At 70.8% G+C, this 56394-nt stretch carries 56 protein-coding genes (1 of these 56 only partly in view); 4 read left to right on the top strand and 52 right to left on the bottom strand.

Annotated features, from left to right (window positions below; translation table 11 throughout):
- From gltB to efp, 31 genes are all read right to left on the bottom strand, one after another.
- Positions 1-1192: the 5' end (the start) of a glutamate synthase large subunit gene (gene gltB / locus C6C15_RS08645; RefSeq protein ID WP_105949846.1), read on the bottom strand. Its footprint begins 3332 nt before the window's first position; only the first 1192 of its 4524 coding nucleotides appear in the window; it begins with the start codon at positions 1190-1192; its stop codon lies beyond the left edge, outside the window.
- A gap of 142 nt (positions 1193-1334) precedes the next feature.
- Positions 1335-2360 (bottom strand): prolipoprotein diacylglyceryl transferase, encoded by a 1026-nt coding sequence (gene lgt / locus C6C15_RS08650; RefSeq protein ID WP_060921662.1) that lies wholly within the window; start codon positions 2358-2360, stop codon positions 1335-1337.
- A 10-nt stretch (positions 2361-2370) separates the two neighbouring features.
- Positions 2371-3174 (bottom strand): tryptophan synthase subunit alpha, encoded by an 804-nt coding sequence (trpA, locus tag C6C15_RS08655; RefSeq protein WP_105949847.1) that lies wholly within the window; start codon positions 3172-3174, stop codon positions 2371-2373.
- Positions 3171-4439 carry a tryptophan synthase subunit beta gene (gene trpB / locus C6C15_RS08660; protein WP_062634529.1) on the bottom strand — a complete coding sequence of 423 codons (1269 nt, stop codon included), beginning with the start codon at positions 4437-4439 and terminating at the stop codon, positions 3171-3173. Before trpB ends, trpA begins: the two co-directional genes overlap by 4 nt.
- The gene (gene trpC, locus C6C15_RS08665) at positions 4436-5212 is read right to left on the bottom strand and encodes an indole-3-glycerol phosphate synthase TrpC (RefSeq protein ID WP_105949848.1); all 777 of its coding nucleotides are present in this window, start codon (positions 5210-5212) and stop codon (positions 4436-4438) included. Before trpC ends, trpB begins: the two co-directional genes overlap by 4 nt.
- The gene (locus C6C15_RS08670; protein ID WP_025103479.1) at positions 5212-5442 is read right to left on the bottom strand and encodes an HGxxPAAW family protein; all 231 of its coding nucleotides are present in this window, start codon (positions 5440-5442) and stop codon (positions 5212-5214) included. Before C6C15_RS08670 ends, trpC begins: the two co-directional genes overlap by 1 nt.
- 47 nt (positions 5443-5489) lie before the next feature.
- Positions 5490-6080, bottom strand: coding sequence for a Trp biosynthesis-associated membrane protein (locus C6C15_RS08675; protein ID WP_060923193.1), 591 nt, complete (start codon positions 6078-6080; stop codon positions 5490-5492).
- Positions 6077-6460, bottom strand: a complete 384-nt coding sequence (hisI, locus tag C6C15_RS08680; RefSeq protein WP_060923194.1) for a phosphoribosyl-AMP cyclohydrolase — start codon at positions 6458-6460, stop codon at positions 6077-6079. Before hisI ends, C6C15_RS08675 begins: the two co-directional genes overlap by 4 nt.
- Positions 6457-7218, bottom strand: a complete 762-nt coding sequence (gene hisF / locus C6C15_RS08685) for an imidazole glycerol phosphate synthase subunit HisF (RefSeq protein ID WP_060923195.1) — start codon at positions 7216-7218, stop codon at positions 6457-6459. The genes hisI and hisF overlap by 4 nt, the downstream gene beginning before the upstream one ends.
- Positions 7218-8057 (bottom strand): ATP phosphoribosyltransferase, encoded by an 840-nt coding sequence (hisG, locus tag C6C15_RS08690; protein ID WP_060923196.1) that lies wholly within the window; start codon positions 8055-8057, stop codon positions 7218-7220. The genes hisF and hisG overlap by 1 nt, the downstream gene beginning before the upstream one ends.
- A 38-nt stretch (positions 8058-8095) precedes the next feature.
- Positions 8096-8359, bottom strand: coding sequence for a phosphoribosyl-ATP diphosphatase (locus C6C15_RS08695; RefSeq protein ID WP_025103484.1), 264 nt, complete (start codon positions 8357-8359; stop codon positions 8096-8098).
- On the bottom strand, positions 8356-9036 hold the full coding sequence (gene rpe, locus C6C15_RS08700) for a ribulose-phosphate 3-epimerase (protein WP_105949849.1): 681 nt from the start codon (positions 9034-9036) through the stop codon (positions 8356-8358). The genes C6C15_RS08695 and rpe overlap by 4 nt, the downstream gene beginning before the upstream one ends.
- Positions 9037-9040: 4 nt before the next feature.
- Positions 9041-10408: an RsmB/NOP family class I SAM-dependent RNA methyltransferase gene (locus tag C6C15_RS08705; RefSeq protein WP_105950793.1), complete on the bottom strand. Its 1368-nt coding sequence runs from the start codon at positions 10406-10408 to the stop codon at positions 9041-9043.
- Between the two features lie 98 nt (positions 10409-10506).
- Complete coding sequence (gene fmt, locus C6C15_RS08710; RefSeq protein ID WP_105949850.1) at positions 10507-11427, bottom strand: methionyl-tRNA formyltransferase; 921 nt, start codon at positions 11425-11427, stop codon at positions 10507-10509.
- 18 nt (positions 11428-11445) lie between these two features.
- Complete coding sequence (locus tag C6C15_RS08715; RefSeq protein ID WP_105950794.1) at positions 11446-13404, bottom strand: hypothetical protein; 1959 nt, start codon at positions 13402-13404, stop codon at positions 11446-11448.
- Between the two features lie 16 nt (positions 13405-13420).
- Positions 13421-14614, bottom strand: a complete 1194-nt coding sequence (gene metK / locus C6C15_RS08720) for a methionine adenosyltransferase (protein ID WP_105949851.1) — start codon at positions 14612-14614, stop codon at positions 13421-13423.
- Between the two features lie 88 nt (positions 14615-14702).
- Positions 14703-14957 (bottom strand): DNA-directed RNA polymerase subunit omega, encoded by a 255-nt coding sequence (rpoZ, locus tag C6C15_RS08725; protein ID WP_025103490.1) that lies wholly within the window; start codon positions 14955-14957, stop codon positions 14703-14705.
- 109 nt (positions 14958-15066) lie between these two features.
- Positions 15067-15978, bottom strand: coding sequence for a guanylate kinase (gene gmk, locus C6C15_RS08730; RefSeq protein ID WP_060922167.1), 912 nt, complete (start codon positions 15976-15978; stop codon positions 15067-15069).
- Positions 15971-16816, bottom strand: a complete 846-nt coding sequence (pyrF, locus tag C6C15_RS08735) for an orotidine-5'-phosphate decarboxylase (protein ID WP_105949852.1) — start codon at positions 16814-16816, stop codon at positions 15971-15973. The genes gmk and pyrF overlap by 8 nt, the downstream gene beginning before the upstream one ends.
- Positions 16813-20100, bottom strand: a complete 3288-nt coding sequence (carB, locus tag C6C15_RS08740; RefSeq protein ID WP_060922165.1) for a carbamoyl-phosphate synthase large subunit — start codon at positions 20098-20100, stop codon at positions 16813-16815. The genes pyrF and carB overlap by 4 nt, the downstream gene beginning before the upstream one ends.
- Positions 20100-21302 carry a glutamine-hydrolyzing carbamoyl-phosphate synthase small subunit gene (gene carA, locus C6C15_RS08745; protein ID WP_105949853.1) on the bottom strand — a complete coding sequence of 401 codons (1203 nt, stop codon included), beginning with the start codon at positions 21300-21302 and terminating at the stop codon, positions 20100-20102. The genes carB and carA overlap by 1 nt, the downstream gene beginning before the upstream one ends.
- Positions 21299-21811: a PH-like domain-containing protein gene (locus C6C15_RS08750; RefSeq protein ID WP_062634504.1), complete on the bottom strand. Its 513-nt coding sequence runs from the start codon at positions 21809-21811 to the stop codon at positions 21299-21301. Before C6C15_RS08750 ends, carA begins: the two co-directional genes overlap by 4 nt.
- Entirely contained in the window at positions 21808-23112 is a 1305-nt protein-coding gene (locus tag C6C15_RS08755) for a dihydroorotase (protein ID WP_105949854.1), read from the bottom strand. The genes C6C15_RS08750 and C6C15_RS08755 overlap by 4 nt, the downstream gene beginning before the upstream one ends.
- Complete coding sequence (locus C6C15_RS08760; RefSeq protein ID WP_060922161.1) at positions 23109-24074, bottom strand: aspartate carbamoyltransferase catalytic subunit; 966 nt, start codon at positions 24072-24074, stop codon at positions 23109-23111. Before C6C15_RS08760 ends, C6C15_RS08755 begins: the two co-directional genes overlap by 4 nt.
- On the bottom strand, positions 24071-24601 hold the full coding sequence (gene pyrR / locus C6C15_RS08765; RefSeq protein ID WP_105949855.1) for a bifunctional pyr operon transcriptional regulator/uracil phosphoribosyltransferase PyrR: 531 nt from the start codon (positions 24599-24601) through the stop codon (positions 24071-24073). Before pyrR ends, C6C15_RS08760 begins: the two co-directional genes overlap by 4 nt.
- 69 nt (positions 24602-24670) lie before the next feature.
- Complete coding sequence (locus tag C6C15_RS08770) at positions 24671-25051, bottom strand: PIN domain-containing protein (protein WP_158698536.1); 381 nt, start codon at positions 25049-25051, stop codon at positions 24671-24673.
- Entirely contained in the window at positions 25048-25305 is a 258-nt protein-coding gene (locus C6C15_RS17070) for a hypothetical protein (protein WP_060922159.1), read from the bottom strand. The genes C6C15_RS08770 and C6C15_RS17070 overlap by 4 nt, the downstream gene beginning before the upstream one ends.
- 43 nt (positions 25306-25348) lie before the next feature.
- Complete coding sequence (locus C6C15_RS08775) at positions 25349-26926, bottom strand: Rieske 2Fe-2S domain-containing protein (RefSeq protein ID WP_105949857.1); 1578 nt, start codon at positions 26924-26926, stop codon at positions 25349-25351.
- Positions 26927-27006: 80 nt separating this feature from the next.
- Complete coding sequence (locus C6C15_RS08780) at positions 27007-29961, bottom strand: DEAD/DEAH box helicase (protein WP_105949858.1); 2955 nt, start codon at positions 29959-29961, stop codon at positions 27007-27009.
- Between the two features lie 43 nt (positions 29962-30004).
- Complete coding sequence (gene nusB, locus C6C15_RS08785) at positions 30005-30415, bottom strand: transcription antitermination factor NusB (RefSeq protein ID WP_060922157.1); 411 nt, start codon at positions 30413-30415, stop codon at positions 30005-30007.
- A 3-nt stretch (positions 30416-30418) separates the two neighbouring features.
- Positions 30419-30979, bottom strand: coding sequence for an elongation factor P (gene efp / locus C6C15_RS08790; RefSeq protein WP_025103502.1), 561 nt, complete (start codon positions 30977-30979; stop codon positions 30419-30421).
- A gap of 173 nt (positions 30980-31152) precedes the next feature.
- Between efp and C6C15_RS08795 the strand changes: the two genes are divergently transcribed.
- Positions 31153-31491, top strand: coding sequence for a hypothetical protein (locus C6C15_RS08795; RefSeq protein WP_105949859.1), 339 nt, complete (start codon positions 31153-31155; stop codon positions 31489-31491).
- Positions 31492-31501: 10 nt separating this feature from the next.
- Here C6C15_RS08795 and aroQ read toward each other — a convergent pair whose 3' ends face one another.
- The 12 genes from aroQ to C6C15_RS08855 form a co-directional block, all read right to left on the bottom strand.
- Positions 31502-31942, bottom strand: a complete 441-nt coding sequence (gene aroQ, locus C6C15_RS08800; protein WP_060922155.1) for a type II 3-dehydroquinate dehydratase — start codon at positions 31940-31942, stop codon at positions 31502-31504.
- The gene (locus C6C15_RS08805; protein ID WP_060922154.1) at positions 31939-32463 is read right to left on the bottom strand and encodes a GNAT family N-acetyltransferase; all 525 of its coding nucleotides are present in this window, start codon (positions 32461-32463) and stop codon (positions 31939-31941) included. Before C6C15_RS08805 ends, aroQ begins: the two co-directional genes overlap by 4 nt.
- Positions 32460-33548 (bottom strand): 3-dehydroquinate synthase, encoded by a 1089-nt coding sequence (gene aroB / locus C6C15_RS08810; RefSeq protein ID WP_105949860.1) that lies wholly within the window; start codon positions 33546-33548, stop codon positions 32460-32462. The genes C6C15_RS08805 and aroB overlap by 4 nt, the downstream gene beginning before the upstream one ends.
- A complete protein-coding gene (locus tag C6C15_RS08815) occupies positions 33545-34063 on the bottom strand; it encodes a shikimate kinase (protein WP_105949861.1) in 519 nt (172 codons plus the stop codon). Before C6C15_RS08815 ends, aroB begins: the two co-directional genes overlap by 4 nt.
- Positions 34047-35276 (bottom strand): chorismate synthase, encoded by a 1230-nt coding sequence (aroC, locus tag C6C15_RS08820; RefSeq protein WP_105949862.1) that lies wholly within the window; start codon positions 35274-35276, stop codon positions 34047-34049. Before aroC ends, C6C15_RS08815 begins: the two co-directional genes overlap by 17 nt.
- 58 nt (positions 35277-35334) lie before the next feature.
- Entirely contained in the window at positions 35335-36147 is an 813-nt protein-coding gene (locus C6C15_RS08825) for a shikimate dehydrogenase (protein WP_234024107.1), read from the bottom strand.
- A 17-nt stretch (positions 36148-36164) separates the two neighbouring features.
- Positions 36165-37730 (bottom strand): endolytic transglycosylase MltG, encoded by a 1566-nt coding sequence (gene mltG / locus C6C15_RS08830; RefSeq protein ID WP_105949864.1) that lies wholly within the window; start codon positions 37728-37730, stop codon positions 36165-36167.
- A gap of 2 nt (positions 37731-37732) precedes the next feature.
- On the bottom strand, positions 37733-38206 hold the full coding sequence (ruvX, locus tag C6C15_RS08835; RefSeq protein ID WP_060923676.1) for a Holliday junction resolvase RuvX: 474 nt from the start codon (positions 38204-38206) through the stop codon (positions 37733-37735).
- Positions 38203-40863, bottom strand: a complete 2661-nt coding sequence (gene alaS / locus C6C15_RS08840; protein ID WP_105949865.1) for an alanine--tRNA ligase — start codon at positions 40861-40863, stop codon at positions 38203-38205. The genes ruvX and alaS overlap by 4 nt, the downstream gene beginning before the upstream one ends.
- Positions 40864-40918: 55 nt before the next feature.
- Positions 40919-41107, bottom strand: coding sequence for a hypothetical protein (locus C6C15_RS08845; protein ID WP_025103513.1), 189 nt, complete (start codon positions 41105-41107; stop codon positions 40919-40921).
- Positions 41108-41217: 110 nt separating this feature from the next.
- The gene (gene rpsD, locus C6C15_RS08850) at positions 41218-41847 is read right to left on the bottom strand and encodes a 30S ribosomal protein S4 (RefSeq protein WP_060922265.1); all 630 of its coding nucleotides are present in this window, start codon (positions 41845-41847) and stop codon (positions 41218-41220) included.
- A gap of 182 nt (positions 41848-42029) precedes the next feature.
- Positions 42030-43394, bottom strand: a complete 1365-nt coding sequence (locus tag C6C15_RS08855; RefSeq protein ID WP_082750059.1) for a replication-associated recombination protein A — start codon at positions 43392-43394, stop codon at positions 42030-42032.
- Between the two features lie 100 nt (positions 43395-43494).
- On the opposite strand from C6C15_RS08855, the gene C6C15_RS08860 reads away from it, so the two are divergent.
- Entirely contained in the window at positions 43495-43791 is a 297-nt protein-coding gene (locus C6C15_RS08860) for a hypothetical protein (RefSeq protein ID WP_105949866.1), read from the top strand.
- A gap of 15 nt (positions 43792-43806) precedes the next feature.
- Here the strand turns inward: C6C15_RS08860 and C6C15_RS08865 are convergent, their stop codons facing one another.
- Together C6C15_RS08865 and C6C15_RS08870 are read right to left on the bottom strand one after the other, a co-directional pair.
- Positions 43807-44559 carry a winged helix-turn-helix domain-containing protein gene (locus C6C15_RS08865; RefSeq protein WP_105949867.1) on the bottom strand — a complete coding sequence of 251 codons (753 nt, stop codon included), beginning with the start codon at positions 44557-44559 and terminating at the stop codon, positions 43807-43809.
- Positions 44556-46346 (bottom strand): FAD-dependent oxidoreductase, encoded by a 1791-nt coding sequence (locus C6C15_RS08870; RefSeq protein WP_105949868.1) that lies wholly within the window; start codon positions 46344-46346, stop codon positions 44556-44558. Before C6C15_RS08870 ends, C6C15_RS08865 begins: the two co-directional genes overlap by 4 nt.
- A gap of 278 nt (positions 46347-46624) precedes the next feature.
- Here C6C15_RS08870 and C6C15_RS08875 point away from each other — a divergent pair, with 278 nt between their 5' ends.
- A complete protein-coding gene (locus C6C15_RS08875; RefSeq protein WP_231919617.1) occupies positions 46625-47977 on the top strand; it encodes a DUF349 domain-containing protein in 1353 nt (450 codons plus the stop codon).
- Between the two features lie 59 nt (positions 47978-48036).
- Positions 48037-48585, top strand: a complete 549-nt coding sequence (locus C6C15_RS08880) for a hypothetical protein (RefSeq protein ID WP_105949869.1) — start codon at positions 48037-48039, stop codon at positions 48583-48585.
- Here the strand turns inward: C6C15_RS08880 and C6C15_RS08885 are convergent.
- From C6C15_RS08885 to ruvC, 7 genes are all read right to left on the bottom strand, one after another.
- Positions 48572-50824: a RelA/SpoT family protein gene (locus tag C6C15_RS08885; protein WP_105949870.1), complete on the bottom strand. Its 2253-nt coding sequence runs from the start codon at positions 50822-50824 to the stop codon at positions 48572-48574. The genes C6C15_RS08880 and C6C15_RS08885 overlap by 14 nt on opposite strands.
- A gap of 65 nt (positions 50825-50889) precedes the next feature.
- On the bottom strand, positions 50890-51879 hold the full coding sequence (gene secF, locus C6C15_RS08890; protein ID WP_060922271.1) for a protein translocase subunit SecF: 990 nt from the start codon (positions 51877-51879) through the stop codon (positions 50890-50892).
- A complete protein-coding gene (gene secD / locus C6C15_RS08895; RefSeq protein ID WP_060922272.1) occupies positions 51879-53609 on the bottom strand; it encodes a protein translocase subunit SecD in 1731 nt (576 codons plus the stop codon). The genes secF and secD overlap by 1 nt, the downstream gene beginning before the upstream one ends.
- 55 nt (positions 53610-53664) lie before the next feature.
- Positions 53665-54066 carry a preprotein translocase subunit YajC gene (locus C6C15_RS08900; protein ID WP_370670655.1) on the bottom strand — a complete coding sequence of 134 codons (402 nt, stop codon included), beginning with the start codon at positions 54064-54066 and terminating at the stop codon, positions 53665-53667.
- Between the two features lie 72 nt (positions 54067-54138).
- The gene (ruvB, locus tag C6C15_RS08905) at positions 54139-55164 is read right to left on the bottom strand and encodes a Holliday junction branch migration DNA helicase RuvB (RefSeq protein WP_060922274.1); all 1026 of its coding nucleotides are present in this window, start codon (positions 55162-55164) and stop codon (positions 54139-54141) included.
- A complete protein-coding gene (gene ruvA / locus C6C15_RS08910; protein ID WP_105949871.1) occupies positions 55157-55777 on the bottom strand; it encodes a Holliday junction branch migration protein RuvA in 621 nt (206 codons plus the stop codon). The genes ruvB and ruvA overlap by 8 nt, the downstream gene beginning before the upstream one ends.
- A 9-nt stretch (positions 55778-55786) precedes the next feature.
- Positions 55787-56371, bottom strand: coding sequence for a crossover junction endodeoxyribonuclease RuvC (ruvC, locus tag C6C15_RS08915; protein ID WP_060922276.1), 585 nt, complete (start codon positions 56369-56371; stop codon positions 55787-55789).
- Positions 56372-56394: the final 23 nt, after the last annotated feature.

Consider the following 56394-nt stretch of genomic DNA (forward strand, 5'->3'; position numbering starts at 1 on the left):
GGAACATCTTGCCGGGCTGCAGCCGGCCGCGGCGCTTGATGCGCTCCGGCTCGAAGTGCAGGACACCGGTCTCGGAGCCGATGACGACGAGTCCGTCGGTGGTCTCCGTCCAGCGTCCGGGGCGCAGGCCGTTGCGGTCCAGGGTCGCACCGACGAGCGTGCCGTCGGTGAAGATGAGGGCGGCCGGGCCGTCCCACGGCTCCATCTGGTTGGAGTGGTACTCGTAGAACGCGCGCAGCTCCGGCGAGATGTCGGCCTGCTTCTCGTACGCCTCCGGCACCATCATCATGATCGCGTGCGGCAGGCTGCGGCCGGTGAGGGTGAGCAGCTCCAGCACCTCGTCGAATGAGGCGGAGTCGCTGGCGCCGTCCGTGCAGATGGGCAGCAGGGGCGAGATGTCGCCGAGGAGCTCGGACTCGAGCTGCGACTGGCGGGCGCGCATCCAGTTACGGTTGCCGCCGACGGTGTTGATCTCGCCGTTGTGGGCCAGCATCCGCAGCGGCTGCGCGAGCGGCCACGACGGGAACGTGTTCGTCGAGTACCGCGAATGCACGACGGCGAGCTCGGAGGCGAAGCGCTCGTCCTGCAGATCCGGGTAGAACGGCTCGAGCTGGAGCGTGGTGACCATGCCCTTGTAGCCGAGCGTGCGGCTGGACAGGGAGACGAAGTAGGCGCCGAGCTCGTGGCCCGCGCGCTTGCGCAGACGGTAGGCGACGCGGTCGAGCGCGATGCCGGTCAGCGGCGCATCGGCGAGGGTGGCGCCGCCTGCGCTCACGAAGAGCTGCTCGAAGGCGGGACGGGCCTCGTCGGCGAGCTTGCCGAGGTTCTCGTTGGCTGTGGGGACCTCGCGCCAGCCGAGGACGCGGAGCCCCTCCGCGCGGGCGATCTTCTCGATCCCGGCCTTCTGCTGGCGGCGCTCGCTCGAATCGCGAGGCAGGAAGGCCAGCCCGGCCGCGTACTCCCCCACGGGCGGCAGTTCGAAGCCGGTGACCGCGCGGAGGAAGGCGTCCGGCATCTGGGTGAGGATGCCGGCTCCGTCCCCGGTGCCCGCGTCGGACCCGATGGCCCCGCGGTGCTCCAGGTTGCGCAGGGCCTCGAGGGCCAGCGCGATGATGTCGTGCCCGGCTTCGCCGCGCAGCGTTGCGACCATGGCCAGGCCGCAGGCGTCCTTCTCGAACGCCGGGTTGTACATGCCCTGCTTCGGGGGGTATGCGCCGGAGGCGCCGTAAGGGGGCTGGAAGTACACCAGTTACCGTCCTCAGATCTTCAGTGAAACCCGGGGACGTCGTCGGCCCGCTCGTTCAGTGCAATGGTTCTCCCGCCGCGAGTCGGCGTTATCGGGAGCCGTCCCCGCTCGAGGGAGCAGCGCTTGTGGCAGTGGCTCCGGCGGCGACTTCTTCGGCCGGAGGCTCGCTCACGTCCACGAAATCAGAGGGATTGTCCTGCGATTGTACATCAGCGTCCAGGTCCTTCCGTCCGCGGCCCGGCCGGTACGGCGACGGCTCGAGGCCGGGGTGACGACGGGTCTGCACCACGAGGATGACCAGTCCCACCACCACGCCGATGATCGCGGCCCAGACGTTGCTGCGCAGACCGAGGATGATCTCGCTCGGGTCGATGCGGATCGACTCCCACAGGATGCGTCCGGCGCTGTACCAGATGAGGTAGATCGCGAAGAGGCGACCCCACTGGAAGAACAGCTTGCGTCCGAGCCACAGCAGCACGAGGACGCCGAGGCCGTTCCAGATGACCTCATACAGGAAGGTGGGGTGGAACAGGGTGCCCTCGGGGAGACCGGGAGGGAAGGCCGAGTTGTCGGACGGGATCTCCAGTCCCCACGGCAGGTCGGTCGGCAGGCCGTAGAGCTCCTTGTTGAACCAGTTGCCGAACCGGCCCATCGCCTGCGCGAGGAGCAGGCCGGGAGCCAGCGCGTCCGCGAACGTCCAGAAGCGGATACCCGTCCACCGGCAGCCCAGGTAGGCGCCGACGGCACCGCCGATGAGCGCCCCGAAGATGGCGATGCCACCCTCCCAGATCGCCCAGACGGAGCCGGGCTCGAAGGGGTTCCAGGTGTTCTTGCCCTCGCCGAAGTAGAAGTTCGGGTGGGTGAGCACGTGGAAGATACGCGCGCCGATGATCGCGAGCGGCACCGCGAGGATGGAGATGTCGATGACCACCCACGGCTCTGCGCCGCGCTTGGTGAGACGGTGGTTCGTCATCAGCACGGCGACGATGATGCCGGCGATGATGCACAACGCGTAGAAGTGGATCCGGAGCGGGCCGAGATCGATGTACGACACGGACGGACTCGGGATGCTGGCGAGCACGCCGGCGGCGGTGCTGTGGAGCGCGGAGGACATGAGTGCGATCCTACTTCTCTGAGACGAAGCGCGCCGACGCGGTGCCGGCGGCCAGGGTTCGGGTGACTTCGGCGAGAGCGGGCACACCGCCGTCGCGGAGGGCGCGGACGAGAGCGGTCCCCACGATGGCGCCGTCGGCGTACTCGGACACGCCCGCGATCTGCTCCGGCGTCGAGATGCCGATGCCCACGCAGGCGCGGCGGGCGCCGTGGTCGCGGAGCCGCGACACGAGGGTGCGCGCCGCGCGGTCGAGCTCGGCCCGCTCCCCCGTGATCCCCATGGTCGAGACGGTGTAGACGAAGCCCGTCGAGGACCGCACGACGAGGTCGAGGCGCTCGTCGGACGAGGTCGGAGCCGCGAGGAAGACCCGATCGAGACCGAGCCGCTCGCTGGCCGCGATCCACTCGCCGGCGGCCTCCGGCGTGATGTCCGGGGTGATCAGACCCGCGCCGCCCGCGGCGAGCAGGTCCTCGGCATAGCGGTCCACCCCGTACTGCAGCACCGGGTTCCAGTAGGTCATCACGAGGACGGGGACGTCGGTGGCAGCGGTGATCGCACGGATCGCCGTGAAGAGGTCCTTCATCCGGAAGCCTGCAGCGAGGGCCTTGGTCGTCGCCTCCTGGATGATGGCGCCGTCCATGACGGGATCGCTGTAGGGCGGGCCGAGCTCGATGATGTCCACGCCGTTCTCGGCGAGGGCGATCGCCGCCTGGATGCTGGTCTCCAGGTCGGGGAAGCCGACGGGCAGGTAGCCGACGAAGGCGCTGCGGCCGGTGTCGTGTGCGCGCTGGATGGCCTGTTCGACGCGGCTCACAGCTGCGGCTCTCCCTTCGAGGCCGCGTCCTCGGCGGCGCTCTCCTCGGACACATCGTGCGCGAGGGCGTCCTCGTCGTAGAGCTCGAAGTAGCGCGCGGCAGTGTCCATGTCCTTGTCCCCGCGGCCGGAGAGGCAGATGGCGATCAGGCCGTCCGGGCCGAGCTCGCGGCCGATCCGCAGCGCGCCGGCGAGGGCATGGGCAGACTCGATGGCGGGGATGATCCCCTCGGTCCGGCTGAGCAGCCGCAGGGCCTGCATCGCCTCGTCGTCGGTGGCCGGGATGTACTCGGCGCGACCGATGTCGGCCAGCCAGGAGTGCTCGGGGCCCACGCCCGGGTAGTCGAGACCCGCGGAGATCGAGTGCGATTCGACGGTCTGGCCGTCTTCGTCCTGCAGCACGTACGTCTTCGCGCCGTGCAGCACGCCGGGGCGGCCGCGTTCGATGGACGCAGCGTGCTTGTCGGTGTCGACGCCGTCGCCCGCCGCCTCCACGCCGTACAGACGCACGCCCTCGTCGTCCAGGAACGCGTCGAACATGCCGATCGCGTTGGACCCGCCGCCGACACAGGCGACGACCGCGTCCGGGAGCCGGCCGACCTCGTCCAGGATCTGGGCGCGCGCCTCCTCCCCGATGATCTTCTGGAAGTCGCGGACCATCGCCGGGAACGGGTGCGGGCCCGCGGCGGTGCCGAAGATGTAGTTGGTGGTCTCGACCGAGGCCACCCAGTCGCGGTAGGCGTCGTTGATCGCGTCCTTCAACGTGCGCGAGCCCGAGGTGACCGCGACGACCTCGGCGCCCAGCAGACGCATGCGGGCGACGTTCAGCGCCTGCCGCTCGGTGTCGACCTCGCCCATGTAGATGGTGCAGTCCAGGCCGAACAGCGCGGCGGCGGTCGCCGTGGCGACGCCGTGCTGACCCGCTCCGGTCTCGGCGATGACCCGGGTCTTGCCGAGGCGCTTGGTGAGCAGCGCCTGGCCCAGCACGTTGTTGATCTTGTGCGAACCAGTGTGGTTGAGGTCCTCGCGCTTGAGGAAGACCCGCGCGCCCCCTGCGTGCTCGGCGAACCGGGGCACCTCGGTGAGCGCGGAGGGGCGCCCGGCGTAGGAGGACAGCAGATGGGCCAGCTCGGCTCGGAACTCCGGGTCGGCGATGGCCTCCTCGTAGGCGACCGTCAGCTCGTCGATCGCGGCCACGAGAGACTCCGGCATGTACCGTCCGCCGAAGTCGCCGAAGAACGGACCGTGCTGGTCGCGCAGACTCACTTCGCCTCCAGGAAGCTCTCGAGAGTGGCGACCGGGTCTCCGGTCACCAGGGCCTCGCCGATCAGCACGACGTCGGCACCGGCCGAACGGTAGTGCGCGACATCGGCGGGGGTGAGCACCGCGGACTCCGCGATCTTGATCGCCGAGTCGGGGATGCGGTCCACGAGCCGGCCGAACAGATCGCGGTCGAGCTCGAGGGTCTTGAGGTTGCGGGCGTTCACGCCGATCAGGGCGGCGCCGAGGTCGATCGCGGCCTCCAGCTCCTCCGCCGAGTGGGTCTCCACGAGCGGCGTCATGCCGAGCTCGAGGATGAACCCGTAGAGGTCACGCAGGACGCCCGGCTCCAGGCCCGCCACGATCAGGAGGACGAGATCGGCACCGGCGGCACGCGCCTCCAGCACTTGGTACCGGGTGGCGATGAAGTCCTTGCGCAGCACGGGCAGCGAGACCCGGGCGGTGACCGCCTCCAGATCGGCGAGACTGCCGCCGAAGCGGCGCTCCTCGGTGAGGACGCTGATCGCGGAGGCGCCGCCGGTCTCGTAGAGCGCGGCCTGGTGCGCGGGATCCGGGATCTCCGCGAGGGCACCGCGGGACGGACTCGCCCGCTTCACCTCGGCGATGATCTTCACCCGGTCGGCGGGAGCGAGAAAGGACAGCGCGTCCTTCGCCGCGGGGCGCGCGAGGGCGTCACGCTCGACGACCACGAGCGGACGGGACTGGGAGCGACGCTCGGCGTCTGCGACAGCGCCGGCCGTCAGGTCGGCGAGGACCACTAGTGCGCCTTCGGAGCGTACTTGGGACCCTTCACGCCGTAGCCCGCCTTCGCGAGCACCCAGCCGACGATCGCCCCGATCGGGATCAGTGCGGCGGCGATCCACACCAGGGTCGGCTGCTCGAAGCAGAACGCGACGGTCGCGGCGGCGAAGCCGACGAGCATGATCACGACGGCGGTCCAGGCCGCAGGCGAGTGTCCGTGGCCGGGGTCAGCGATCGGGTTGGTCATGTTCTCCTCCGGGGGACGACGTGGGATCTGGATTCAGTCTATCGGGGTCAGCGTGTCGGGTCGGACCCGCGGGACAGCTCGTCCCAGGAATCGACCGCGTCGACGGGGCCGTCGTGCGGCGCACCGGTCGGCGCGTCGGTGCGGTAGCGGCGGCCGCCGACCTTCCAGCGCCGCCAGGTGGTCAGCACGAGGACGGCGGCGGCGAGCAGGATCACCCAGCCGATGAGGGAGAGGAACGGCCAGGCCGACGGCACGATGCTCGCCGCGACCTCGTGGACTGCTCCGCTTCCGGCGAGTCCCGTCGTGTCGGTGACCGTCGCAGCGACAGCGCCGTAAGCGTCGCCGAGGAGGAGCTGCAGCGTGGACCAGCCCAGGAACAGCGCTGCCGCGGCTGCCAGGACCCCGAAGACGACGCGCACGACCCGGCCGGCGATCGCGAGGGCGGCACCGAGCGCCAGGACCGCAAGGCTCAGCGGGGCGAGGAGCACGAGGGCGGAGGCACCGGGGACGAGGATGTCCTCCCCCGCGTCCGCCCGCTGCACCGTGAACCAGGTCTGCGTGGAGGAGATGATCCCGATGGCGCCGGCCAGCAGGAACCCCGTCACGGAGAGGGAGCGTCCGCGCTGCGCGATGCTCACGAGGCGCTCACCCCGTCGACGGCGTCGAGGTCGGTGGTATCGAAGCACGTCCGCGTCCCGGTGTGGCACGCGGGTCCGGTCTGGTCGACGAGGAGCAGGAGCGCATCTCCGTCGCAGTCGAGGCGGGCCTCCCGCACGACCTGGATGTGCCCGGACGTGTCTCCCTTGCGCCAGTACTCCTGGCGGGAGCGGGACCAGTACGTCGCGCGTCCCGAGGTGAGCGTGCGGCGCAGCGCCTCGGCGTCCACCCACGCGAGCATGAGCACCTCACGCGAATCCCACTGCTGCACGATGATCGGGGCGAGCCCATCGTCGTTGAAGGCGACCTGCGCGATGCGGTCGTCGATGGAGACCTGGTCCTGCTTCGGCGTGTCGGTCATCGGACGAGCACTCCTTCCGCGCGCAGCGCTTCCTTCACATCGCCGACGGTCAGGGCCCCGGTGTGGAACACGCTCGCCGCGAGCACGGCGTCGGCCCCCGCCTTGATGGCCGGAGCGAAGTCCGTCGCGCGTCCGGCACCGCCGGAGGCGATCACGGGGATCGGCGCCACCTCGCGCATGAGGCGGACGAGCTCGAGATCGAAGCCGTCGCGGGTGCCGTCGGCGTCGATCGAGTTCACGAGCAGCTCCCCCGCGCCGCGCTCGGAGGCCTCGCGCGCCCAGTCGAGCGCATCCAGCGTGGTCTGCGTGCGGCCGCCGTGCGTCGTGACGACGAAGCCGGATCGCGTGGTGTCGGCACGCTTGACGTCGAGCGAGAGCACGAGCACCTGGGCACCGAAGCGATCCGCGATCTCGCCGATGAGCTCGGGACGGGCGATCGCCGCCGAGTTCACGCCGACCTTGTCCGCACCGACCGCGAGGAGCCGCGCGACGTCGTCGACGCTGCGCACCCCGCCGCCCACCGTCAGTGGCACGAAGACCTGCTCCGCGGTGCGCTGCACGACGTCGTAGGTCGTGGCCCGCGCATCCACCGTCGCGGTGACGTCCAGGAACGTGATCTCGTCGGCGCCCTGGGCGGCGTAGTGGCGGGCGAGCTCGACCGGATCGCCCATGTCCCGGAGGTTCTCGAAGTTGACGCCCTTGACGACGCGGCCGTCCGCGACGTCCAGGCACGGGATGACGCGACTCGCGAGGGTCATCAGAGCCTCGCTGCGTGGATCGCCGTGACGAGGATGGCCCGGGCGCCGAGGGCGTACAGGTCGTCCATCACCTGGTTGACCCGGCGACGCGGGATCATGACGCGCACGGCCACCCAGGCCGGGTCGCGGAGCGGCGAGATGGTCGCGGACTCGCGACCCGGGGCGATGGCCACCGCCTGATCGACGAGCTCGGTGGGAAGGTCGTAGTCGAGGAGCACGTAGCGACGCGCCACCATCACACCGCGGAGCCGGCGCAGCAGCGTATCCACGCCGTCGGCCTCACCGGGACGGCTGATCAGCACCGCCTCGGACTCCAGGATCACGGGGCCGAAGATCTCCAGCCCGGCCTGCCGAAGGGTGGTCCCGGTGGACACGACGTCGGCGACCGCGTCGGCGACACCGAGGCGCACCGCGGACTCGACGGCCCCGTCGAGCTGCACGAGCTCCGCGTTCACACCCTGGTCGCGGAGGAAGGAGCCGACCAGACCAGGGTAGGCCGAGGCCACGCGGACGCCGTCGAGATCCTGGACGGAGGTGAAGCGTCCCGGAGGACCGGCGAAGCGGAACGTGGACGCCCCGAAGCCGAGCTGCTCGATCTCGCGCGCCGGCTGCTGCACGTCGAGGAGGAGATCACGACCGGTGATCCCGACGTCGAGGGCGCCGGAGGCCACGTAGGTGGCGATGTCGCGCGGGCGGAGGAAGAAGAACTCGACGTCGTTCTCGGCGTCGATGACATGGAGGGTCTTGGGGTCGCGGCGGCCGGCGTAGCCCGCCTCCGCGAGCATCTCGGCGGCGGTGTCGGACAGCGAGCCCTTGTTGGGAACGGCGATGCGCAGCATGAACGGCTTTCAGTTCGAAGGAGTGGGACCGGAGCGCATCACAGATGTCGGTAGACGTCCTGCAGGGTGAGGCCCTTCGCGAGCATCATCACCTGCAGGTGGTAGAGGAGCTGGGAGATCTCCTCGGCGGCAGCGGCATCCGACTCGTACTCCGCCGCCATCCAGACCTCGGCGGCCTCTTCGACGATCTTCTTGCCGATCGCATGCACGCCGCCGTCGAGCTCCGCCACGGTGCCCGATCCCTCGGGTCGGGTCTCGGCCTTGACGCTGAGCTCGGCGAACAGCTCGTCGAAAGTCTTCACCCCTCCAGGCTACCGGCTCGCGCGAGGTCCCTGAGCCGGGTGACGGCCGCCTCCACGTCGTCCGCACCGTAGACCGCGGATCCGGCGACGAAGGTGTCGGCTCCCGCTTCGGCCGCCTGGGCGATCGTCGCGTCGGAGATGCCGCCGTCGACCTGGAGCCAGACGGACGAGCCGCGGCGCCGCGCCTCCGCGGACAGCGCCTGCAGCTTCGGCATGGTCTCGGGCAGGAAGCCCTGTCCGCCGAAGCCCGGCTCGACGGTCATCACGAGGATCTGATCGAACTCGTCCAGGAGCTCGAAGAGTCCCTCGACGGGCGTCGCCGGCTTGACAGCGACCCCCGCACGGGCGCCGATGTCGCGCAGGCGACGCGCGAGGGCCACCGGCTCCCCCGCCGCCTCCAGGTGGAAGGTCACGCTCGCGGCGCCGAGCTCGGCGTAGCCCGGAGCCCAGCGATCCGGATCCGTGATCATGAGGTGCACATCCAGCGGGACCGGGCTCGTCTCCTGGATGCGCTGGACCATCTGCGGGCCGAACGTGAGGTTCGGCACGAAGTGGTTGTCCATGACGTCGACGTGGGCGAAGTCGGCCGTCGCGATGCGAGCGAGCTCCGCCTGCATGTTGACGAAGTCGGCGGCGAGGATGCTGGGGTTGATGCGCGGGGCGCGGGGCAGATCCATGGTCTCAACCTTCCTTCGGGGCGTCTGTCGCCTCCAGCGGGCGCTGCAGGAGCGCGAGGAACATCGCGTCGGTGCCGTGCCGATGCGGCCAGAGCTGAGCGCTGCCCGTCTGCGCCCGCCCGTCATCGGCGAGATCGATCGGCGACTGCGCCACGCCGTGCAGCACCGCGCGGGCATCGAGCTCGACGAGCTCCGGCCGGAGGCGCCGCACCTCCTCGACCACAGCCGTGGTCTCCGCGAGATGGGGCGAACAGGTGACGTATGCGACGACGCCTCCGGGTGCGAGAGCGTCCACAGCCGCCGTGAGCAGGCCCACCTGCAGCGGCACGAGCTCGGCGACGTCCGCCGGGGACTTCCGCCATCGGGCCTCCGGACGCCGCCGGAGGGCGCCGAGACCGGTGCAGGGCGCGTCCACGAGGATCCGGTTGAACGCCTCCGGCCGCTCAGCCGCCAGCTCCCGGCCGTCGCGCTCGTGCACGGTGACCTCGCCCGGGACGGCACGCAGGGCGTTGCGCACGAGCCGGGCGCGGGTCGGCACCACCTCGTTGGCTTCCAGGACCGCGTCGTTCTGCCGAGCGACGGCAGCGAGCAGGGCCGTCTTCCCGCCGGGACCCGCGCACAGGTCGAGCCACCGCTCCCCCGTGCGCAACGGCGTCGCCGCGGTCAGTGCGAGCGCGACGAGCTGAGATCCCTCGTCCTGCACCCGGACCGCACCGTCGGAGGCGGCCAGCGCGAGACGCGGATCGCCTCCCGGAGACGCGAACGCCGTGGCGGCGTAGGGCCGGCGGGGCTCCTGCGGCTCCGCGAGCCCGGGGAGGGCGACCAGGGTGACCTCGGGCGAGACGTTGTCGGCCTCCAGCAGGGCCTCCAGCTCCTCGACGCGCCCCTCGGCGGCGAGGGCGCGCCGCAGCGCCCGGATGATCCACACGGGATGCGCGGCTCGGAGGGCCAGGCGTTCGTCGTCCGATCGCGCCGCCGCCTCGATGCGCGCCAGCCACTCGCCCGGCGACTCACGGGCGATCCGCCGGAGCACCGCATTGGCGAAGCTCGATGCGCCACGCCCCGCCGTAAGGGCCACGAGGTTCACGGACTCGTTCACGGCCGCGTGCGAGGCCACCCGCGTCGCGAGAAGCTGGTGCACCGCGAGCCGGAGGGCGTCGAGCACCGCGGGGTCGATCGCGTCGGCCGGGCGGTCGGCGGCGGCGGCGATGATCGCGTCGTAGGTGCCCCGGCGACGGAGCGTGCCATAGGTCAGCTCGGTTGCGAGAGCCGCGTCCTGCGGATCCAGCCCTGCCTCGGCGATCGCCGTCGGGAGGAGCAGGTTGGCGTAGGCATCGGAATCCGACACCGCCCGGATCACGTCGTAGGCCACGCGGCGCGCCGGCTGGACCGACCGGTTCGGGCCGCGGCCGTTCCGCTCCCGGCCTGCGTGCTGCCGACCCGAGCCGGGGCGCCGTCCGTCGTTCGCGTTCACGAGCCGGCCACCGGGGTCGTGCCCTGCAGTCCCCGCCACCAGTCGGCGGCGTTCATGGGGCCCTTGCCCGCGGGCTGCAGCCGCGTGACGGCCAGCGGCGAGGTGGCCGTCCCGATCAGGACCTCTGCTCGCGTGCCCGCCATGGCACCCGGTCGCAGGTCCTCCGCCTCGGCACCGGCGGGTCGCGCCTCGAGGATCTTCAGCCGCTGACCGTCGATCGTCGTGTGCGCTCCCGGCTCCGGCGTGACTCCGCGGAACCGGGCGTACACGGCGTCGAACGGCTCGCGGAAGTCGAGGAGACCGTCCTCGAGCGTCAGCTTGCCGGCGAACGTCGGCTCGCCCTCCTGCGGGACGGCGCGGGCACTGCCGTCCGCGATCGCTGCGACCACATCGGCGGTGAGAGCGGCACCGTCGAGAGCCAGAGCTTCCAGCACCTCCCCCGCCGTGGCGGTCGCCGGGAACTCGACGGCGCGCATCGCGAACACGTCGCCGGCGTCGAGCTCGGCGACGAGCTGGAAGACGCTCGCGCCGAGGACGGCATCTCCCGCGATCAGAGCCCGCTGCACCGGCGCGGCGCCGCGCCAGGCCGGCAGGAGCGAGAAGTGCAGGTTGATCCACCCGGCATCCGGCGCCGACAGGAGCGGCTCGCGCACGAGTCCGCCGTACGCGACGATCACGCCGAGCTCCGGGCGGAGGGCCGAGATCTCGGTGGTCACCGCCTCGTCCAACCGGGCAGCGTGGATGACCGGCAGGCCGAGTTCAACCGCAGCCTGAGCGACCGGCGACGGGGTCAGCACACGCTTGCGCCCGAGGGGGGCGTCGGGGCGCGTCACCACGGCGACGATGTCGTGCTCGGCGGCGAGGCGTCGCAGAGTGGGGACCGCGGCGGCGGGAGTGCCGGCGAAGACGAGGCGCATGAAGGTTCTCCGGAAGGGTCAGAGTTCTGGATCGAGGATATCGAGGCGGACCGCGAGCGTGCTGCGGGCGGCCTTGGTCCGGCCTCGGCGTCCGCTCACCGCCTCCGCCACGACGGCAGCACGGAGGGTGGTCGCGACGCGGCTCCCCGCGCCGTAGTCGAAGCGCACGAGCGCCCGGACCCGGGGCGGGACGTCATCCGATTCGACGGGGACGGGACCGAGCACCGCGTCGGAGGGCAGGGAGAGTTCGGACAGGGCTTCCAGAGCGCGCGCCACGGCGGCGGACGAGCCTTCCACGAGCGCGACTCGGGCGGTCGGCGGCATGTGCAGCGGCGCGCGCTGCTCCAGCTCGGTGCGCGCGTAGGCGGGATGGTTCCACGTGGCGAGGGCTCTGGCGACGGCGCCGTCGACCCCGACGAGGTGGACGGGGGCGCCCGGCGCGGCGAGGGCGGCGGCGTTCGACCACCACCGCAGACACGCTTCGCCGATGCGCAGATCCGGCGCCTGCAGCATCCGCGGGCCGTCCAGTAGGACGACGGCCCGGTAGCCGCCCTCCGCGAGGGGCTCGGCGCCGCGCGTCGCGACCACGAGGGCCGGGCGCGCGTCGACGCGCTCCACCGGATGGCTGCCGTCGGCGACGATGACGCGGACGCCGGGGAAGGCGCGGCCGAGCTCGTCGGCGGTCCGCTCGCTGCCGGATGAGGCGAGCCGGAGACGGGTCGAGGAGCACGCCGGGCAGGTCCACGCCCTGGCACCACGCCCGCACCACCCGCACACCGGGACCGCGCCACGATGGCGGGCGCCGAGAGGACCGCCGCAGTGAGGGCATCGGGCGGGAGCCCGGCAGTCGGCGCAGACGAGGGACGGCGCGAAGCCGGGCCGCGAGACCTGGACGAGCACCGGCCCTTGCGCGGCCGCATTCCGGGCGGCGAGGAAGGCCGACGACGGCATGCGCTGGGGCGTCGGCTGCTCCATCTCCTGCGGTGTGCTCAGCACCACACGCGGGAGCACGCGACGGGTCGCGCGGACATCCCGCAGCCAGCCGTGCACGACGAGCCGCTCGATCTCGGTCGTCCGCGTGTGACCGGCGAAGAGTAGGGCCGAGCCCTCCCCCTCCTGCCGCAGCAGCGCCGCATCCCGGGCGTGGACGTAGGGTGCGAGCGGCTCACCCAGAAGGCTGTCGCCGTCGTCCCACAGCGCCACCAGACCGGCGACGACAGGGGCGTACACGGCGGACCTGTTCCCGACGACGATGCAGGGCGCGTCCTCGAGCGTGCGCAGGAAGGAGCGGTAGCGATCCGGGTTCGACTGTCGGGAGTCGTACCGCGCGATCGCCTCCGCCGGGACGAACGTGTCGAGGGCGGCGAGCAGCCGATCGAGGTCACGGTGGTCGGGCACGACGAGGATGGTCGACTTCCCCGCCGCGAGCGTCATCGCGGCGGAGGCAGCGAGCATCCGCGCCCAGCCCGGTGTGTCGTCGCTGAGCTGCGGGATGGCCTCGACGGCCGCGCGTCCGTTCTCGTCGAGCACCGCCTGCAGTCCGTCGTACAGTCCGACCACGGACGCGGCCGCGTCGCGGGCCTCGGGTTCGAGGAGCGGCGTCGGAGCGTCGGCGGTCCAGGCCTTCTCGACCCGCACCTGCCGCTTCGGGATCACCAGCCGCAGCACGTCCGATGCCGACCCTGCCGCGCGATCGGCGACGCGCCGCGCCAGTCGGTACAGACGATCCGGCAGCACGGGGACGGCCGACACGATGCTCTCGACCTCGGAGAGCGGACGATCGGCGTCGTCCTCCACGTCCAGCTCCACCACGAACCCGTCGACCACGCGCCCGGCGGTCCGCAGGGGCACGCGCACCCGGACCCCGGGCTCGACATCGCCGAGTTCGGGCGGAAGGGCGTAGTCGAACAGGCGGTCGAGCTGCGGCAGCGGCGATTCCAGAAGCACCCGCGCGATGCGCCTGCTCTCCGGAGAGATCAGCACCGCGGACCCGTCAGAGCCCGGCAGCGCGCCGCAGCTCCTCGGCCCGGTCCGTCCGCTCCCACGTGAAGTCCGGCAGCTCCCGGCCGAAATGCCCGTACGCGGCCGTCTGCGCATAGATCGGCCGCAGCAGGTCGAGCTGCTCGATGATGGCCTGCGGTCGGAGGTCGAACACCTCGTCGATGGCGCGGGTGATGACCTCGTCGGACACCCGTCCGGTGCCGAAGGTCTCCACGTACAGGCCGACGGGTCGGGCGACGCCGATCGCGTAGGCGACCTGCACCTCGAGGCGGTCGGCGAGTCCCGCGGCGACCGCGTTCTTGGCGACCCAGCGCGTCGCGTAGGCGCCGGAGCGGTCGACCTTCGACGGGTCCTTGCCGCTGAAGGCACCACCACCGTGCCGTGCGGCGCCGCCGTAGGTGTCGATGATGATCTTGCGACCGGTGAGCCCGGCGTCTCCCTTGGGGCCGCCCGTGACGAAGGGGCCCGCGGGGTTGATGTAGTAGGTGACGTCGTCGAGGTCGAGGCCGGTCGTGGCGAGGACCGGATCGATGACGTGCTCGCGGATCTGCGCCTTGAGGTCGTCCTGGGCGATGTCCGGGTTGTGCTGCGTGGAGAGCACGACGGCGTCGACGGTCTTCGGGGTGAAGCCGTCGTAGCCGAGGGTGACCTGCGTCTTCCCGTCCGGGCGCAGGAAGGGCAGCAGCCCGCTGCGGCGCACCTCGGTCAGCCGCTCGGCGATGCGGTGCGCGGTCCATGCGGCCATCGGCATGAGCTGCGGGGTCTCGTTGGTGGCGAACCCGAACATGATGCCCTGGTCTCCGGCGCCGAGGCCGTCGAGCGGATCGACCGACGAGCCGTCGCGGTGCTCCTGGGCGTTGTCGACCCCGTGGGCGATGTCCGTGGACTGCTCCCCCACCGAGACGCTGACGCCGCACGAGTCGCCGTCGAAGCCGGTGTCGGACGACGTGTAGCCGATGCCGTTCACGACCTGGCGGACGATCGTCGGGATGTCGACGTAGGCGTCGGTGCGGATCTCGCCGGCCACATGCACGAGCCCGGTCGTGACGAGCGTCTCGACCGCGACCCGGGAGGCCGGGTCCTTCGCGAGCAGTCCGTCGAGGATGCTGTCCGAGATCTGGTCGCAGATCTTGTCCGGATGCCCTTCGGTGACGGACTCGGACGTGAACAGACGCAGCGCGCTCATCGATGCTCCAGAACGGGGACGGACGGTGGGAGGGTGTGGCACCCATTCTGGACCGCGCCACCGACGTTGCGGCGGCGCGGTCGTCGAGTTACTCCGCGTGACGCAGGCGGAGCTTGTCCTCGTTGATCTCGTGCAGGGCGATGGTGAGCGGCTTGTCCTCGACCGACGAGTCGACGAGCGGGCCCACGTTGTCGAAGAGGTTCCCCTCGTGCAGGTCGGAGTAGTAGTCGTTGATCTGACGGGCGCGCTTGGCCGCGTAGATCACGAGCTCGTACTTGGAGTCGACGCGCTCCAGCAGGTTGTCGATGGGGGGATCGATGATGCCGTTGTTGCGTCCGGCCATGGGTGGACCTCCTGATCAGGCGACGGGATTCGCCGCGAAGACGGTGCTGCGGGCGCGCGACCCTTCGACGAGCTCAGGGACCGGCGTGGTGCTCGACCCTGGAATCAGGTCAGCGCGCAGAGCTTGTAGACAAGTCTACGACCTCGCGAGCGGCGGTGGCGACGTCCTCGTTCACGATGAGGTGGTCGAACTCGTTCTGCGCCGCCAGCTCGACCTTCGCGGTCCGCAGCCGGCGTGCTCGCTCCTCGGCGTCCTCCGTGCCACGGCCGACCAGTCGGTGCACCAGCTCGTCCCAGCTCGGCGGCAGGAGGAAGATGAGGGTCGCCGAGGGCTCGGCCTCGCGCACCTGACGCGCGCCCTGCAGGTCGATCTCCAGCAGCACGGTCTTCCCCTCGGCCAGGGCGGCGTCGATGGGAGCGCGCGGGGTGCCGTAGCGCGAGCGGTTGTGCACGACCGCGTATTCCAGCAGCTCGCCGTCGGCGATCAGGCGGTCGAACTCGGCGTCGTCCACGAAGTAGTAATGCACGCCGTCGATCTCGCCCGGGCGTGGCGGTCGGGTGGTCGCCGAGACGGACAGATGGATTTCGGGGTTGTTCTCGCGGATGTGCGCGGCGACGGTCCCCTTGCCCACCGCCGTGGGGCCGGCGAGGACGAGCAGTCGGCTGCGCGCCCCGCGGGGGGCGGGTACGGGGAACCGGTCGTCCAGCCACTCCTCCAGCACCCGGCGCTGCCGGGCGCCCAGCCCCCCGAGCCGCTTGACCGGCGAGATGTGGAGCTGCTCCAGCACGCGGTCGCGCTTCCCCGCGCCGATCGCCGGGAGGGCCAGGAGGAAGTCGGTGATGCGCATGGAGCCCTCGACCGAGTCCGGGTCGTCGGTCGCGCGATGCAGCACGGCCTGCGGAGTGACGACGCGCATCGTCAGATCCCGCTTGAGCGAGGCCCTGGCACGTCGTCTCTCGACCGCACGGCGGGCGGCGGCGGCCCTGTCGACCTCGGGGACGGTGCGGCGTTCCTCAGCCACGGCTGACCTCTCGATACTGGGCGGCACGGTCGGCGATCGTCTCGGCGAGGGCCGCCGGGCCCGCGGAGAGGAGGCTGCGGCTCTCGCTCGCGATCACCGAGGCGGCCTGGGGGCCGAAGCGGCGGGCGAGATCCGCGGGAGTGGCGCCCTGCGCGCCGAAGCCGGGGGCGAGGATCGGGGCGACGGGCGCGAACGGCACGAGGCCGGCATCCGCCGCGTCCACGGTGGCGCCGATGACGAAGCCGAAGCTCCCCCACTCCCCCTCGGGCGTCGCGGCGGCGTTCCGGCGCGACACCTCGGCGACCACGGCCGCGGACACGGTCTCGCCGTCCGCGGTCGTCGCGCGCTGCAGCACGGTCGCCTCGGGGTTGCTGGTCGCCGCGAGGACGAAGAGCCCCTTGCCGTGCTCCTCGGCCAGGGCGAACGCGCCCTCCAGCGCACCGACGCCGAGGTACGGGTTCACCGTCAGGGCGTCCGCCTCCAGCGGCGCACCGGCGGGCAGCCAGGCCTGAGCGTAATCGGCCATCGTCGATCCGATGTCCCCGCGCTTGGCATCGGCGATCACGAGCAGTCCGGCCGCCCGCGCGGCGGCGAGCACGTCCTCCAGCGCGGCGAACCCGGCGGCGCCGTACCGCTCGAAGAACGACACCTGCGGCTTCACGACACCGACGCGACCGGCGGCCGCCTCGACGGTACGGAGCCCGAACTCCCGGACTCCGGCGGCGTCGGCGGTCAGCCCCCACGCCGCCAGCAGAGCGGCGTGGGGGTCGATGCCGACACAGAGCGGACCGTGCGCCTCCAGAGCGGCGCGGGCTCGCCCGCCGAAGCGTTCCGTCATACCGCGGCCATCCGGTCCTGGGCGTACTCCTGCAGGCTCTTGACCTGGAAGCCCTCGTGCGCGGCGTCCATCCCGCTCACCGCCGCGCCGAGCACGGCGATGGTCGTGAAGAGCGCCTTGTCCGCGGCGACGGCGGCGGCGCGGATCTCGTAGCCGTCCGCGCGAGCGGCACCACCGGACGGGGTGTTCACGACGATGTCGATCTCGCCGTCGTTGATGAGGTCGACGATGTTCCGGGCGCCGCTCTCCTGGGTCTCGCTGTACTTCTCGACCACCGTGACGGCGATGCCGTTGCGGGACAGGATCTCCGCCGTGCCCTCGGTCGCCACGATCGTGAAGCCGAGCTGCTGGAGGCGGTGCGCCGGGAGGATGACCGCGCGCTTGTCGGAGTCGGCGACCGAGATGAACACGGTGCCCGAGGTCGGCATGCCGCCGTAGGCCGCAGCCTGGGACTTCGCGAACGCGGTCGGGAAGTCGCGGTCGATGCCCATGACCTCGCCGGTCGAGCGCATCTCGGGGCCGAGGACCGAGTCGACCGTCTTGCCGTCGGCGGTGCGGAACCGCTTGAAGGGCAGCACGGCCTCCTTGACCGAGACCGGGGCGTCCAGCGGGACGCGCGAGCCGTCCTGCGCGGGCAGCATCCCCTCGGCGCGGAGCTCGGCGATCGTGGAGCCGGCCATGATGCGGCTGGCGGCCTTCGCCATCGGGATGCCCAGCGCCTTGGAGACGAAGGGCACCGTGCGGCTCGCCCGGGGGTTGGCCTCGATGACGTAGAGCACGCCGGCGCTGATCGCGAACTGCACGTTCAGCAGACCGCGCACGCCCACGCCCTGTGCGATGGCGAGGGTGGCCTCGCGGACGCGGTCCACGTCGCTGCGGCCGAGCGAGACCGGCGGCAGCGTGCAGCTCGAGTCGCCGGAGTGGATGCCGGCCTCCTCCAGATGCTCCATGACGCCGCCGATGAAGAGGTCGGTGCCGTCGTACAGGGCGTCCACATCGAGCTCGATCGCATCGTCGAGGAAGCGGTCGACCAGGAGCGGCTTGCCCTCCTCGATCACGACCTCGCCGGCGGTCCGCACGAAGTAGTCACGCAGCGCATCCGTGCCGTAGACGATCTCCATGCCGCGACCGCCGAGCACGAAGCTCGGGCGCACGAGCACGGGGTAGCCGATCTCCTCGGCGATGCGCACCGCGCCCTCCACGTCGATCGCCGTGCCGTTACGCGGCGCGAGGAGCCCGGCCTCGTCGAGCAGGCGCGAGAACAGCTCGCGCTCCTCGGCCAGGTCGATGGCCTCCGGGCTCGTGCCGAGGACCGTGTAGCCGGCCGCCTCGATACCCTTCGCGAGCCCGAGCGGGGTCTGCCCGCCGAGCTGGCAGACGACGCCGAGGATGGTGCCGCTCGCGGCCTCCGCGTCCAGCACCTCGAGCACGTCCTCGAGCGTCAGCGGCTCGAAGTACAGCCGGTCGGACGTGTCGTAGTCGGTCGACACGGTCTCCGGGTTGCAGTTGATCATCACGGTCTCGAAGCCCGCGTCGGACAGCGCGAACGAGGCGTGCACGCAGGAGTAGTCGAACTCGACGCCCTGACCGATGCGGTTCGGGCCGGAACCGATGATGACGACCTTGGTGCGCTCGGACGGCGCGACCTCGGTCTCGGCGTCATAGCTCGAGTAGTGGTACGGCGTCAGCGCGGGGAACTCCCCTGCGCAGGTGTCGACCGTCTTGTACACGGGGCGGATGCCGAGGCCGTGGCGCACGCCGCGGATCTCGGCCTCGCTCTCGCCGCGGAGCTGCGCGAGCTGCGCGTCGGAGAAGCCGTGCTCCTTGGCGTAGCGCAGCGTCGCGTCATCCAGCTCGCCGGCGGTGCGGACGACATCGGCGACCTCGTTGATGAGGACGATCTGGTCGAGGAACCAGGGGTCGATGGCCGTGGCCTCGAACGCCTGCTCGACGGTCGCGCCCTTGCGCAGCGCCTGCTGCAGGGTGACGATCCGGCCGTCGGTCGGGGTCTTCGCGATCTCGAGCAGTTCCTCGACGGTGCGCGGCTCCTCGCCCCAGTGGAAGCTGGAGCCCCGCTTCTCGAGTGACCGCAGCGCCTTCTGCAGTGCGGTGGCGTAGTTGCGGCCGATGGCCATCGCCTCGCCGACGGACTTCATGGTCGTGGTGAGGGTCGCGTCGGCGGCCGGGAACTTCTCGAACGCGAAGCGCGGGACCTTGACGACGACGTAGTCGAGCGTCGGCTCGAAGCTCGCCGGGGTCACGCCGGTGATGTCGTTCGGGATCTCGTCGAGGCGGTAGCCGAGGGCGAGCTTGGCCGCGAGCTTGGCGATCGGGAAGCCGGTGGCCTTCGAGGCCAGGGCGCTCGACCGGGAGACGCGCGGGTTCATCTCGATGACGATGATGCGCCCGTTCTCGGGGTTGACCGCGAACTGGATGTTGCAGCCACCGGTGTCCACGCCCACGGCGCGGATGATGTCGATGCCGATGTCGCGGAGCTTCTGGTACTCCCGGTCCGTCAGGGTCAGCGCGGGCGCCACCGTGATCGAGTCGCCGGTGTGCACGCCGACCGGGTCGACGTTCTCGATGGAGCAGACGACCACCGTGTTGTCGGCGGTGTCGCGCATGAGCTCGAGCTCGTACTCCTTCCAGCCGAGGATCGACTCCTCCAGGAGCACCTCGGTCGTCGGCGAGTCGCGCAGGCCGGCGCCGCCGATGCGGCGCAGGTCCTCCTCGTCGTAGGCGAACCCGGAGCCCAGGCCGCCCATCGTGAAGGACGGGCGCACCACCAGCGGGTAGCCGAGCTGCTCGGCCCCGGCGAGGAGGTCGTCCATGGTGTGGGCGATGACGCTCTTGGCGACGTCCGCGCCCGCCTCGAGGACGAGCTCCTTGAAGACCTGACGGTCCTCGCCCTTCTTGATGGCGTCCACCTTCGCGCCGATGAGCTCGACGTCGTACTTCTCGAGGATCCCCTGCTCGTGCAGCGCCATCGCGGCGTTGAGCGCCGTCTGACCGCCGAGCGTCGGCAGGATCGCGTCGGGCTTCTCCTTCGCGATGATCGTCTCGATCACCGCAGGGGTGATCGGCTCGATGTACGTCGCGTCGGCGAAGTCGGGGTCGGTCATGATCGTCGCGGGGTTGGAGTTGACGAGGATGACCCGGACGCCCTCCTCACGGAGGACGCGGCACGCCTGGGTGCCGGAGTAGTCGAACTCGCAGGCCTGGCCGATGACGATCGGGCCGGAGCCGATGACGAGGACGGAGCGGATGTCGTCGCGCTTGGGCATTACTTTGCATCTCCCTGGGTGGGTCCCTGAGCGGGTCGAAGGGTCGCGATGACCATGTCGCGGAAGCGGTCGAAGAGGTAGTTGGCGTCGTGCGGTCCGGCCGCGGCCTCGGGGTGGTACTGCACCGAGAACGCGGGGATGTCGAGGGCGCGCAGGCCCTCCACGACGTTGTCGTTGAGGCCGACGTGGCTGACCTCGACCTTGCCGTAGCCGTGCGGGCTGTCGAAGGAGCCCTCCAGAGGCGCCTCGACGGCGAAGCCGTGGTTGTGCGCGGTGATCTCGACCTTGCCCGTCTGCTTGTCCAGCACGGGCTGGTTGATGCCGCGGTGGCCGAACGGCAGCTTGTACGTGCCGAGACCCAGGGCCCGACCGAGGAGCTGGTTGCCGAAGCAGATCCCGAAGAAGGGCAGCCCGTCGTCGAGGACCGCGCGCAGCAGTTCGACGTGGTCGCCCGACGCCGCGGGGTCGCCGGGACCGTTCGAGTAGAAGACGGCGACCGGCTCGATCGCCCGGATCTCGTCGATGCTGACGTCCTGCGGGAGGACGTGCACATCGAAGCCGCGGGCCGCGAGGTTGTCGATCGTCGCCTGCTTCACGCCGAGGTCGAGCACGGCGAGGTTGCCGATGCGCTCCCCCACCGCCGGGGTGACGGTCGCGCTCTCGACGGACACCTGCGCGGAGAGGTTGAGGCCGGTCATCTCCGGGGCCTCGCGGACGATGCGCAGCTGCTCCTCCGGGTCGAGCTCCGCCTCCGCACCCGAGAAGATGCCGCCCCGCATGGAGCCGGCCGAGCGGATGTGGCGGGTGACCGCGCGCGTGTCGATGCCGCTGATGCCCACGATGCCGTCCTCGACGAGGACGTCATCGAGAGAGGCGTTCGCCCGCCAGTTCGAGACGACGCGCGAGGGGTCGCGCACGATGTAGCCGGCGACCCAGATGCGGCGGGACTCGGTGTCCTCGTCATTCATGCCGGTGTTGCCGATGTGCGGGGCGGTCTGCAAGACGATCTGCCCGGCGTAGGACGGGTCGGTGATGGTCTCCTGGTATCCCGACATGCCGGTGGCGAACACGACCTCGCCGAGGGTGCGCCCGCGCGCGCCGTACGCGCGTCCGCGGTGTCGGGTGCCGTCCTCCAGGACGAGGACGGCGGGGTCGGGAAGGCGTGCCGCAGAGGCCTGCGGGGAGGAAGTAGAGAGGGTCATGACGAGGCTCCTGTGTCAGGGGCGGCGGGGATGAGCCGCTGCAGGTCGGAGATGAGGGTCGGGAGGTCGCCGCCGGTGAGGCGCACATAGCTGTCGACGACGGTCGTGTCGTCGACGTGCCACGAGATGCGCACGAGCCCGCCGGGCTCCACGACGCGATCGATGGTGACGGTCGCGCGGTCGACGGAGACGAGGCGGTCGGCGGCGAGGAAGACGGTGGGGGCACCGTCCAGGGCCAGCGCGATGCCGCGATCGGTCACAGCCAGCTCGCCGCGTGCGCGGAACGCCAGCGGGGTGATCGCGAGCCGTTCGAGGGGCTGCTCGTGCCGGGTGGTGGACACGTAGAGCACCTCGTCACGGCGCGTCACCTCCGCGTGCTCCGGCACCCCGAGCGGGGCCGTGTACGCGGCATCGCGCCGCACTCGTCGTCGCCAGGCGAACAGCATAGAGAGCAGGATCAGCAGCGCGACGGCGATGATGATCGCGACCGCGAGGTCCCGTGCGCTCATGCGCCGAGCTCCTCGACGACGGCGCCGCCGTCGACCGTGAGGACGCCGCCGTGCACCGTGTACTCCACGCGCCCGGGCAGTGCGCGGCCCAGGTAGGGCGAGTTCACGCTGCGCCCGTGCAGGTCCGCTGCGGTGAACACGCCGTCGACCGCAGGGTCGTACAGCGTGATGTGCGCGGGCTGCCCGGCTTCGAGCGGCGTGCCGTGGCCGGAGAGCCGGCCGATGCGGGCGGGCGTCGCGCTCATGACCCGGGCCACGTCGGCCCAGTCGAGCAGGCCGGTCTGCACCATCGACTGGTGCACGACCCGCAGGGCGCTCTCCAGACCCACCATGCCGTTCGCGGCGGCCTGCCACTCGCACGCCTTGTGCTCGCTGGGGTGCGGTGCGTGATCGGTCGCGACGATGTCGATCGTGCCGTCGGCCAGACCCTCCCGGACCGCGAGGACGTCCTCTTCCCGGCGCAGCGGCGGGTTGACCTTGAATCGTGCGTCGTAGCCGCGGACGAGTTCGTCCGTGAGCAGCAGGTGGTGCGGCGTGACCTCCGCCGTCACGTTGACACCGCGCTTCTTGGCCCAGCGGATGATGTCGACGGAGCCTGCCGTCGAGAGGTGGCAGACATGCAGTCGCGAGCCGACGTGCTCGGCGAGGAGCACGTCGCGGGCGATGATCGACTCCTCGGCGACCGCGGGCCACCCGGCCAGCCCGAGCTCGGCCGAGACGGTGCCCTCGTTCATCTGGGCGCCCTCGGTGAGCCGCGGGTCCTGCGCATGCTGGGCGATGACGCCGTCGAAGGACTTCACGTACTCCAGAGCCCGGCGCATGATCAGCGGGTCCCACACGCAGAAGCCGTCGTCGCTGAAGACCCGAACCTGGGCACGCGAGGTGGCCATGGCGCCCAGCTCGGCGAGGCGCTCGCCCTTCTGCCCCACGGTGACGGCGCCGATCGGCTGCACGGTCGCGTAGCCGGCCGCCTCGCCGAGGGCGAGCTCCTGCTCGACCACGCCCGCCGTGTCGGCGACCGGGGAGGTGTTCGGCATCGCGAACACGGCGGTGAACCCGCCCGCGGCGGCCGCTCTGGTGCCGGTGAGGATCGTCTCAGAGGCCTCGAACCCCGGCTCGCGCAGGTGTGTGTGCAGGTCGACGAGGCCCGGCAGCGCGACCAGGCCCGCGGCGTCGATCACCCGCGCGCCGGTGCGGGTGAGCCCCGTCCCGACCTCGGCGATGACGCCGTCCTCGATCATGATGTCGGCGCCGTCCGCGCCGAGCAGCTGTGCACCGGTGATGACGAGGGTCTCGCTCACAGGTCTCCCCCTCGTTCGTCGTCTCGTTCCCCTGCCAGTAGCAGGTACAGCACCGCCATGCGCACGGAGACCCCGTTCGACACCTGTTCCAGCACCGTCGAACGGGGGGAATCGGCAGCTTCGGAGGAGATCTCCAGTCCCCGGTTCATGGGTCCGGGGTGCAGGACAATGCTACCGCCCGGCAGAGCCGCCACGCGCCGTGCGTCCAGGCCCCACCGGCGCGAATACTCCCGCTCAGTCGGGAAATACGCCGCGTTCATGCGCTCGAGCTGGATGCGCAGCATCATCACGGCGTCCGGCCCCTCCGCGAGGGCTTCGTCCAGGTCGTAGACCACGCGGACCGGCCATAGGGACACGTTCTGTGGAACCAGGGTCGGCGGCGACACGAGCGTGACCTCGGCGCCGAGCGTGGTGAGCAGCCAGACGTTGGAGCGCGCCACCCGCGAGTGCAGCACGTCACCGACGATCGTCACCCGGAGACCGGAGAGGTCGCGTCCGCGACTGTCCACGCCGAAGCGACGCTTGCGGATGGTGAAGGCGTCGAGGAGCGCCTGGGTGGGGTGCTCGTGGGTGCCGTCGCCCGCGTTGACGACGCCGGCGGAGATCCAGCCGCTCGTCGCCAGGGTCTGCGGCGCGCCGGAGCCGGGGTGCCGCACGACGACCGCGTCGGCACCGATGGCCTCGAGCGTCTGCGCGGTGTCCTTCAGGCTCTCGCCCTTGGAGACGCTGGAACCCTTGGCGGCGAAGTTGATGACGTCGGCGGACAGGCGCTTCGCGGCGGCCTCGAACGAGATGCGGGTGCGCGTCGAGTCCTCGAAGAAGAGGTTCACGACGGTCTTCCCGCGGAGCGTGGGAAGCTTCTTGACCTCGCGCGACTGCGTGTCGGCCATGTCCTCCGCGACATCGAGGATGCGCAGGGCGGTCGCTCTGTCGAGCGTGCGGGTGTCGAGGAGATGCCTCATTCGCCGATCGTCACCTCCTCGGCGCCGTCGTTCTCGAACAGACGCACGTTGACGCGCTCGGTGCGCGCGGAGGGGATGTTCTTGCCCACGAAGTCCGGGCGGAAGGGAAGCTCCCGGTGCCCGCGGTCGATGAGGATCGCGAGCCGCACGACGGCGGGACGGCCGATCGACTGGAGGGCGTCGAGCGCGGCGCGGATGCTCCGGCCGGAGAACAGGACATCGTCGACGAGGACGACCGTCTTCCCGTCGATGCCGCCCGCGGGGATCTCCGTCGGCTGCGGCGATCGCGTCGGGTGCTTGGCGAGGTCGTCGCGGAAGAGCGTCACGTCGAGGGACCCGACGGGGACGGAGACCTGCGCGATCTCGCTGATCAGGGCGGCGAGCCGATGGCCCAGCGTCACGCCGCGGGTCGGAATGCCCAGCAGGACGAGGTCGTCGGCCCCGCGATTGGACTCGAGGATCTCGTGCGCGATCCGGGTCAGCGCTCGTGAGATGTCGGCTTGGTGCAACACAGTGCGCACACCCATCAGCCGCTCCCTTCTCCGCCTCACAGGACGGTGTTAAAGGTTGCTTGTGATCTCAGTCTATCGGAGGGATCAGACGCCTACGACCTCGACACCGCGCTCTCTGGCGACCGTCGCGAGACGACGGTCGAAGGTCGCCAGCGTCGCGCCGAACGCCTCCGCTGTGACGAGTACCGCGCAGGCCGGGAGCTTCAGGGAGGTCGCGGCGCGGAGCCGCGCGATATGGACCGGTTCGTCGACCGTCTCCTCCCGACGCAGCAGCCCGAGGGAGTCGATCTTGGCGAGATCGGCGAGCTCTGTGCCCATCCGCGCCGGATGCACGAGCGCCTCCGCGAGGGTGATCGGGTGGATCAGAAGGTCTTCCTCGGTATCGAGGATGTCGAACGCCGCCTCCTGGTGGACATCGTCGGTGGAAAGGTGCGCGATGAGGACACCGGCGTCCACGACGATCACTCCGGCCAGTCCTTCCGGAGAGCGTCGAGATACCCCGGTGGATAGGCGATCGATCCCCGCGTCGCCTCGAGCGCCGCCCGCCGGGTCGCGCGCCGGTGGGATCCTCGCTCTGCGAGCCGCTCCGCCCCCAGCACCGCGAGCCTCGCCACCTGCTCCGACTTCGGCAGTCCTGGCCACTCGCTTTCCGCGAGTTCCAGCGCCTCGCGCAGCGCGGCGGTCTGCGTCACCTGGATGCGGGTCAGAGCGGTCGGCATCGCCTCACTGTACCACCGGCTGCACTCGGTGGTACAGGCGCGCTCAGCTCGCCTCGCGGAGCACCGGATCCGTCACGTCGTCGATCTTCGAGGAACGGATCGGGTGGCCGCTCGTGGAGAGGCAGCGTCCGGTCTTCAGGTCCCACTTCCAGTCGTGCATGCTGCACGTGAGGATGCCGTCCTCGTCGACCTTCCCCGTCTTGGTGAGGTCGGCGCGCAGGTGGGGGCAGCGGCGCTGGACGACCCAGTCGCCGATCTCCGCGTCCTCGGTCTGGTCGGTCTGCTCCTGGTACCAGTTCTCGACGTACTCGATCCGGTCGACCGAGAGGCACTTCAGGAACGTGGTGAGGAACTCGTTGAACTTGCCGCTGCGGCCGACCGAGAACTGCATCGACAGGAAGATCGAGTTCGACCAGTCGATCTCGTGGTCGCGGATGTTCGTCGAGACGAGGTCGGCCGGGATCGTGTACCAGTACACGCACTCCTCCCCCGCGTACTCGCGGACCTTGGCGCGCGGGAAGTCGACCACCATGTCCAGCTCCCCGATGCGGAAGCGGACGTGCCCGCCGACCCCGAGGCGGATGGTGCGCGACTTCTTCAGCAGCGGCTCCCACCACTCCTTGATCGCGGCCAGCATCTCGTCCGGCGGGATGATCTCGGCGCGCGAGGCCTCCTCGTCGCGGATCTCCTGCTGGCGGGTCGCGCGTTGCTCCTCCAGGTACTCCCACTTCTCGTCGAAGATGTGGGCGAGCTCGGCCTCGGTGTAGAGCGTCTGCTCGGTGGTCACCGCACCGCCGTCGATCGTGACGAGCGTGCCGGGGACGAAGAGCTGCCCGTCGTACTTCGGGGCCAGCTCCTTCATGTGCGCGATGAACTGCTTCTGGTCCGTGAAGATGGACTCGCCGTTGCGGCCCATCCCGTTGAAGTCGAAGAGGTCGTCGCGGAGGAACATGGGCGGACCCGCCATCGGGAAGACATGCGGAGCGTCGACCTTCTCGATGTAGTACATCGCGCGCTTGTTCTGCGCCTCGCGCTTGAGGCGGGCGAAGTTCTGCTTCGCGTCCATCGGCAGGTCGTAGACCATGGGCCACCAGATCGCCCCGGAGACCTGCGTGAAGTAGGCGTCGGGCTTCCCGAAGTGCAGCAGCTTGTCGAGATCGAGCGGGTGCGAGTCGTTCTGGTTCAGCATCGAGCCGGTGCCGTCGTCGACGCTGAGCGACGAGTCGCCGATCGGGCCGTCGCTCGGAGCGCGCAGCGGGGTGATCATCATCTTGAGCGCTCCGCGCTCGATGATCTCGCCGGCGGGCGCGTAGGTGATGTTCGTGTAGCCGAGCGCCCGGATGTCCTGCTCCAGGTCGTCGATCGGATACTCCGGCAGGAGCACCTCGATGTCCTTGCGGATGTACCGCTCCAGCAGCGCCGGGTCGAAGTGGTCGCGGTGCCGGTGCGAGATGTAGAGGAAGTCGGCTTCACGACCGTAGCGCTCCCAGTCGAGGGCACGGTTGTCCGGGAACGGGAACCAGGACCCGAAGAAGGACGGGCCGAGCACCGGGTCGCAGATGATGTTGCCGCCCACCGTCTCGATGAACATGCCGGCATGGCCGAGTCCCGTGATCCGCATTGCATTCCTCTCGAAGATGAACCGTTCGATTGTACCGACGGCTCCCTGAGCACCCGGCGGGACGGGCCGGGGAAAACGGTCTAGTCGTCGAAGAGACCGCGGATGTCGTCCGCCGTGAGCGCCTGGGCGAAGAGCGCGTCATCATCGAGCACGGCGGTGAACAGGCGGGCCTTGCGGCGTTGCAGCGCGAGGACCTTCTCCTCGATCGTTCCGCTGGCGATCATGCGGTAGACGAACACCTGGCTGCGCTGGCCGATGCGGTGCGTGCGGTCGACGGCCTGGGCCTCGGCGGCGGGGTTCCACCACGGGTCGAGGAGGAAGACGTAGTCGGCCTCGGTCAGCGTGAGCCCGAACCCGCCGGCCTTCAGGCTGATGAGGAAGACGGGCTGCTCCCCCTCCGCGAAGTCCGCGACCACCTGCTCGCGATGACGCGTCGAGCCGTCGAGGTGCGCGTACGGGATGCCGGCGGCGTCCAGACGCGCGGCCGCCATGTCGAGGAAGGACGTGAACTGGCTGAACACGAGCGCGCGGTGCCCCTCCGCCTGCAGCTCGACGATCCGCTCCAGGAGCTCGTCGAGCTTGCGGGAGCCGAGGCGCGCGTCGGCCGGGTCGATCAGCGCCGGAGCGAGACTCAGCATCCGCAGCAGCGTCAGGGAGCGGAACACGATGAAGCGGTTGCGGTCGAGATCCTCCAGCAGGCCGAGCACCTTCTGCCGCTCCCGCTGCAGCACCGTCTCGTAGAGCTCGCGATGCCCGGCGCTCAGCTCGATCTCCAGCACCTGCTCCTGCTTCGGCGGGAGGTCCGGGGCGACGAGTTCCTTGGTGCGGCGGAGCACGAGCGGGCGGATCCGTCGTCGGAGCTGCGCGAGGCGGCGCTGCCGATACGGTCCGCCCTCCGCGTTCTCCGGCACCTTCCCCTGCTCGATCGGCTGGATGTAGTGCTCGCGGAACTTCCGCGCGGAAGCGAACAGGCCGGGTGCCGTGAGCTTCAGCAGCGCCCAGAGCTCCTCGAGGCTGTTTTCCAGCGGCGTGCCCGTGACAGCGATGGTGACGTCGGCGGGGAAGCGCGCGACGGCACGATGCAGCTTCGTCGCCGGATTCTTCACGAACTGGGCCTCGTCGAGGATCAGGCCGGCCCAGGTAACGCTCGCGAACCCCTCTTCGTCGAGCCGGGCGACGGCGTAGGTGGTCAGGACCACATCGGCCTCGCGAGCCACGGCGGCCACCGCAGGCCCGGCGGTGGAGTCCCGGGTGATCACGCGGAGACCCGGAGCGAACCGCGCCGCCTCGGTGCGCCAGGTGGCCAGCACGGACGTCGGGACCACGACGAGGAACGGACGTCCCTCCCCCGCCGCACGGGCATGCAGGATGAGCGCGAGCAGCTGGACCGTCTTCCCGAGACCCATGTCGTCGGCGAGGATGCCGCCGAGCCGATGCGACCAGAGGAACGCGAGCCAGTCCAGCCCCTCCTTCTGGTACGGCCGCAACTGTGCGGTGAGTCCCGGAGGGAGGGGCACCGCCGGCACCGCGGTGGCGCTGCGCAGTCCGTCGGCGGTGGCCCGCCAGCTCACCGCGGGAAGGGCCTCGTCCGCCAGATCCTCGAACTCCTCCCACAGATCCGTCTGATGACGGCTGATCCGCGGGCCCGTCTCCCACTCGTCCAGATCCCCGGCCTCGTCGAGGAGGTCGCGCAGGCGGTCGAGCGCCGGGTGGTTCAGGGAGAAGTAGCTGCCGTCGACGAGCAGGAGCTTTCGCCGGCCCGCGCTCAGCGCCGTGAACAGCGGCTCGAAGGGGATGTTCCGCCCGTCGATGCGGACGATCACGCCGAGGTCGAACCAGTCCGGGTCGGTGCTCTCCATGGTCGAGACCGTGATCTCCGGCTCCCCGGCGAGCTCGCGATACGTCTTGCGGCGGCCCGACACCTCCACCTCGACGCCCTCCGCCTCCACGGCGGGGACGACGCGGGTCATGAACTCCGCGGCCCCCACGTCGTGGAACGCCCCCGCGGGGGCGAACGCGACGCCGTGGTCCTGCCAGACGCTCCGGATCCGATGCGTCGCAGAGGCTTCGGCCTCCGGATCGCGCACGGCCTCCGGACCCGGCGTGAACGGCACCCGCCCGAAGCCGCGATAGTCCCACTCGATGGCGTATTCCACAGTGTCGCCGCGACGGAACGCCACCCGGAGCACAGCACGAGGTGGCGGGAGGTCGGGTAGCGCGACGCGGCCGACCGCGCGGACGGGGAGGCGACGCGCGAGGAGCGGATAGGCATCCTGGAGGAAGGCCGTCTCCTCCTCCGCGGGGACGACGAGCGTCCGGGCCCGGAGCAGCGACTGCGCCGGCCCTGCGAGCGGAAGCTCCGCGAGCGTCACCTGCAGGCGCGACCCGCTCTGCGCGACCTCGTACACGCCGGAGCGCCCGAGGGCGCGGATGCTGCCCGGCGGCGTCTCGCGCCCGTCCAGGGTCACGACCGGACGGACGACGAGGCCGCCGTCGTCGTCACGGGACACGGTCGCCGTCAGTTCCGCGGTGTCGGCGAGGACGAGCGTCGTCGACCGCTGCGCCGCCACGAGCGGGATGCCGAGGTCGGTCGCCGACCGCAGATGCCCCCAGAGGAGCCGCGACTCGATCAGGTCGGCGACGAGCCAGTCCCCCGCCGTGCCGGAGAGCAGCGTGTCGCGCGCGATGCTCAGCAGATCGGCGAACCACCGCGACCGTTCCCGACCGTACTGGTCCGGCGCGCGGCGGACCGCGTCCCAGATGGCGGAGCCGAGCACCCAGGACCCCGTCGCCGCGCTCTGCTCCAGCGGACGGATGCCGAGGAGGATCTCCCCCACACCCTTGGCGACGTCGCGGGGGGTCGCGGTGCGCTGCGGGCGTGATGCCCACGGATTGGCTCCTCGGGCGTCGCGGACGCGCACCTCGAACCCGAGGGCGAGCGGGGTCGCCGCCGCCGGAGCAGTGCCGGCGTCGAACAGGACACGCCAATCCCGCGCGCCGTCTCCCGGGGTGGCGGAGGCGGGCGGGCGGATCATGACACGATCCTGCCCGCCACCGCCGACACCGCCGCTGCGGCGCTCAGGCCGAGCGGGCGACGCGGGCGAGCACGCCGTGCACGAACGCGCCCGACTCGTCGGTGGAGAACTCCTTCGCGAGCTCCACCGCCTCGTCGATCGCGACCGCGGTCGGCACCTCGTCGTTGTAGAGGATCTCCCACGCGCCGATGCGCAGCAGGGCGCGGTCGACGGCGGGCATCCGCTCGAGCTTCCAGTCGCGGCTGTGGGTCGTGATCTGCTCGTCGATCTCGTCGCGCTGGTCGATGATGCCGTCGACGATCTCGCGGGCGTACAGCCACGACGCCTCGCGTGCCGGCTCGTTCGCCGCGCGCTTCGCCTCGGCGGCGAGGGCCACCGCGACCTCGTCGCCGCGGACGTCGGCGGAGAACAGGATGTCGAGCGCGCGCTTGCGCGCCTTCGTGCGGGCGCTCACGCCTTACTTCTCGCGGCCGAGGTACTCGCCCGTGCGGGTGTCGACCTTGACCTTCGTGCCGGTCTCCAGGAACAGCGGGACCTGGATCTCGTAGCCGGTCTCGAGCGTGGCGGGCTTGGTGCCGGCGGACGAGCGGTCGCCCTGCAGGCCGGGCTCGGTGTAGGTCACCTCGAGGATGACCGACGCCGGGAGGTCGATGTAGAGGGGGTTGCCGTTGTTGAGGGCGATGGTGACCTGCTGGTTCTCGAGCAGGAAATTCTTCGCGTCGCCGACCGTGGCCGCAGGCAGCGTGATCTGGTCGAAGTCGGTCTGATCCATGAACACGAACCCGTCACCGTCGGTGTAGAGGTAGGTGTAGTCCCGGCGGTCGACGTTCTCGATGTCGATCTTCGCGCCGGCGTTGTACGTGCGGTCCACGGTCTTGCCCGAGACGACGTTCTTCAGCTTCGTGCGGACGAACGCGCCGCCCTTGCCGGGCTTGACGTGCTGGAACTCGATGACGCTCCAGAGCTGCCCGTCGATGCTGAGGACGACGCCGTTCTTGATGTCTGCGGTGGATGCCATGTGCGAGGAGTTCCGTTCCTGAGTCCGTGGGGGCCGGGGTCGGCCGACAGTCGATTCTACGGGATGCCCGGCGCGGGCCGTCGCGGGGCACGATAGACGCTCCTCCGCGAGAGCGGAAGCCCCGTGACGATGCCCGTGGCCCCGGGCAGCGTGGACGGACAGGAGGAATCGACATGAGCGAAGACGATCGCGACCAGGACCCGACCAGGATGGCGAATCAGCCGGCGCTGCGGACGTCGTCTGGGGCGGTGTGGCTCATCGTCGCCACGATCTTCACGGCGGTCAGCCTCGTGCCCCTGATCGGGATCGTCCGCAGCGGCGGCGCCGCGGGGACCGTCGGCCTGGTGACCGCGATCGTCCTGGTCCTGGGCCTGGTCGCGATGGTCGTCATCCGCCTCACGGTGTCGAGCGTGCGTCCGCGGCTCCGTGCCCTGGCCGTCTGTTTCCTCGCCATGGCCCTCCTGACGCTCGTGGGCATCACGGTGTGCGTGCTGCTCGTCGGCCTGCCCTGATCCCGCGCGCTCAGAGCTGCGCGACGAGTTCTCGCACCGCTTCGGCGTAGCCCTCCACGCCGCGTCCGATGACACGGACCGCGGCGACGTCGTGCAGGTACGAGTGGTGACGGAACTCCTCGCGGGCGTAGACGTCGGAGATGTGGACCTCGGCGAAGGGCAACGCGACGCCGGTGAGCGCGTCGCGCAGGGCGACGGAGGTGTGGGTGAGGCCGCCCGGGTTGATGACGATGCCCGCGCAGTCCGCCCGCGCATCGTGGATCGCGTCGATGAGCACGCCCTCGTGGTTGCTCTGCAGCGCCCGCACCTCGAACCCCAGGGCGGCAGCGGTCTCGGCGGTGATCCGCTCGACGTCGGCGAGGGTCGCGGTGCCGTACACCTCGGGTTCGCGGGTGCCGAGGAGGTTGAGGTTGGGGCCGTTGACGAGCAGCAGCCGACGCGGGGCGCTCATGCGGGCACGCTCCCGGTGTCGACCAGCTCGCGGCGCATGACCCATTCCCGCCCGAAGTTGGCCGTCTCGATCTCCCCGGTCCGGACGAAGCCGCCTCGGCGGTACACGGCCTGAGCCCGGGAGTTGTCCACGTGCACCTCGAGCACGAGCGCGCGGAGGCCGCGATCGCGGGCCCAGGCCGCCGCGGCGTCGAGGAGCGCATCGATGACGCCCGCACCGCGATGCGCATCCGCCACGTAGACCCCGACGACCAGCCCCGCGTCGTGCTGCTCGCGATGCGGGAGCACGGTCACGGTCCCGGTCCAGGCGCCGTCGTCGGCGATCGCGACGAACTGCGCCGCGGCGGCGTCGCCCGCGGCATTCGCGGCGCGCTCCTGCCAGAAGCGGTCGGGCTGTGCGGCGGCGTGCTCGACGGTGTCGAGGAAGGCCATCGGTGCGGCCGGGTCGGCGAGGGCCTGCAGCCGCAGCGCCTTGACCTCCCGCCAGTCCTCCGGCGTGATGCGCCGGACGGCGATGCTCATGCGCCGATCTCCTGGTAGGCGGCGAACAGCAGCGATTCGTCCGGCGCCTGGAGCACGGTGGGCTTGGCGATGTCGTCGAGGAGGATGAATCGGAGCATCCCGCCGCGGCTCTTCTTGTCGCGCTGCATCGTGGCGAGCAGCTGCGGCCAGGCGCCGGCGCGGTACGACGTGGGCAGGCCCAGCGACTCGAGGATCGTACGGTGGCGCTCCGCCGCGGCGTCCGACAGCCGCCCCGCGAGCCGGGAGAGCTCCGCGGCGTACAGCATGCCGATCGAGATGGCCGCCCCGTGCCGCCAGCGGTATCGCTCGGCGTGCTCGATCGCGTGGCCGAGCGTGTGGCCGTAGTTCAGGATCTCGCGCTGTCCGGCCTCGCGGAAGTCGTCAGAGACGACCTGCGCCTTCATGTCGATCGCGAGCTCGACCGCCCGGCGGAACTCGTCCGTCGTGGAGTCGACCGCGCGCGCCGGATCGGCCTCGATGATGTCGAGGATCTCCGGCGCCCAGATGAAGCCGGCCTTGACGACCTCCGCGAAGCCGGCCGTGGCCTCATTGGGGCTCAGGCTGCCCAGTTCGTCGAGGTCGCCGATCACCGCGCGCGGTGCCCAGAAGGCGCCGACGAGGTTCTTCCCCTCCGCGGTGTTGACTCCGGTCTTGCCGCCGACGGCGGCGTCGACGAGGCCGAGGACGGTGGTGGGCACCTGGACGATCTGGATGCCGCGCAGCCACGTCGCCGCGACGAAGCCGGCGAGGTCGGTCACCGCTCCCCCGCCGTAGCCGACGACGGCGTCCGTCCGGGTGAAGTCCGCCTGGCCCATGACCTGCCAGCAGAAGGCGGCGACCTCGATGCGCTTGCCCTGCTCGGCGTCCGGGATCTCGGCGAGCAGCACCTCGCGCGGCCCGTCGGCGGTGTCGGCGAGGAGCCGGTCGCGGAGCTCGGCGGCCCGGGCCGCGAGGGTCGGCGGGTGCACGACGAGGATCTTGCGGACGCCCGGCGCGAGAGCCGCGGACACCTGGTCGAGGATCCCCCGTCCGATCGTGATGTCGTAGGCGTCGTTCCCGGTGACGCTGATGGTCGTCGTGCTCATCGCTGTTCTCTCCTCCATGCCACGATCTCGTCGGCGATGCGCTGCATCGGACGCCGTGAGGTGTCGAACGTGGCCGACGCCACCTCGTCGTACCATCCTCGCCGTTCGGCGAAGATGCGCTTCCACTTCTCGACCGGGTCCTCGCCCGCCAGCAGCGGGCGCGTCCCGCCGCGCAGGCGGTCGGCGACGGCGGCCTCGCTCACGGTGAGGAAGACCACGGGGTGGGCGCGCAACAGCGCGCGCGTCTCCGGATCCGTGACGGCGCCGCCGCCGAGGGAGATCACGCCGCCCTCGGCGAGGGCCTCCCGGACCGCCGCGCGCTCCAGGTTCCGGAAGTGCGCCTCGCCATGCGTGGCGAAGATCTCGGGGATCGGGCCGTGCGCGGCGACGATGCGCTTGTCGGTGTCGACGAAGGCGACGCCCAGCCGCCGCGCGACGCGTCGCCCGACGCTGGTCTTACCGGCCGCCATCGGTCCGACGAGGACCAGCGTCAGCGGCTCAGCCTCGTTCGTCATGCGCGATGAGCGCCGCCTCGGACGCGGGGGCCGTGCGCAGCTCCGCCGGGATGCCGTCGAGGTACCCCTCCAGGTTGCGGCGCGTCTCGCGGATGCTGTCGCCGCCGAACTTCTCCAGCACGGCGCGGGCCAGTTCGATGGCGACCATGGCCTCCGCGACGACGCCCGCCGCGGGCACCGCACAGACGTCGGAACGCTGGTGGTGCGCGGTCGCCTGGTCACCGGTCGCCACGTCGATCGTGCGCAGCGCATGAGGCACGGTCGCGATCGGCTTCATGCCGGCGCGGACGCGCAGCACGGTTCCGGTCGACATGCCGCCCTCGGTGCCGCCGGCGCGGTCCGTGCCGCGGGCGATGCCGTCGGCGGTGGCGAAGAGCTCGTCGTGGGCGGCGGAGCCGCGGCGGCGCGTGGTCTCGAAGCCGTCGCCGACCTCCACGCCCTTGATGGCCTGGATGCTCATGAGCGCCTGGGCCAGTCGGGCATCCAGGCGGCGGTCCCAGTGCACGTGGGAGCCGAGCCCCGGCGGCAGGCCGTACGCGAGGACCTCGACGATGCCGCCGAGGGTGTCGCCGTCCATCTTGGCGTCGTCCACCTCGGCGACCATGAGCGCCGAGGTCGCGGGGTCGAAGCACCGCAGCGGGTCGGCGTCCAGGGCGTCCACGTCGTCCGGGGTCGGCAGCGCCGCGCCATCCGGCACGCGCACCGGACCGATGGAGAGCGTGTGGCTGACGAGTCGGATGCCGAGCTCGCCGAGGAAGGAGCGGGCGACGGCGCCGAGCGCCACGCGGGCGGCGGTCTCCCGCGCGCTCGCACGCTCGAGGATCGGGCGGGCCTCGTCGAAGTCGTACTTCTGCATGCCCACGAGGTCGGCGTGGCCCGGACGGGGCCGGGTCAGCGGGGCGCCACGACCGCGCGAGCGATCGGTGAGCTCCACCGGCTCCGGGTTCATGACCTCGATCCACTTCGGCCACTCGGTGTTGCCGATGCGCAGGGCGATGGGGCTGCCCAGCGTCTTCCCGTGCCGGACGCCGCCGGAGATCGTGAGCTCGTCCTGTTCGAACTTCATCCGGGAGCCGCGTCCATAGCCGAGCTTGCGGCGGGCGAGGTCGGCCTGGATGGCCTCGGACGACACCGGGACGCCGGAGGGCAGACCCTCCATGACGGCGATGAGTTCTGGGCCGTGCGATTCGCCGGCCGTGAGCACGCGGAGCATGTGCTCTAGTCTCCCATGCGTTTCCCCCCGCGCCGTGCCGCGTTTCGTCCGGCGGCGCTCAGAGGGTGGCGCGCATCGCGGCGAGGACGGCCTCCTCGTCCGGCAGCGGCGAGACCGGGTCGCCGTGCAGGAAGATCCGGATCTGCCGCACCGCCTGATGCAGCAGCATCCCGAGCCCGGAGACCACCGGCTGATCGCCCCACTCCGTCGCGAGCGCGGACGGCCACGGGGCATAGGCCGCATCGAAGAGCGTCCCGCCCATTTCGGACAGGCGGGAGGCGACGTCCGGTGGCAGCGCGGTGCCGGAGGGCAACGTCGCCACCGTGAGGTCCGCGTCGCCGTCCACCTCCTCGAACGATCGAGGGGTGACCACGACGCCGCGACGCTCTCCGATGCGGACGAGCCCGGCGGCGCGTTCCGGCCGACGGGCGGCGACCTCGACCCGTGTCGCCCCCAGGTCGGCGAGGGCGACGAGGGCCGAGGCCGCCGTGGCTCCGGCGCCCAGGATCCGCGCCGTCCCGATCTCGCGGATGCCGGCGTCCCCGAGCGCATCGACGATCCCGCCGACGTCGGTGTTGAATCCCGCCGGGGTCTCCGAGACCAGGAGCGTGTTGACCGCGCCGGTCAGCTCCGCGTGGGCATCCCGGCTGGCGGCGTACCGGTAGGCCTCCTCCTTGAGCGGCATCGTCAGCGACAGGCCGCGCCAGGAGTCGTCGAGCGCCTCGACCGCGTCCGCGAAGCCCCCCGCGCCGACCTGGCGGCGCTCGTACTCCCAGTCCAGTCCGAGCACCGCGTAGGCCGCAGCGTGCAGCTCCGGCGACCGTGAGTGCCCGATCGGGTCGCCCCAGACCGCCAGCCGTCTCCGGTTCACCGCGTCAGTTACCCGCGTCACTCCGCGTAGCACCCGGAATCCGGGTTCTCCTTGCACCACGCGTGCAGCTTCTTCTCGGCTTCCTGCTGCTCCGCATACGTCGCCGAGAACACCGTTTCCCCCGTGTCGAGGTTGACAGTGACGAAGTAGAACCAGGGACCGTCGGCAGGGTGCATCGCCGCGTCGATCGCTGCATCGGTCGCGGTCGCAATCGGCCCCTTCGGCAGCCCCGGGTGGATGTAGGTGTTCCACGGATTCGGGTCCGTGAGGGCCTTCTCGGACGAGCCCGCGGCTCCCGCATGCAGCTCTCCGACGCCGTACTGAGCCGTCGAGTCCATCTGCAGAAGCCCGTTCGTCTCGCTGTTTCCAGGCGCGAGACGGTTCTCGATCACACGAGAGACCTTGGGAAAGTCGTCGGTCCGGCCTTCACGCTGGATGATCGAGGCGATGGTGAGGATGCGCTGCTCATCCCCGGCCGGAACACCGGCCTTTGCCAGCGACTCGCGTGTCCGGTCGACCATCCGCTGGATGACCTGCGTTGCCGTGGTCTCCGGATCGAACGTGTAGACAGCCGGGAACAACCATCCCTCCAGGCTGTCCGCCTCGACTCCGTAGACAGATGGGTCCTTCACAGCCGCTTGAAGCTCCTCGAGTGGCATGCCCATCGTGTCGGCGACCTGCGGAAGGAAGTACTCGATGGTGGCCCCTTCGGGCACGGATGCCGAGTTCTCCAGCTTGTTGTCCTCGTTGCGCAGCGCGGCGAGGGCGTCCTCGGCGGTCATCTTCTCCTGGAGACGGTAGACGCCGGGGTAGAAGGTCACCGCGATGTTCTCGTCGATGAGGTAGTCGTAGAAGACGTCCTCGGTCTTCGTGACGCCCGCCTCGTAGAGCGCGGTCGACACGGGGCCGCCGGTATCGCCCTCCTTGATCGTGACGAGCGCCTCACCGGTCGCCTGACCGGGCTCCCAGTCCTTCGGCTCCCCCCACCCCATGGCGTCGGCGATGCGGTCGCCGAAGGTGTTCGCGACCCAGACGCCGCCGGCGGCGATGCCGCCGAGGATCACCAGGACGATGATCAGGGCGATGAGGCAGCCCTTGCGGCGCTTCTTCTTGGTCGGCGCTCCGTGATCGCGACCGTCGTCCTGCGCCGCGAAGATCTCGTCGAGCCCGCCGCCCAGCGCCGGTGCGGGGTCTTCGGTGCCGGTCGACCGGCGCGGGCCCGGGGCGGGGGCCTCGTCCGCGCTCGTCGCGGCGACGGGCATCGCGCGTGTCACGACCGGTTCGGCATCCGCGGCGGTCACCGCCGGCCGGTGGTCGTCCGCCGGTGTCTCCGCGGCGGTCGCCGCCGACGCCGAGACCGGACGGGCGGGCACATCGGCACCGGGCGCGACCCCGGCGTCCGGAGTGGGCGAGGCGTCCTGCTCGCGTGCCGCGGCCTCCCTGGCCGCGCGGCGGGATCCGGGTGCCGGCGTGTCGTCTCCGGCGGTCGGGACCTGCGGGGACGGAGCGGGGAGGTTCTCGAACAGATCCCCCAACCGGGTGCTCTGCTCGTGCTCGGGCGCACGGCTCTCGCGTTCGGACATGTTCAGGCGGGCTCCTCGTCAACGGGGACCGGGGCACCGGCCGGGTTTCCGGTGCTCTTCTCCGTGTCGATCGCCTGCTGCAGCAGCACCACGGCGGCGACCTGATCCACAATGCTACGAGAGTTCTTCTGTGATCGCCCAGAACTCCGCAACGCCGCATGCGCCGAGACCGTGCTCAGACGCTCGTCGACGAGGCGTACCGGCACGCCGCTGCGCGCTTGGAGAGCCGCCGCGAACTCGCGCGCATCCACCGTCGACGGCGTGTCCGCACCCTGCATGTTCACCGGCAGACCGACGACGATCTCCAGCGGCTCGTACTCCGCAGCCAGCTCCGCGATGCGCGTGAGCGAGCGCTCATCGCGTGGTACGGTCTCGACGGGGACGGCCAGCATGCCGTCCGGATCGGACCGCGCCACGCCCACGCGGGCCCGGCCGACGTCGATGCCGAGCCGGACCCCGCGGCGATAACCGCTCACGCGCCGCGCAGCCCCTGGGAGACGGCCTCGAGCGCGGCGGGCAGTGCCGCTGCGTCGGTACCGCCACCCTGGGCGACGTCGTCCCGACCGCCGCCGCCTCCGCCGAGCACACCGGCGGCGCGCTTCGCGAGCGCACCCGCCTTCGCACCGGCACCGCGCGCGGCCTCGTTCGTGGCGACGACGACGACAGGGCGACCGTTGACGACCGCACCGAGCGCCACGACCGCGGGGTCGGAACCCAGCCGGTCGCGCACGCCGTTGACGAGCTCGCGGACATCGTCCGCGGAGGCCACGTCCCCCAGCGTCTGCGCCGCCACGCGGTAGTCTCCGACGCGCGTCGCGGCCTCGGCGATCGCGGGGATGCGCCCCGCCCGCTCCTTCGCCTCGAACTGCGCGATGCGCTTCTCCGCGGCCTTGAGGCTCGCGGCGAGATCGGCGATCCGCTCCGGGAGCTGCTCGCGCGGGGTCTTCAGAGAGGCGGTGAGCTGCGAGACGAGAGCCCGCTCCGCCGCGAGCTCACGGAAGGCATCCGCGCCGACGAGAGCCTCGATCCGGCGGTTGGAGGCGCCGACCGACGACTCCCCCACCACGCTGACCAGACCGATCTCCGCACTGGTCGACACGTGCGTGCCGGCGCAGAGCTCTCGCGACCACGGGCCGCCGATGTCGACCATCCGCACGACGTCGCCGTACTTCTCGCCGAAGAGCGCCATGGCGCCCGCTTCCTTGGCCTCGTCGAGCGTCACGATGCGGGTGGTCACCTCGAGGGCGTCCTGCACGGCGCGGTTCGTGATCTCCTCGATCTCCGTGCGGGTGTCGGTCGACAGCGCCTGCGACCAGGCGAAGTCGAACCGCATGTACCCGGCACGGTTGAGCGACCCGGACTGTGTGGCCGTCGGACCGAGCGTGTCGCGGAGGGCGGCGTGCACGAGGTGGGTGGCGGAATGCGCCTGCCGAGCGGCGCGCCGGTTCGCGGCGTCGACGATCGTCGTCGCGATGTCATCGACCGCGACCGTGCCGCGGGAGACCTCGACCGTGTGGCTGATCAGCCCCGGGACCGGACGCTGCACGTCGAGCACCTCGAGCTCGTAGCCGGGGCCCACGATGGTGCCCTTGTCGGCGACCTGACCACCCGACTCGGCGTACAGCGTCGTCTCGGCGAGCACGACCTCGGCGATCTGCCCCTCGGCGGCGCTGCGCACCGGCGCCCCGTCGACGAGCAGGCCGAGCACACGGGACTCCACCTCGAGGGCCGTGTAGCCGTCGAAGCCCGTCTCGCCCAGCGCACGCAGGTCGCGGTAGACCGAGACATCCGCGAGCTGGCGCTTGCGATTGCGGGCGTCGTCCTTTGCGCGCTGACGCTGCTCCTGCATGAGGGAGTCGAACGCGGCACGGTCCACGTCCAGCCCGGCCTCTTCGGCGACCTCCAGGGTGAGGTCGATCGGGAAGCCGTAGGTGTCGTGCAGCAGGAACGCCTCGGAACCGCTGAGGGTCTTCCCGCCACTCTTCTTCGTCTCGTCGAGCGCGAGGTCGAGGATGGTCGATCCCTGCGCCAGGGTGCGCCGGAAGGTCTCCTCCTCGGCGAAGGCCGCCGAGGAGAGCACGGACCAGTCGCGCTCCAGCTCCGGGTACGCCGACTTCATCGCATCGCGGGAGGCGGCGAACAGCTCGGGGAACGCGGGGTCGTCGACGCCCAGCAGCCGCATGGCGCGCACGGTCCGGCGCATGAGGCGCCGCAGGATGTAGCCGCGGCCCTCGTTCGACGGACGCACGCCGTCGGAGAGAAGCATGAGCGAGGAGCGCACGTGATCCGCGATCACCCGGAAGCGGACGTCGTCCTCGTGGACCGCACCATAGCGGCGGCCGGAGAGCTCGACGGCGCGGTCGAGCACCGGACGCACCTGATCGGTCTCGTACATGTTCTCGACGCCCTGCTTGAGGAAGGCGACACGCTCCAGCCCCATGCCGGTGTCGATGTTCTTCATCGGCAGCTCGCCGACGATGTCGAACTCGGTCTTGCCGCGGATGTTCTCGATGAAGTCCTGCATGAACACGAGGTTCCAGATCTCCAGGAACCGCGAGTCGTCGACCGCAGGGCCGCCGTCCTTGCCGTAGGCAGGGCCGCGGTCGAAGAAGATCTCGGAGTCAGGGCCGCCGGGACCGGGCTGGCCGGTGTTCCAGTAGTTGTCCGCGCGACCGAGGCGCTGGATGCGCTCCGGCTTGAGCCCGATGATGTCGCGCCAGATCGCCTCGGCCTCGTCGTCGGTCTCGTAGACGGTGACCCAGAGATCCTTCTCGTCGAAGCCGAGGCCGCCGTCCGCCTCCGAGCTCGTGAGCAGCTCCCAGGCGTAACGGATCGCGCCTTCCTTGAAGTAGTCGCCGAACGACCAGTTGCCGAGCATCTGGAAGAACGTGCCGTGACGCGCGGTGCGCCCGACCTCCTCGATGTCGTTGGTGCGGATGCACTTCTGCAGGTCGGCGATGCGCGGATGCGGCGCCGGGACCACGCCCGTGAGGTACGGGATCATCGGGACCATGCCGGCGACGGTGAACAGCAGCGAGGGGTCGTCGCTGACCAGGGATGCCGAGGGGACGATGAGGTGGTCGTTCTTCTCGAAGTAGGAGAGGTAGCGCTGCGCGATTTCCGCAGTTTTCATAGGAGTGCCGGATGTCCTTGCGTGAGGGGGCGCGCCGAGGCGCAGATGCGGGGGGTCAGTTCTCGCCCGGCTCGGTCAGCCGAGCCTCCTGCGCGCGATACGCGTCGCTGAGGATCGCGGCGAGGCCGTTGAGGCGGGCGTCGACGTCGGCCAGGATGTCGTGGCCCCGCGGGTCCTTGTTCATGAAGTGAGCCGCGACGAAGCCGCCGATCACGCCGATCAGGAACCACAGCACATTCTTCATGTCGTCATCCTTGCCCTAGAGCCGCGAAGGCGCGGTCTCTCCATCGTAGGCGGAAACGACAGGAGGCGTCGGGAACCCCGACGCCTCCTGCCTGATGCTCTTCCGCTGGATCAGCGAGCCGCGTAGTACTCGACGACGAGCTGCACTTCACAGGTCACGGGGACCTCGGCGCGCTTCGGACGACGGACCAGACGGGCCTGGAGCTTGTCGAGCTCGACCTCGAGGTAGCCCGGAACGGCGGGCAGGACCTCGGCGTGGCCGCCGGCGGCCGCCACCTGGAAGGGCTCGGTGCCCTCGCTCTTGGGCTTCACGTGGATGAGCTGACCCGGCTTCACGCGGAACGACGGGCGGTCGACGAGCTGGCCGTCGACGAGGATGTGACGGTGCACGACGAGCTGGCGAGCCTGCGCGGTGGTACGGGCGAAGCCCGAACGCAGCACGAGGGCGTCGAGACGCATCTCGAGCAGCTCGACCAGGTTCTCACCGGTCAGACCGTCCTGACGACGGGCCTCGTTGAACGTGTTGCGCATCTGCTTCTCGCGGATGCCGTACTGCTCGCGCAGACGCTGCTTCTCGCGCAGACGGACGGCGTAGTCGCTGTCGGCCTTGCGCTTGGTGCGGCCGTGCTCGCCCGGAGCGTAGGGACGCTTCTCGAGGTAGCGGGCGGCCTTCGGGGTGAGAGCCACGCCGAGAGCGCGGCTGAGACGCACCTTGCGGCGGTCCTGGGACTTCGTGGTCACGAAGCTGTCCTTCCGATGACGCGGTCGCGACTTTCGCGACTCGCGGACGTATCACCCGCGTTCTGCCTTGGAGCGCACGCCGGGGCGCCAGCAAGGTGGGGTATGAACGAGGAGATGCCCGAAAACTCGGTTTCGAGCCGCTCAATTCTATCAGACGGCGGCCCAAGCCCGGGGCCGGCGGTTCAGCGGTCGCCGAGGATGCGGCGGATACGCTCCAGCCGCGCGCTGATGTCGCGCTCCGCGCCGAGGTTCTTCGGCTCGTAGTAGTGCCGCCCGTCGAGCTCGTCCGGCAGGTACTGCTGCGGCACGATCCCGAACTCGCTGTCGTGCGCGTAGCGATAGCCGCGGCCGTGCCCGAGGCGCTTCGCTCCGGGGTAGTGCGCGTCACGGAGGTGAAGCGGCACGCGCCCGAATCCCCCTGCGCGGATGTCGGCGATGGCGGCGTCGATGCCGACGTAGGCCGCGTTCGACTTCGCGGTCGTGGCGAGATAGACGGTGGCCTCGGCGAGCGGGATGCGCCCCTCCGGCATCCCGATGAAGGCCACCGCGTCGGCCGCGGCCACGGCGATGCCGAGGGCCTGGGGGTCGGCGAGCCCCACGTCTTCGGAGGCGGAGATGACGAGCCGACGGGCGATGAACCGCGGGTCCTCCCCCGCCTCGATCATGCGGGCGAGGTAGTGCAGCGCGGCGTCCGGGTCGGAACCCCGGATCGACTTGATGAAGGCGCTGATGACGTCGTAGTGCTCGTCGCCCTGGCGGTCGTAACGGAGCAGAGCCTTGTCGACGGCCTGCGCCACGTCGTCGGCGGTGACCTCCGGGACGACCGTCTCCGGGTCTTCGCCGTCGTGGTCGGCTTCGGAGGCGGCGGCGTGCGAGAGCGCCACGGCAGCGGCGGCCTCCAGTCCGGTGAGGGCACGACGGGCGTCCCCCGACGCGAGGCGGATGAGCGCCGACCGCGCCTCGTCGCTGAGCGCGACCGTACCGGAGAGTCCGCGGGCATCCGACACCGCGCGGTCCACGAGCACGCCGATGTCGTCATCGGTGAGCGGCTGCAGCGTGAGCAGCAGCGACCGGGACAGCAGGGGCGAGATCACCGAGAACGAGGGGTTCTCCGTGGTCGCGGCGATGAGGATGACCCACCCGTTCTCCACGCCGGGCAGCAGCGCGTCCTGCTGGGCCTTGGTGAAGCGGTGGATCTCATCGAGGAAGAGGATCGTCGTCTGCCCGTACAGGTCGCGCTGGGTGATCGCCTCCTGCATGACCTCCCGCACGTCCTTGACGCCGGCGGTGATCGCCGAGAGCTCGACGAACCGGCGACCGGACGAGCGGGCGATGGCCTGCGCGAGCGTGGTCTTTCCGGTGCCCGGCGGACCCCAGAGGATGATCGACACCGCGCCGGGCGAGCTGGCCTCCGGATCGGCGAGGGCCACGATGGGCGACCCGGCCCGCAGCAGGTGGCGCTGCCCCGCGACCTCGTCCAGCGACACCGGGCGCATGCGCACGGCGAGCGGTGTCTGCCCGGAGAGCAGGGCGGAGGGAGAGGACATTCCTCCAGGCTAACGGCGGCCGGGGACACGAGGCGAGGCCGTGCCCCCGGTAGGCTCTCAGGCGACGTCGTGGACCGGCGTCGGACGGGAGAGACAGGGCATGGCCGCACGCGGTTCCAAGAAGGCGCAGACACGCACCGAGGCGGAGCGCGCCCGGCTGCACACCGCCCGTACCCGCTGGCACCAGGACCAGATCCGCCGGCGCACCCGCGACAACATCATCGCGGTCACGGTCGGCTCCCTCATCGTCGTGGGCGCCATCGTCAGTCAGGTCGTGCACGCGCAGGTGACCACACCGGAGCCGACGCCGTCGCCCTCGTCGTCGATCGCTCCCTCCCCGGCGCCGAGCGACACCCCGAGCCCGGCACCGACCGCTCCCGAGACCCCCTCGGAGTGAGGCTCTCCGGCGTCGTCAGTCCTCGTCGAGGACGGCGAGCCGGTACCCGCGCTTGACCACGGTCTGCACGAGGTCCCCTTCGCCGAGGGCCTCCCTCAGCCGCGCAACCGCGACCTCGACCGCACGCGCACTGCGTCGACCGCCGGGGAGCACCTGGCCGATCTCGGCCCTGGTGAGCACGCGCCCGTCGGCGACGAACAGGGCCTCGAGGATGCTGACCGCGCCGCGGGAGAGCGGGACGAAGCCGCCGTCGATCAGCGCGCCGCCGCTGCGCACCGCCAGCCGACCCGCCGCAGTCCGCCGCTCGAGGACCCCGTGTGTGAGAGGTGCGAGCGCGCTCCGGGCAAGATCGTCCGCGGTGGGCCCGCACGACGTCGATGCCGGCAGGCCGTTCTCCACCAACCGCGCGGTTGCAGCGGCATCGCTGGTGGCGAGAAGCAGGCGGGACGCGCGCGACCGCTCGCGGATGGCGTCGAGCATGCCCAGTCGTTCCACCGTTCCGAGCCACCCGGGCAGGGCCTCCGCCGCGGGGAACAGCACCGCGTCCACCTGACCGGACGCGATCCGGTACAGCGTCCGCTTGGAGCCGGCGGGGATCGCGTGGTCCGCCCGCGGCGGAGTGATCCGGACGACCTCCGAGCCCGTCGCCGCGAGGATCCGCAGAAGCGTGTCGACGTCGACCGGCTCCGGACGCACCGGCCGCGGCACCTCGACCACCACGACGCGGCAGCCGACCAGCGCCGGAGCGGGACGCGGGGGCGCACTCATGCCGAGCCCTCCGCCGACCTCGCACCACCGGCGCGCCGCCCTGTCCGTGACGGGTGCCGGACGACGGCGATCGGGCCTCCGGGCCGCGCGAGGTCCGCCCCGCCGATCAAGGCCTCCGGAACGACGGCGCCGGCGCTTCGCAGGTCCGCGAGTGCGTCCGGCATGTCCTCCGCCCGGAGGCCGCTGACGGCGAGGAGCCCTCGATCGATCCGTACCGTCGCCTCCCGTCGTGCCGCGAGACGACCCACGACGAGGAGCAGCGCCCCGTCGGAGTCGGCGCCGACGCGCACCTCCAGGACAGGAGCGGCCGTCGTCCCGCGGAGACGCACCTCGGGGCGAAGGGTTCCGCGGTCGCCGGGCCGTACGCCGAAATTCGCCTCGGGGCGCTCCTGCAACGCGAGCGCGAGACGGCGGAGGCAGGGGCCGCAGCCGCGGCTCTCGACCGCACCGTCCAGAGCCTCCGCGACGGTCCGGATTCCTCGGTCCGTGAGCTCCGCTGCCAGCACCTCCAGCGGCGCGGACGGCAGCCCATGTGTGCAAGCCTCCGCACCGTCCTCGGCCACGGCGGCGGCCAGCAGCGTCCGCGCCGCCCTCTGACCGTCGAGCGACCCGGGCGCGAGCCCAGCGAGCGACGCATCTGCCGACGCGCCGATGACCGTCACGCGGTGCACCACGCGGGCATCCTCGGAGAGCACGACCTCCCCGAATACGCGGTCTCCGCGGCTCGGAAGAGGGACGTCGACCGTCGGTTCGTCACCGTCCGCGACACGCAGGGTCACGACCTCGATACCGCCGGGGCTCCCGTGCCACCCGTGTCCCACGGGGCTCGCGACCCGAGCGCCGAGCAGGGTGGCAGCCGCTCGATCCGCGGACGCCAGGGCAGCCTCCGTGCCGCCGGATGCCGGGTCCGCGGCGACGTCGCCGATCGCGAGGACGCGCGGGTCGGACGTCCGCCCGTCCGCGTCCACGAGGACACCGCCGCCCGGCCGCGTGCGGAGCCCGGCGTTCCGTGCCAGCTCATCGCGTGGCCGCGCACCCGTCGTCACGATGAGGTCGGTCCGCGCGAACGTGCCGTCCTGGAACTCCACGGCCGTCACCGCGCCCGTCGCGTCGGGGTCCACGCGGGTCACCCGCGTCCGCATCCGAACCGCGATACCGCGCGCCTCGATGATCCCGCGGAGTGCGCTCGCCGCCGGAAGCGTGAGGTGCGTAGGCAGCAGGCGATCCGCGGCGTCCACGATCGTCGTCTGCACCCCGGCGTCGTGCAGCGCGCATGCGGCGTCCACTCCGCCCTCGTCGCCGCCGACGACGACCGCGCGCAGCGCCCGCGGCATCTCCGTCGCACGGACCGCGAGGAACGCACGCAGCATGTGCGCGTCCTCCATCGTGCGAAGGAGGAAGGAGCCACGGGCACGGATCCCCGGCACGTCGAGCCGATGGGCGTGGGTCCCCGTCGCGAGTACGAGCGCGTCGTAGTCGTACCACCGCTGCGAACGCGCCCGCACGCGGCGCCCTCCCCTGTCGATCCGCAGGACCCGGTCGTCGTCGATGAGGCGGACGCGGTCGTCGCGGAACGGCGCGCGGTCGAGCTCCCCCGCCGACGCCGGGCTGCCGCCGACGACGCGCGCCAGTCCGGAACGGTCGTACGGCAGGCGTCCCTCGTCCCCGAACACCGTGATCCGCACGGCACGGTCCGGGTCCTCCAGCATCCGCGCGACGAAACGATGCGCCGCGATGCCCGCCCCCACGACGACGATGTCCACTGTGCGCGCTGGGATGTCGTCCATGGAACTCCTGTCGACCTGGGGACTGTCGTGGTCGCGACGATAGGAGCGCCGTGTTACCCGCAGATGACGCGCAGTGTGTCCTGCATCGAACGTTCTGCTCACGAAACGGTAACGTCCCACCCCGCGAGACCCCGCCTCGTCGCCGAGACCCCGCCTCGTTCGCGCACGAATCACGGGGTCTCGGCGGCAAGACGGGGTCTCGCGGATCAGAGAGTGCGTACTAGGCTGAGCCTCGTCCTTTCCGCCTCCCGCGGCGTGACCGCGCAAGGAGAATCACCGTGTCTGCCAACGAGCCCGCGAAGCCGACCCCGCCCGTTCCCACCCCGCCCGCCGTGCCGATGCCGCGGAAGACGCCGACTCCGGCCGCCGTCGCACCGGCCGCGGCGAAGCCGACTCCGGTCTCGTCCGCCGGCGAATGGGGCCGCGTCTCCGAAGACGGCACCGTCGAGGTGCGCGAAGGCGAGTCCTGGCGCGTCGTCGGTCAGTACCCGGACGGGACCCCCGACGAGGCTCTCGCCTACTACGTCCGCAAGTACGACGACATCGCGTTCAAGGTCGTCGCCCTGGAGCAGCGCCACCAGGCCGGCGGTGCCTCCGCGAGCGACCTGTCCAAGCAGGCCGCGCACCTCATCGACGAAGCCACGGATGCCGCGGCCGTCGGCGACCTCGCCGGTCTCCGCGACCGCCTCACCGCGCTGACCGCGTCGCTGTCCGAGGCCACCGCCCAGGAGGCGCAGCAGGCGAAGGAGCTCGTCGAGCAGGCCGTCGCCGAGCGCACCGCCCTCGTCGAGCGTGCCGAGGCCATCGCCGCCCGCGACCTCAGCAAGGTGCAGTGGAAGCAGGTCACCGCCGAGCTCAACGAGCTCTTCGAGTCCTGGCAGGCCCAGCAGCAGAACGGTCCGCGCCTGTCGAAGGGCGTCTCGCAGCAGCTCTGGAAGCGGTTCCGCGACGCGAGGGCCGTCGTCGACAAGCACCGCCGGGCGTTCTACTCCGAGCTCGACGATGCGCACAAGGCGGCGCGTGATGCGAAGTCGCGACTGGTCGAGCGCGCCGAGGCCCTGGCCCCGCGCGGTGTCGACGGCATCCCCGCCTACCGCTCGCTCCTCGACGAGTGGAAGACGGCCGGTCGCGCCGGACGCAAGGCCGACGACGCCCTCTGGGCACGTTTCAAGGCCGCCGGCGACGCTCTCTACGCCGCTCGTGCCGAGCAGGCCGCAGCGGAAGAAGCCGACTCCGCTCCGAAGATCGAAGCCCGCCAGGCGCTGCTCGAGCAGGCCAAGGCTGTCGCCGACGAGCCGAACATCAAGCGCGCCCGCGCCCTGCTCACGCGCATCCAGCGCGAGTGGGACGAGGTCGGCCGCATCTTCCCGCGCGACAAGGAGCGTGCGCTCGACGACAAGCTCCGCGTCATCGAGCAGGCACTCAAGGCGCGCGAGGACGTCGACTGGAAGAAGAACAACCCGGAGACCAAGGCGCGGGCGAACGACATGAGCTCGCAGCTCCACGAGGCGATCGAGAAGCTGGAGGCGGAGCTCGCAGCCGCCGAGGCCTCCGGCGACAGCAAGGCCGCCAAGGAGGCCGCGGACGCCCTCGAGGCCCGTCGCGCCTGGCTCAACGCCCTGGGTGGCTGAGCTCTCCACAGATCCACCGATCTCCGCACGAGCGGGGTGCAGGCCGCCACACTGGCGGGATGCACCCCGCTCTGCTGTATCTGCCCGGCGCGCGGCTCAGCGTCTGTGAACTCAGCGCCGCCCGCCTCGACGGACATGTCATCGAGGTCGGCGACGCCTACATCCCCGCAGATCTTCCCGAATCCGCCGATGTCCGTGCGAGCAGCATCGCCGCCCTGGTCCAGGACGGTGCCGCCGCGTGCGGGCCGAGCGCCGCCTGGATACACGGGGCGGGCGATGCCCCGCCGTCGATCCATCACGTGCGTCGCTGTGTGGAACGTCGTGTGCGCCCGCGGGTGCACACCCGCGTGTCCTTCCACGACACGATGGTCCCGGAGGAAGACGTGCGCCGCCTCGGCGGGATCTTCGTGACGTCTCCCGTCCGCACGATGTGCGATCTCGCCACGACGCTGCACCGCGATCCGCGTGTGCTGTCCTGGATGCAGGCGCTCGCCCCTGCCCACCCCACGGCTCTCGAGGGTGCGATCCGGGCCCTCAAGGGAGGGCACCGGGTTCCCGGGAGCGTCAGCGGCCTCGCCGCGCTGGAGAGGCTCCTCAGGAGGAGGTGACGCGGTAGACGTCGTAGACCGCGTCGATCCGGCGCACCGCGTTCAGGACCCGGTCGAGATGCACCGCGTCGCCCATCTCGAACACGAAGCGACTCAACGCCAGGCGCTCGTCGGTCGTCGACACGGTCGCCGAGAGGATGTTCACGTGATGCTCGCTGAGCACCCGTGTGACGTCCGAGAGGAGGCCGGAACGATCGAGGGCCTCGACCTGGATCTGCACCCGGAAGACGCTCTTCGTCGTCGGTGCCCAGGAGACCTCGACGAACCGATCCTGCTCGCCGCTGAGGGCCTTCACGTTCACGCAGTCCGCCCGGTGCACGGAGACGCCGCTCCCCCGCGTGACGAACCCGACGATCGGATCGCCGGGGACGGGCGTGCAGCACTTCGCGAGCTTGACGAGGATGTCGTTCGCGCCGCGCACCAGCACACCGGAGTCGCCGCCCCGGGACTCGCGGGTCTGGATGCTTCCCGGGAGGTCGATCGCGCCGGTCGTGGGCTCGTCGGTGGCGACGAGCGCGGTGACCTTCTCGAGCACCGACTGCGTCGAGACGTGCCCCTCGCCGACGGCGGCGTAGAGACCCGAGACGTCCTCGTAGTGCATCTGGTGGGCGACCTCGGTGAACGAGTCCTGGCTCATCAGACGCTGCAGCGGCAGGTTCTGCCGGCGCATCGCGCGCGCGATGGCCTCCTTGCCCTGCTCGATGGCCTCTTCGCGGCGCTCCTTCGTGAACCAGCCGCGGATCTTGTTCCTGGCGCGCGTGCTCTTGACGAAGCCGAGCCAGTCCTGGCTGGGTCCCGCATCCGGGTTCTTGGACGTGAAGACCTCGACGACGTCGCCGCTCTTCAGCTCGGACTCCAGCGGCACCAGGCGTCCGTTGACCTTGGCGCCCATGGTGCGGTGCCCGATCTCGGTGTGCACGGCATAGGCGAAGTCGACCGGGGTGGCACCGGCCGGGAGACCGATCACCCGCCCCTTCGGCGTGAAGACGTAGACCTCCTTGGCGCCGATCTCGAACCGGAGGGAGTCGAGGAACTCGCCGGGGTCCGCGGTCTCGGCCTGCCAGTCGGAGATGTGTGCGAGCCACGCCATGTCGGTGTCGGAGGCGCGGACCTCGGCCTTGCCGCCGCCGTTCATCCGCTCCTTGTACATCCAGTGCGCGGCGACGCCGTACTCCGCCTGGTGATGCATCTCGTGCGTGCGGATCTGGATCTCGACCGTGCGTCCGGCCGGGCCGATCACGGTCGTGTGCAGCGACTGGTAGAGGTTGAACTTCGGGGTGGCGATGTAGTCCTTGAACCGGCCGGGCAGCGGCGTCCAGCGGGCGTGGATGGCCCCGAGCACGGCGTAGCAGTCGCGCACGGAGGAGACGAGGACACGGATCCCGATCAGGTCGTAGATGTCGTCGAACTCGCGGCCGCGGATGACCATCTTCTGGTACACCGAGTACAGCTGCTTGGGCCGGCCGACGACCTTGCCGCGGATGCGCAGGTCGCGGAGGTCTTCGTCGATCTCCTCGATGACCTGGCTCAGGTACTTCTCCCGCTGCGGGGTGCGCTCGGCGATGAGGCTGTGGATCTCGTTGTAGATCTTCGGGTGCAGGACGGCGAAGGAGAGGTCTTCGAGCTCCGACTTGATCGCCTGGATACCGAGGCGGTTGGCCAGCGGCGCGTAGATCTCGAGCGTCTCCTTGGCCTTCTTCGCGGCCTTTTCCGGCGGGACGAAGCCCCAGGTGCGGGCGTTGTGCAGCCGGTCGGCGAGCTTGATGAGCAGCACGCGGATGTCCTTCGACATCGCGACGATCATCTTCCTGACGGTCTCGGCCTGGGCGCTCTCGCCGTACTTGACCTTGTCGAGCTTTGTCACGCCGTCGACGAGCATCGCGACCTCATCGCCGAACTCGGCGGTGAGGTCGGTGAGGGCATAGCCCGTGTCCTCGACCGTGTCGTGCAACAGGGCGGCCGCGATCGCCCGCGGGCCGAGCCCCAGCTCCGCGAGGATCTGGGCGACGGCGAGCGGATGCGTGATGTACGGCTCGCCGCTCTGCCGCTTCTGCCCCTCATGCTTCTCCTTGGCCACGGCATAGGCGCGGGAGATGACGGCGAAGTCGCCCTTGGGGTGGTTCGCCCTGACGGTGCGGATCAGGTTGTCGAGATCGTTGATCCGGGACGCACGCGAGAAGATGCGGGGCACCAGCCGTCGCAGACTCGAACCCTGCGATGCCGTCTGCGGCTCCGCCATCCACTCACCTCCGAATCAGACAATCCTACGCGCGCTGAGCGGGGGTCGGCCCCGCAACGGGGGCGTCAGGCTTCGACAGCCGCTTTGGCTCGCGCAGCGCGGATACGGGCGTCGCGCTCCTTGATCTGCGGCTCGTTCTCGCGGAAGAGCGAGTACAGCGGCGCGGCCACGAACAGGGTCGAGTAGGTCGCCACGAGGATGCCCACGAAGATCGACAGCGAGATGTCGGTCAGCGTCTCCGCACCGAGCCAGAAGGCGCCGATGAAGAGGATCGCACCGACCGGCAGCGCGGCCACCACGGAGGTGTTGATCGAGCGGATGAGGGTCTGGTTCACCGCGAGGTTGACCGATTCCCCGAACAGCCGCGACGTCTTCTCCCCGTCCTCCGTGGTGTTCTCCCTGATCTTGTCGAACACGACGGTGGTGTCGTACAGGGAGTACGCGAGGATCGTGAGGAAGCCGATGACGGCCGCGGGCGAGATCTCGAATCCGGCCAGGGCGTACACGCCGACCGTGATCACGAGCACGTCGAGCAGGCCGATGATCGCGGCCGCCGACATCTTCCACGTACGGAAGTAGATGGCGAGGATGAGGAAGGTCAGCGCGAGGAAGATCGCCAGGCCCCACAGGGACTGCCGGGTCACGCTCTCGCCCCAGGCCGGACCGATGTACGAGGAGGCGACGGCGTCCGGTTCGACGCCGTAGGCATCCGCGAGGGCGCGCGCCACCTGCTGCGTCTCGCCCGCGGTCATCTGGTCGGTCTGCACCCGGACATCCTGGTCGTTGACGATGACGACCTTGGTCGCGGCACCGGGGACGACGGACTGCACCGCTTCGGTCGCGGTGTCCTGATCCGTGGTGTCGGGCGCAGCGACGGTGAACTGCGAACCGCCGGTGAACTCGATCGAGAACTGGATCGGGCGGAACAGCGGCACGAGGGCCGAGCCGACGACCAGAGCGATCGCGATGATGAACCAGAGACGACGGCGCCCGACGAACGGGAAGGACGTCTTGCCCGTGTAGAGGTTGTTGCCGAACTCATTCATGGAAGGCATCAGTTGTCTCCCTCACTTCCGGCCGTGGTCTGTCTCTCGGCGGCGAGGGCCTCCGCCCGCTTGCGCTCGGCGATGGTCTGCCGGCGATCCGCCTCTCCGCGCGAACGCGCGTTCTTCGCTCCGCGCCCCGCGGACGCCGTGGCGACCTCGCGGTACTGCGAGCGGCTCCGGTACACGGCGCCCAGGGCCTCCGGATCCAGACCGGAGAGCTTGTGCCCGCCACCGAAGAACCGCGTACGAGCGAGCAGCTGCATCACCGGGTGGGTGAAGATCACGAAGATCAGCACGTCGATCACGGTGGTGAGGCCGAGCGTGAACGCGAAGCCCTTCACCGTCGAGTCGGCGAGGATGTACAGCACCACGGCGGCCAGGACGTTGATGGACTTGGAGATGTAGATCGTCCGCTTGGCCCGACCCCAGCCGTCCTCGACGGCACCGGTGATCGACTTGCCGTCGCGCAGCTCATCGCGGATGCGCTCGAAGTAGACGATGAAGGAGTCGGCGGTGAAGCCGATCGACACGATCAGGCCGGCGACGCCGGCGAGCGACAGGCGGAAGCCGATCCGCCACGCCAGGATGCAGATGACGATGTAGGTCAGCACTGCCATCACCGCGATCGACGCGATGATCACCGTCCCGAGCGCCCGGTAGGACAGCAGCGAGTACACCGCCACGAGCGCGAGGCCGATGAGGCCCGCGATGAGGCCGATCTGGAGCTGCTGGGTGCCGAGGGTCGCGGAGATCGTGTCCGAGCTCTGCACCTCGAAGCTGAGCGGAAGGGCTCCGAACTTCAGCTGGTCGGCCAGGGTCGTCGCGCTCTCCTGCGTGAAGCTGCCGGAGATGCTGGGGCGGCCGTCGAGGATGACGCCGTTCATTCGCGGCGCGCTGATGACCTCGCCGTCGAGCACGAAGGCGAACTGGTCGCGCGGCGACAGCCCGTCGATGCGGTTCTGGTTGAGCCGGGTGCTCACCTGACCGAAGGCGTCCGCGCCCTCGCCGTTCATGGTGAGCTGCACGATCCAGGCGCCGGAGCGCGGGTCGCGTCCCGCCGTCGCGTCGGTGATCGCACGGCCGTCGAGCTCCGCCGGGCCGAGGATGAACTTGGCGGTGTCGTCGGGCGAGCAGGCGATCACCGGCTCGTCCTTCGGCGCCTTTGACGGGTCGTTGGACGGGTTGGCGCAGTCGTACGCCTGGAACTCCGCCGCGAGCTTGTCGGTGACCCACGACAGGTCGCTGGCGTCGGTGGGCTCGGCCGTGGGCTCGGCGTTCAGCGAGGGGTCAGGGCTCGGGTACGGGGTGGAGTTGCCGTCCTCTCCGACGAACTCCGTGCTCGCGGCCGTGGTGTAGAGCACCGGACGGAACTCGAGCTGGGCGCTGGACTGGATCCGCTGCCGCGTCTGCTCGTCCGCCTCACCGGGGATCTGGACGACGATGTTGCGTCCACCCTCGGTCGTGATGTCGGCCTCGGCCACACCGGAGGCGTCGACGCGCTGACGGATGATCGCCGCGGCCTGGTCGAGCTGCTCCTGTGTCGGTGCCGCGCCGTCCTCCGTCTCCGCGCTCAGGACGATCTGGGTGCCGCCCTGCAGATCGAGCGCAAGCTCAGGTGTCCACGAACTCTGCTTGAAGACGTACACACCCAGCGCGTTGATGCCGAAGAGCACGCCCGTCACGAGGAGCAGGCCGAGGAGGACCCGCCAGGCGTGACGGACAGGAGAGGATGAAGCCACGTGTGTTCAGCTTTCTGGAAGGACGGTGATCCGGGAGGCCGCGACGGCCCTCGTCTTACTTGTCGTCGGCGTCCCGCTCGAGGCGGGCACGGGTCTCCTCCGGCGTCTCCAGCGCGGGAGCGGCGGTCTCGTCGACGACGTGGTCGTCCGCGGCGTCGACGGGCGCGTCGACGATGGCGTCCTTGGGCTCCACGACCCGGAGGATCGCCTGGCTGTGCACCTCGATGACGGTGCCGGGAGCGATCTCCACCAGGGCCGGGGAGTCGAGGTCTTCGGCGTCGTACGCGACGATGGTGCCGTAGATGCCGCCCTGCAGCAGGACCTTGGCGCCGGGAACCGTCTTGGTCGCCTTCTCCTCCTGCTCGGCCTTCATCTGCCGGGTGCGCTTGCGCGTGTTGAAGATCATGAAGATCAGCAGGACGGCGAGGAGTCCGAAGAGGACAAATTCCATGGGCATGGGGATGGCGCCTTTCTCAGGTGCACGCACCAGCCTTTGGGCGCACAGCGGTATCGGGGAAGTCTTCAGCGATTATAGGTCATCCAACTTCAGCATCCCGTCCGGGTGCGCCACGCCGAGGTGGGCATACGCCTCCGGCGTCGCGACCCGCCCGCGAGGGGTGCGACCGAGGAAGCCGATCCGCACGAGGTAGGGCTCGACCACGCTCTCCACGGTCTCCGGTTCCTCCCCCACCGCGACCGCCAGTGTGCTGAGGCCGACGGGCCCCCCGCGGAACCGACGGACCAGAGCGTCCAGCACCGCGCGGTCCAGACGATCCAGGCCGATCGCGTCCACGTCGTAGAGGTCGAGCGCCGCCCGCACGCCCCCGAGGGTCGCCTCGCCTCCGCCGTGCACGAGCGCATAGTCGCGCACCCGGCGCAGCAGGCGATTGGCGATGCGCGGGGTCCCGCGGGAGCGTCGCGCGATCTCGGAGAGCGAGTCGGTCGGGAGGTCGACGCCGAGTACCGAGGCGGACCGCCCGATGACCTGCTCCAGCTCGCCCTCGTCGTAGAACTCGAGGTGACCGGTGAAGCCGAAGCGGTCGCGGAGCGGGTTCGGCAGCAGTCCGGAGCGCGTGGTGGCGCCGACGAGCGTGAACGGGGACAGCTCCAACGGAATGCTGGTGGCCCCCGCGCCCTTCCCGACCATGATGTCGATCCGGTAGTCCTCCATGGCGAGGTACAGCATCTCCTCCGCCGACCGGGCCATGCGGTGGATCTCGTCGATGAAGAGCACCTCGCCGGGCACGAGGCTCGACAGCAGCGCCGCGAGGTCGCCGGCGTGCTGGATGGCCGGACCGCTGGACATGCGCAGCGGACGGTCGCTCTCGTGCGCGACGATCATGGCCAGTGTGGTCTTGCCGAGTCCCGGGGGCCCCGCGAGCAGGATGTGGTCCGCGGGGCGGGACTGGATGCGGGCCGCCTCCAGGAGCAGCTGCAGCTGTCCACGTACCTTCTGCTGTCCCACGAACTCGCCGAGGCTCGACGGCCGGAGAGCGCCCTCGATGGCGAGCTCGGACTCGTCGGTCGGCTCGGTCGGATCGAGGGCGTCAGCCACGACCCTGGCCTGCCTGCGCCGGGCCGAGCAGCGCGAGCGTGCGCCGCAGCAGCAGGGCCACGGAGGCCCGCTCGGCATCCGTGGCGTCCGTCGCCGTCTGGGTCGCCGCCTCGGCGGCGACCTTCTCGGACCAGCCGAGGCCGACCAGAGCCACCGTCACCTGGGCCACGACATCGTCCCCTCCCGACCCGGCGGGCGTCGACGGGGCAGCCACGGCCTGGACCTTGCCGGCGAGCTGCACGACGATGAGCTTCGCGGTCTTCGGTCCAATGCCGGAGACCCGGCGGAACGGTGCATCGTCCTCTGCGGTCACGGCCTCCGCGATCTGGTCCGCGGTGAGGTGCGACAGCACCCCGAGCGCAGACTTCGGGCCGACGCCGGTGACGCTGAGCAGCAGGGAGAAGATCTCCAACTCGCCGCGGTCGGCGAAGCCGAACAGCGAGAGCGAGTCCTCGCGCACGATGAGGCTCGTGTGCAGGAGGAGCTTCTCCCCCACCGTTGCGGTGTGGGCGACATCGGCGGGGACGGCGACCGCGAAGCCCACGCCCCCGACGTCGATGATGACCTGGTCCGGCGTCGTGTGCAGCACGGTGCCGTGCAGAGAGGAGATCATCCTGTCAGTCTAGGAGCCGGCTCGTAGATATGTTCGAGCGACACGCTCCGCGTCGGCCCACGCGCGCTGCGCGGGAGTCAGGCCGCCACCCGTGCGACTCGTCGACGGAGCGCCGCGGCGCCAAGCATGACACAGCGCGATCGCCAGGGCGTCCGCCGCGTCCGCGGGCTGCGGAGGCGCGTCCAGCCGGAGGATCCGCGCGATCATCGCCTGGACCTGACGCTTGTCGGCGGAGCCGTACCCGGTCACCGCGGCCTTCACCTCGCTGGGCGTGTGGGTCGCGGCCGGCAGGCCGGCCTCGGCCGCGATCAGGAGGGCGACCCCGCTCGCCTGCGCCGTGCCCATCACGGTGTGCGTGTTCTGCTGCGCGAACACCCGCTCGACCGCGACGGCATCGGGCCGGTGCTCGGCGATCGCCGCGCGGATCCCCGCGGCGACGATCGCGAGCCGGTCGCCGATCTCCGCATCCGGGGCGGAGCGGATGACTCCGACGTGGACGAGCGTGCCGCGACGAGCGCGATCGACGTCGACGATGCCGACACCGCACCGGGTCAGTCCAGGGTCGATGCCGAGCACGCGCAACGAAGTGGTCACCTGACCAGGCTAGGCCGCGCGCC

Source organism: Microbacterium sp. str. 'China', assembly GCF_002993305.1.
Lineage (GTDB): Bacteria > Actinomycetota > Actinomycetes > Actinomycetales > Microbacteriaceae > Microbacterium > Microbacterium paraoxydans.

Coding starts and splice junctions, on each gene's coding strand:
- lgt (WP_060921662.1), bottom strand. CDS start 2,360: ATGTCCTCCGCGCTCCACAGCACCGCCGCCGGCGTGCTCGCCAGCATC.
- C6C15_RS08670 (WP_025103479.1), bottom strand. CDS start 5,442: ATGACCAACCCGATCGCTGACCCCGGCCACGGACACTCGCCTGCGGCC.
- hisI (WP_060923194.1), bottom strand. CDS start 6,460: ATGACCGACACGCCGAAGCAGGACCAGGTCTCCATCGACGACCGCATC.
- hisF (WP_060923195.1), bottom strand. CDS start 7,218: ATGACCCTCGCGAGTCGCGTCATCCCGTGCCTGGACGTCGCGGACGGC.
- hisG (WP_060923196.1), bottom strand. CDS start 8,057: ATGCTGCGCATCGCCGTTCCCAACAAGGGCTCGCTGTCCGACACCGCC.
- rpe (WP_105949849.1), bottom strand. CDS start 9,036: ATGGATCTGCCCCGCGCCCCGCGCATCAACCCCAGCATCCTCGCCGCC.
- fmt (WP_105949850.1), bottom strand. CDS start 11,427: ATGCGCCTCGTCTTCGCCGGCACTCCCGCCGCCGCGGTCCCCACTCTG.
- metK (WP_105949851.1), bottom strand. CDS start 14,614: ATGAGCGCGCTGCGTCTGTTCACGTCCGAGTCCGTCACCGAAGGGCAT.
- rpoZ (WP_025103490.1), bottom strand. CDS start 14,957: ATGGCCGGACGCAACAACGGCATCATCGATCCCCCCATCGACAACCTG.
- pyrF (WP_105949852.1), bottom strand. CDS start 16,816: ATGACGGAACGCTTCGGCGGGCGAGCCCGCGCCGCTCTGGAGGCGCAC.
- carB (WP_060922165.1), bottom strand. CDS start 20,100: ATGCCCAAGCGCGACGACATCCGCTCCGTCCTCGTCATCGGCTCCGGC.
- carA (WP_105949853.1), bottom strand. CDS start 21,302: ATGACCCTCTCTACTTCCTCCCCGCAGGCCTCTGCGGCACGCCTTCCC.
- C6C15_RS08750 (WP_062634504.1), bottom strand. CDS start 21,811: ATGAGCGCACGGGACCTCGCGGTCGCGATCATCATCGCCGTCGCGCTG.
- C6C15_RS08760 (WP_060922161.1), bottom strand. CDS start 24,074: ATGAGGCATCTCCTCGACACCCGCACGCTCGACAGAGCGACCGCCCTG.
- pyrR (WP_105949855.1), bottom strand. CDS start 24,601: ATGGGTGTGCGCACTGTGTTGCACCAAGCCGACATCTCACGAGCGCTG.
- C6C15_RS17070 (WP_060922159.1), bottom strand. CDS start 25,305: ATGCCGACCGCTCTGACCCGCATCCAGGTGACGCAGACCGCCGCGCTG.
- C6C15_RS08775 (WP_105949857.1), bottom strand. CDS start 26,926: ATGCGGATCACGGGACTCGGCCATGCCGGCATGTTCATCGAGACGGTG.
- C6C15_RS08780 (WP_105949858.1), bottom strand. CDS start 29,961: ATGATCCGCCCGCCCGCCTCCGCCACCCCGGGAGACGGCGCGCGGGAT.
- efp (WP_025103502.1), bottom strand. CDS start 30,979: ATGGCATCCACCGCAGACATCAAGAACGGCGTCGTCCTCAGCATCGAC.
- C6C15_RS08795 (WP_105949859.1), top strand. CDS start 31,153: ATGAGCGAAGACGATCGCGACCAGGACCCGACCAGGATGGCGAATCAG.
- aroQ (WP_060922155.1), bottom strand. CDS start 31,942: ATGAGCGCCCCGCGTCGGCTGCTGCTCGTCAACGGCCCCAACCTCAAC.
- C6C15_RS08805 (WP_060922154.1), bottom strand. CDS start 32,463: ATGAGCATCGCCGTCCGGCGCATCACGCCGGAGGACTGGCGGGAGGTC.
- aroB (WP_105949860.1), bottom strand. CDS start 33,548: ATGAGCACGACGACCATCAGCGTCACCGGGAACGACGCCTACGACATC.
- C6C15_RS08815 (WP_105949861.1), bottom strand. CDS start 34,063: ATGACGAACGAGGCTGAGCCGCTGACGCTGGTCCTCGTCGGACCGATG.
- aroC (WP_105949862.1), bottom strand. CDS start 35,276: ATGCTCCGCGTGCTCACGGCCGGCGAATCGCACGGCCCAGAACTCATC.
- mltG (WP_105949864.1), bottom strand. CDS start 37,730: ATGTCCGAACGCGAGAGCCGTGCGCCCGAGCACGAGCAGAGCACCCGG.
- alaS (WP_105949865.1), bottom strand. CDS start 40,863: ATGAAAACTGCGGAAATCGCGCAGCGCTACCTCTCCTACTTCGAGAAG.
- C6C15_RS08845 (WP_025103513.1), bottom strand. CDS start 41,107: ATGAAGAATGTGCTGTGGTTCCTGATCGGCGTGATCGGCGGCTTCGTC.
- C6C15_RS08855 (WP_082750059.1), bottom strand. CDS start 43,394: ATGTCCTCTCCCTCCGCCCTGCTCTCCGGGCAGACACCGCTCGCCGTG.
- C6C15_RS08860 (WP_105949866.1), top strand. CDS start 43,495: ATGGCCGCACGCGGTTCCAAGAAGGCGCAGACACGCACCGAGGCGGAG.
- C6C15_RS08865 (WP_105949867.1), bottom strand. CDS start 44,559: ATGAGTGCGCCCCCGCGTCCCGCTCCGGCGCTGGTCGGCTGCCGCGTC.
- C6C15_RS08870 (WP_105949868.1), bottom strand. CDS start 46,346: ATGGACGACATCCCAGCGCGCACAGTGGACATCGTCGTCGTGGGGGCG.
- C6C15_RS08880 (WP_105949869.1), top strand. CDS start 48,037: ATGCACCCCGCTCTGCTGTATCTGCCCGGCGCGCGGCTCAGCGTCTGT.
- C6C15_RS08885 (WP_105949870.1), bottom strand. CDS start 50,824: ATGGCGGAGCCGCAGACGGCATCGCAGGGTTCGAGTCTGCGACGGCTG.
- secF (WP_060922271.1), bottom strand. CDS start 51,879: ATGCCTTCCATGAATGAGTTCGGCAACAACCTCTACACGGGCAAGACG.
- C6C15_RS08900 (WP_370670655.1), bottom strand. CDS start 54,066: ATGCCCATGGAATTTGTCCTCTTCGGACTCCTCGCCGTCCTGCTGATC.
- ruvA (WP_105949871.1), bottom strand. CDS start 55,777: ATGATCTCCTCTCTGCACGGCACCGTGCTGCACACGACGCCGGACCAG.